Origin of the sequence: Coleofasciculus sp. E1-EBD-02 (genome assembly GCF_040218245.1) — a bacterium.
Classification (GTDB): Bacteria; Cyanobacteriota; Cyanobacteriia; order Cyanobacteriales; family Coleofasciculaceae; genus Coleofasciculus.
Genome location: NZ_JAVJQN010000073.1, coordinates 1 through 42,735 on the forward strand (window position 1 = coordinate 1; position 42,735 = coordinate 42,735).

34 protein-coding genes are annotated in these 42,735 nt (G+C 45.9%); 21 read left to right on the forward strand and 13 right to left on the reverse strand.

Annotated features, from left to right (window positions below):
• Positions 1-13 precede the first annotated feature (13 nt).
• Positions 14-6,109: a two-partner secretion domain-containing protein gene (locus RIC07_RS12415; protein WP_446394809.1), complete on the forward strand. Its 6,096-nt coding sequence runs from the start codon at positions 14-16 to the stop codon at positions 6,107-6,109.
• Between the two features lie 146 nt (positions 6,110-6,255).
• On the opposite strand, the gene RIC07_RS12420 is transcribed toward RIC07_RS12415, so the two are convergent.
• Positions 6,256-7,299: a pentapeptide repeat-containing protein gene (locus tag RIC07_RS12420; RefSeq protein ID WP_446394810.1), complete on the reverse strand. Its 1,044-nt coding sequence runs from the start codon at positions 7,297-7,299 to the stop codon at positions 6,256-6,258.
• A gap of 117 nt (positions 7,300-7,416) precedes the next feature.
• Positions 7,417-8,538 carry a site-2 protease family protein gene (locus tag RIC07_RS12425; protein WP_446394811.1) on the reverse strand — a complete coding sequence of 374 codons (1,122 nt, stop codon included), beginning with the start codon at positions 8,536-8,538 and terminating at the stop codon, positions 7,417-7,419.
• A 268-nt stretch (positions 8,539-8,806) separates the two neighbouring features.
• Here RIC07_RS12425 and RIC07_RS12430 point away from each other — a divergent pair, with 268 nt between their 5' ends.
• Positions 8,807-9,310 carry a 2TM domain-containing protein gene (locus RIC07_RS12430; RefSeq protein ID WP_446394812.1) on the forward strand — a complete coding sequence of 168 codons (504 nt, stop codon included), beginning with the start codon at positions 8,807-8,809 and terminating at the stop codon, positions 9,308-9,310.
• A gap of 252 nt (positions 9,311-9,562) precedes the next feature.
• Here RIC07_RS12430 and RIC07_RS12435 read toward each other — a convergent pair whose 3' ends face one another.
• Positions 9,563-10,513 carry a precorrin-6A/cobalt-precorrin-6A reductase gene (locus RIC07_RS12435; RefSeq protein ID WP_446394813.1) on the reverse strand — a complete coding sequence of 317 codons (951 nt, stop codon included), beginning with the start codon at positions 10,511-10,513 and terminating at the stop codon, positions 9,563-9,565.
• Positions 10,514-10,516: 3 nt separating this feature from the next.
• On the reverse strand, positions 10,517-10,711 hold the full coding sequence (locus RIC07_RS12440) for a hypothetical protein (RefSeq protein ID WP_446394814.1): 195 nt from the start codon (positions 10,709-10,711) through the stop codon (positions 10,517-10,519).
• Positions 10,712-11,103: 392 nt separating this feature from the next.
• On the opposite strand from RIC07_RS12440, the gene RIC07_RS12445 reads away from it, so the two are divergent.
• Positions 11,104-13,644 (forward strand): sugar phosphate nucleotidyltransferase, encoded by a 2,541-nt coding sequence (locus tag RIC07_RS12445; RefSeq protein ID WP_446394815.1) that lies wholly within the window; start codon positions 11,104-11,106, stop codon positions 13,642-13,644.
• Positions 13,645-13,665: 21 nt separating this feature from the next.
• On the opposite strand, the gene RIC07_RS12450 is transcribed toward RIC07_RS12445, so the two are convergent.
• Entirely contained in the window at positions 13,666-13,797 is a 132-nt protein-coding gene (locus tag RIC07_RS12450) for a hypothetical protein (RefSeq protein WP_446394816.1), read from the reverse strand.
• Between the two features lie 165 nt (positions 13,798-13,962).
• Between RIC07_RS12450 and RIC07_RS12455 the strand changes: the two genes are divergently transcribed.
• The 3 genes from RIC07_RS12455 (at position 13,963) to RIC07_RS12465 (ending at position 15,687) form a co-directional block, all read left to right on the forward strand.
• The gene (locus RIC07_RS12455) at positions 13,963-14,529 is read left to right on the forward strand and encodes a single-stranded DNA-binding protein (RefSeq protein ID WP_446394817.1); all 567 of its coding nucleotides are present in this window, start codon (positions 13,963-13,965) and stop codon (positions 14,527-14,529) included.
• Between the two features lie 413 nt (positions 14,530-14,942).
• Positions 14,943-15,146 (forward strand): hypothetical protein, encoded by a 204-nt coding sequence (locus RIC07_RS12460; protein ID WP_446394818.1) that lies wholly within the window; start codon positions 14,943-14,945, stop codon positions 15,144-15,146.
• Positions 15,147-15,291: 145 nt separating this feature from the next.
• On the forward strand, positions 15,292-15,687 hold the full coding sequence (locus tag RIC07_RS12465; protein ID WP_446382949.1) for a hypothetical protein: 396 nt from the start codon (positions 15,292-15,294) through the stop codon (positions 15,685-15,687).
• 70 nt (positions 15,688-15,757) lie between these two features.
• On the opposite strand, the gene RIC07_RS12470 is transcribed toward RIC07_RS12465, so the two are convergent.
• Positions 15,758-15,952, reverse strand: coding sequence for a hypothetical protein (locus RIC07_RS12470; protein WP_006098826.1), 195 nt, complete (start codon positions 15,950-15,952; stop codon positions 15,758-15,760).
• A gap of 605 nt (positions 15,953-16,557) precedes the next feature.
• Here RIC07_RS12470 and RIC07_RS12475 point away from each other — a divergent pair.
• From RIC07_RS12475 to RIC07_RS12490, 4 genes are all read left to right on the forward strand, one after another.
• Complete coding sequence (locus RIC07_RS12475) at positions 16,558-16,932, forward strand: STAS domain-containing protein (protein ID WP_446394819.1); 375 nt, start codon at positions 16,558-16,560, stop codon at positions 16,930-16,932.
• Between the two features lie 254 nt (positions 16,933-17,186).
• On the forward strand, positions 17,187-19,859 hold the full coding sequence (locus RIC07_RS12480) for a TIGR03960 family B12-binding radical SAM protein (RefSeq protein ID WP_446394820.1): 2,673 nt from the start codon (positions 17,187-17,189) through the stop codon (positions 19,857-19,859).
• A 491-nt stretch (positions 19,860-20,350) separates the two neighbouring features.
• Entirely contained in the window at positions 20,351-20,557 is a 207-nt protein-coding gene (locus RIC07_RS12485) for a hypothetical protein (protein WP_446394821.1), read from the forward strand.
• A 212-nt stretch (positions 20,558-20,769) separates the two neighbouring features.
• The gene (locus RIC07_RS12490) at positions 20,770-22,041 is read left to right on the forward strand and encodes a SufS family cysteine desulfurase (RefSeq protein WP_446394822.1); all 1,272 of its coding nucleotides are present in this window, start codon (positions 20,770-20,772) and stop codon (positions 22,039-22,041) included.
• A 165-nt stretch (positions 22,042-22,206) separates the two neighbouring features.
• On the opposite strand, the gene RIC07_RS12495 is transcribed toward RIC07_RS12490, so the two are convergent.
• Positions 22,207-25,005: a UPF0182 family membrane protein gene (locus RIC07_RS12495; protein ID WP_446394823.1), complete on the reverse strand. Its 2,799-nt coding sequence runs from the start codon at positions 25,003-25,005 to the stop codon at positions 22,207-22,209.
• A gap of 569 nt (positions 25,006-25,574) precedes the next feature.
• Between RIC07_RS12495 and RIC07_RS12500 the strand changes: the two genes are divergently transcribed.
• The 5 genes from RIC07_RS12500 to RIC07_RS12520 all read left to right on the forward strand — a co-directional run bounded on the left by RIC07_RS12500 (position 25,575) and on the right by RIC07_RS12520 (position 29,899).
• Positions 25,575-26,648, forward strand: a complete 1,074-nt coding sequence (locus RIC07_RS12500) for a tetratricopeptide repeat protein (RefSeq protein WP_446394824.1) — start codon at positions 25,575-25,577, stop codon at positions 26,646-26,648.
• 59 nt (positions 26,649-26,707) lie between these two features.
• A complete protein-coding gene (locus RIC07_RS12505; RefSeq protein WP_446394825.1) occupies positions 26,708-28,027 on the forward strand; it encodes a tetratricopeptide repeat protein in 1,320 nt (439 codons plus the stop codon).
• A gap of 57 nt (positions 28,028-28,084) precedes the next feature.
• A complete protein-coding gene (locus RIC07_RS12510; protein WP_446394826.1) occupies positions 28,085-29,086 on the forward strand; it encodes a tetratricopeptide repeat protein in 1,002 nt (333 codons plus the stop codon).
• A gap of 183 nt (positions 29,087-29,269) precedes the next feature.
• Positions 29,270-29,494 carry a DUF2281 domain-containing protein gene (locus RIC07_RS12515; RefSeq protein ID WP_446394827.1) on the forward strand — a complete coding sequence of 75 codons (225 nt, stop codon included), beginning with the start codon at positions 29,270-29,272 and terminating at the stop codon, positions 29,492-29,494.
• The gene (locus RIC07_RS12520) at positions 29,495-29,899 is read left to right on the forward strand and encodes a type II toxin-antitoxin system VapC family toxin (RefSeq protein WP_446394828.1); all 405 of its coding nucleotides are present in this window, start codon (positions 29,495-29,497) and stop codon (positions 29,897-29,899) included.
• Between the two features lie 137 nt (positions 29,900-30,036).
• Here RIC07_RS12520 and rfbB read toward each other — a convergent pair whose 3' ends face one another.
• From rfbB to RIC07_RS12535, 3 genes are all read right to left on the reverse strand, one after another.
• Positions 30,037-31,110 (reverse strand): dTDP-glucose 4,6-dehydratase, encoded by a 1,074-nt coding sequence (gene rfbB, locus RIC07_RS12525; protein ID WP_446394829.1) that lies wholly within the window; start codon positions 31,108-31,110, stop codon positions 30,037-30,039.
• Positions 31,111-31,235: 125 nt separating this feature from the next.
• Positions 31,236-32,591, reverse strand: coding sequence for a TonB family protein (locus RIC07_RS12530; protein ID WP_446394830.1), 1,356 nt, complete (start codon positions 32,589-32,591; stop codon positions 31,236-31,238).
• A 68-nt stretch (positions 32,592-32,659) separates the two neighbouring features.
• Positions 32,660-33,394: a precorrin-2 C(20)-methyltransferase gene (locus tag RIC07_RS12535; protein WP_446394831.1), complete on the reverse strand. Its 735-nt coding sequence runs from the start codon at positions 33,392-33,394 to the stop codon at positions 32,660-32,662.
• Between the two features lie 41 nt (positions 33,395-33,435).
• Between RIC07_RS12535 and RIC07_RS12540 the strand changes: the two genes are divergently transcribed.
• Both RIC07_RS12540 and RIC07_RS12545 read left to right on the forward strand, forming a co-directional pair.
• Positions 33,436-34,149 carry an esterase/lipase family protein gene (locus tag RIC07_RS12540; protein ID WP_446394832.1) on the forward strand — a complete coding sequence of 238 codons (714 nt, stop codon included), beginning with the start codon at positions 33,436-33,438 and terminating at the stop codon, positions 34,147-34,149.
• Positions 34,150-34,194: 45 nt separating this feature from the next.
• On the forward strand, positions 34,195-34,437 hold the full coding sequence (locus tag RIC07_RS12545; protein ID WP_446394833.1) for a hypothetical protein: 243 nt from the start codon (positions 34,195-34,197) through the stop codon (positions 34,435-34,437).
• On the opposite strand, the gene RIC07_RS12550 is transcribed toward RIC07_RS12545, so the two are convergent.
• A complete protein-coding gene (locus RIC07_RS12550) occupies positions 34,423-35,604 on the reverse strand; it encodes an RRXRR domain-containing protein (RefSeq protein ID WP_446394834.1) in 1,182 nt (393 codons plus the stop codon). The genes RIC07_RS12545 and RIC07_RS12550 overlap by 15 nt on opposite strands.
• Before the next feature lie 217 nt (positions 35,605-35,821).
• A complete protein-coding gene (locus RIC07_RS12555; protein WP_446394835.1) occupies positions 35,822-37,798 on the reverse strand; it encodes a cation:proton antiporter in 1,977 nt (658 codons plus the stop codon).
• 445 nt (positions 37,799-38,243) lie between these two features.
• Between RIC07_RS12555 and RIC07_RS12560 the strand changes: the two genes are divergently transcribed.
• A complete protein-coding gene (locus tag RIC07_RS12560; protein ID WP_446394836.1) occupies positions 38,244-39,575 on the forward strand; it encodes an ArnT family glycosyltransferase in 1,332 nt (443 codons plus the stop codon).
• Positions 39,576-39,789: 214 nt separating this feature from the next.
• Here RIC07_RS12560 and RIC07_RS12565 read toward each other — a convergent pair whose 3' ends face one another.
• Positions 39,790-40,194, reverse strand: coding sequence for an AbrB family transcriptional regulator (locus RIC07_RS12565; RefSeq protein ID WP_006099102.1), 405 nt, complete (start codon positions 40,192-40,194; stop codon positions 39,790-39,792).
• A gap of 459 nt (positions 40,195-40,653) precedes the next feature.
• On the opposite strand from RIC07_RS12565, the gene RIC07_RS12570 reads away from it, so the two are divergent.
• From RIC07_RS12570 to cbiB, 3 genes are read left to right on the forward strand one after another with little or no spacing between them, the layout of a single operon-like run.
• Positions 40,654-41,097 (forward strand): Rrf2 family transcriptional regulator, encoded by a 444-nt coding sequence (locus RIC07_RS12570; RefSeq protein ID WP_446382970.1) that lies wholly within the window; start codon positions 40,654-40,656, stop codon positions 41,095-41,097.
• Positions 41,098-41,124: 27 nt separating this feature from the next.
• Entirely contained in the window at positions 41,125-41,508 is a 384-nt protein-coding gene (locus tag RIC07_RS12575) for a GFA family protein (protein ID WP_446394837.1), read from the forward strand.
• 1 nt (position 41,509) lies between these two features.
• Positions 41,510-42,475: an adenosylcobinamide-phosphate synthase CbiB gene (gene cbiB, locus RIC07_RS12580; RefSeq protein ID WP_446394838.1), complete on the forward strand. Its 966-nt coding sequence runs from the start codon at positions 41,510-41,512 to the stop codon at positions 42,473-42,475.
• The last annotated feature ends 260 nt before the right edge of the window (positions 42,476-42,735 follow it).

Consider the following 42,735-nt stretch of genomic DNA (forward strand, 5'->3'; position numbering starts at 1 on the left):
TAGTTTATTTTTGTTGAATCCCAATGGGATTATTTTTGGGGAGAATGCGCGGTTGGATATCGCGGGTTCGTTTGTGGCGTCTACGGCGAATTCTGTGGTGTTTGAGAATGGGGTGGAGTTTAGCGCCACGAATCCAGAAGCACCGCCGTTATTAACGATTAATTTAACGCCGGGATTGCAGTATGGGTCGAATTCAAACGGAAGGATTGCTAATGCTGGAAATTTAGAAGTGGGGCAAGATTTGACCATAGCGGCAGATACTCTGGATTTACAAGGTCAATTAGAGGCTGGGGACAATTTAACGCTTACGGCTAAAGATACGGTAACGATACGGGATAGTGTAGCGAATCCCTTTATTGCCACGGCTGGAGGACAGTTGCTGGTTCAAGGAAATCAAACGATAGATATTTTTGCCTTGAATCATCCCGATAGTGGCTTGTTTTCCGGTGGGAATATGGTGTTGCGAAGTGCCAACACTGTAGGAGGCGATGCTCACTATTGGAGTGGGGGAAGTTTTGCGATTGAGCAGTTAGATGGAAGTTTGGGGGGGTTAGAAAGTCCCAATGATCCGATTATTCGCGCTAATGGTGATGTAGCGTTGAATTTTTACCAAGGAGCATCTCTACACATCCTTGCTGGAGGTAGTGTCACCATTCCTGGCTTAATTTGGATTCAAGGTGCAGACCCTGTTAATGGAATTGTTGAGGAAGTTACTTTATCGGATGGAACATCAGTATCAATTAATGGTCGCACTCAACCGACTCTCGACATCCGAGCCGGAACAACAGCATTCGGGACTCCATTTTTTAATACAGGTGAACCAACAAGTGCAGATATTAGAGTTGGCACAATATTGTTTGCTGATGCGGCATCTGATCCTATGAACGGACTGATTCTACCTCTATCAGGAACGGTTCTATTAAGTAATCAATACCAGCCCAATCCCTCACTTAATGGTGATATTCAAATTGTAGCCACACAGGGAGGGGTATTGACGGGTGTGGCAATAGGAAATAGTAGTGTTGAGGGCGGTGGCGATATCTTTCTTGATGCTCGCAACATGATTACACTCAATGGTCTAGTTTCTGCCTCTTCTTTTGGATTCGCTAATGCTCTGGGTCAGGGCGGTGATGTTAACTTTATAGCCCAAAATGACATCATTTTCATGCCTAACTCTAGTATCGATAATTCTGGTTTATTGGCAGGTGATGTCTCCCTTCAAAGTCAAGGAAATATCTCTCTTTATAGCAGTGGTATTGTCAGTAACAACTTTGGGACAATACCTGGATTGAAGGGAGGCAATATTAATCTTACAGCTCGGTCGCTTTTTTTAACTAATGGCGCTCAACTCAATACCAGCACTTTTGGAAGAGCCGATGCCGGAAATGTGACGATTAATGTCTCAGATGCCATAACTATGGCTGGAGGAGGATTCTTTACCGGAATTCTGAGCAATGTCGAATCCGGTGCAAATGCTAATGGAGGAAATATAAATATTGTAGCTGGGTCACTGTCTATTCTTGATGGCGCTCAAGTACAAACCCTCGTTCGTCAAGCTACTGGTACCGTCCCTGCCGGACAAGGCAATGCTGGCAACATCAATATTAATGTTCGGGATGCTTTTACCCTTGATGGTGTCAATTTTGTGCCAAGTACGGTTACTAGCGGTTTGGATTTTAGAGCTACAGGCACAGGCGGAGACATTGATATTGAAGCGGGTTCGTTTTCTATCACCAATGGTGCTGAGTTAACTGCTAGCACCTTTGGATTTGGAGATGCAGGAAACATAGATATTGATGTATCGAATAACCTTACTGTAGCTGGAGTGAATGCCGGATTTCCTAGTCGAGTCACCAGTAATGTTGAAGCGGGAGGAGTTGGCAACAGTGGCGATATCAATCTTACAGCTCGGTCGCTTTCCTTAACTGATGGCGCTCAAGTACAAACCCTCGTTCGTCAAGCTGCTGGTAACGCCCCTGCCGGACAAGGCAATGCTGGCAACATCAATATTAATGTTCGAGATGATTTTACCCTTGATGGTGTCAATGTTGCGCCAAGTACAGTTACTAGCAATTTAGATTTTGGAGCTACAGGCAGAGCCGGAAATATTGATATTGAAGCGGGTTCGTTTTCTATTGCCAATGGCGCTCAATTAAGCGCTAACACCTTTGGACTTGGAAATGCAGGAAACATAGATATTAATGTATCGAATAATCTCACTGTATCTGGAGTAAATGCCGGATTTCCTAGTCGAGTCACCAGTAAGGTTGGAGTGGGAGGAGTTGGCAACGGTGGCGATATCAACATTCAAGCTAACTCGCTTTCCATCACAGATGGTGCTGGAGTACAAACCTTTGTTAGTAAAGCTACTGATACCGTCCCTGCCGGACAAGGCAATGCTGGCAATATAAATATTAATGTTCGAGATGCTTTTACCCTTGATGGTGTCAATTTTGTGCCAAGTACAGTTACTAGCAGTTTAGGTGTTAGAGCTACAGGCAAAGGCGGAGACATTGATATTGAAGCAGGTTCGTTTTCTGTCACCAATGGGGCTATGTTAACTGCCAGTACCTGGGGACTTGGAGATGCGGGAAACATAGATATTAATGTGTCGAATCATCTCACTGTAGCTGGAGTGAATGCCGGGATTCCTAGTTTAGTCGCCAGCAATGTTGAAGCGGGAGGAGTTGGCAACGGTGGCGATATCAACATTCAAGCTAACTCGCTTTCCATCACAGATGGTGCTCAAGTGCAAGCAATAGTTCGTCCAGCGTTTAATTCATTCCCGGCAGGACAAGGCAACGCTGGCAACATCACAGTAACAGCGTCGGAGTCTATAGAACTAATAGGCGCTTTAGCTAATGGGATATTTAGTAGCTTACTGACTCAAACCGAATCAGGAACTACCGGAAATTCGGGAAACTTGTCGATTACTACGGGAAGGTTGACGGTTAGGGACGGAGCCACGGTATCAACTAGTGTGGCAGGTATAGGGAAAGGTGGCAACTTGACTGTTACTGCCTCTGATTCTGTAGAAGTAATTGGTACGGTAACCACAGCTAATGGAATACGTACCAGCCGCTTGATTACTCAAACTGAAGAGTTAGGTGGAAATGCTGGAAACTTGAGGCTTGATACAGGACGGTTGCTAGTTCAGGATGGAAATTTATCAACAACGACTTTTAGTGCTGGAGAGGGAGGAAACCTCAGCGTTACTGCCGATTTAGTTGAAGCGAGAGGATTGTTTGCTGGCTTGGGTGCTTTAGCTGGAAGTAGTGGAGATGCGGGAGATTTAGCCATTGATACGGAGAAGTTAATTATTCAAGACGGCGCAGCCGTTTCGACATTAACTTTGGGTGAAGGACAGGCTGGAAATCTGAATGTCACTGCCAGAGAATCTGTGGAAGTGAATGGTATGTCACCCGATGGTCAAGCTGTTAGTTTTCTATCTACGGAAACTTTTAGTCGTGCCAATGCAGGAGATTTAACAATCTCCACTCGACAGCTAAGTATTCGGGATGGAGCTAAAGTATCAGCTTCTAGCTTTGGGGCAGGGGACGGCGGCAATTTAACCGTAACTGCCTCTGAGTTTATCGAACTGAGCGGCATTTCACCCAATGGTCAAACGTTTAGTAATTTGTCTGCCAGTGCTTCAGGAACTGGAACGGGTGGCAACGTGAACGTTTCAACAGGTCGGTTAACGGTTAGAGAGGGAGCCGCCGTATCAACCTTGACGGCAGGTAAAGGTGATGGAGGAGATATAGTTGTCACGGCTTCCGAGTTAGTAGAAGTCATTGGTATCGCACCAAATAATCGCGCTGCCAGTGGCATATCCACTCAAGCAAACCCAGGTTCGGAGGGCAATGCCGGGGACTTAACGATTAACACAGAGCAATTAATTGTCCGAGATGGGGCTCAAGTAGTAGCTGGTACCCATGGTCGTGGTGATGGAGGAAGCTTAACGGTGACTGCCTCCGAATCAGTAGATTTGATGGGTAGCAGTGGCTTGTTCACTAGCACTGAGTTAGCCATGGGAGGAGACGCGGGAGACTTAACGATTAACACAGAGCGATTGATTGTCCGAGATGGGGCTCAAGTATCAACTTCTACCTCGGGTCGGGGTAATGGAGGGACATTGAGCATAAATGCTTCTGAGTTGATACAGGTCATCGGGGAAGCAGCCAATGGACGACCCAGCGTTTTGGCAACTGGAACTAAGGAAGAGGCGACAGGAAATGCCGGAAACTTAAACCTTGATACAAGCCAGTTAATTATTCGGGATGGAGCAGGAGTATTAGCTTCTACCTTTGGCAGTGGTAATGGAGGGACATTGAGTGTAAATGCTTCTGAGTTGGTACAGGTCATTGGGGAAGCAGCCAATGGACAACCCAGCGGTTTGGGGACTGAAACTCATGAAGAGGCGACAGGAAATGCCGGAAACTTAAACCTTGATACAAGCCAGTTAATGATTCAAGATGGAGGTCAAGTCTCTACTCTGACGTCTAGCCTCGGCAAAGGTGGCGACTTAACGATAGAAGCCTTAGACTTCGTGGAAGTAGTGGGAACTACAGCCGATGGTAGCATTCCCAGTAACCTGAGTGCTGGTTCTTTAAGTAACAGCGATTCTGGAGACCTCAGGATTACCACAGGACGACTGCTCATCCGGGATGGAGGACAGTCAACAACAGGAACTTCTGGTGCGGGCAAGGGGGGTAATCTGATTGTAGACGCCTCAGAGTTTGTGGAAGTAACTGGCACAGGTGTGAGAGGAAACAACAGTGCCTTATCTACACTCGCTCGTTCAGGTTCCACAGGAGATGCAGGGGATTTATTGCAAATCGATACAGGAAAGTTAATCATCCGGAATCGGGGCGCGGTTGCCGCTTCTACATTTGGCACAGGAGCGGCAGGTGGCTTAGTTATCAATGCTTCTGAATCTGTATCTCTGAACAATCAGGCGCGTTTGTGGACTAATTCAAGGAGTGTTGGTAGGGCTGGGGATATGAGGATTACCACACCACAGTTAACTCTTCAGGAGAACTCCCAGGTGTCTGCTGCCACTGTATCCAGTCAAGGTGGAGGGATTACCTTACGAGGTTTAGACACCTTGCAAGTCAATAACAGCTTTATTTCCGCTTCCACTGAAACAGGTACAGCCGGAAAATTGACGGTTAATGCGGCTGACTCCGTACAACTTACAGGAGAAGGCGGTTTGTCTGTGGAAGCCACTAATGGTGGTACGGCTGGAGACTTAACCGTTACAACCAGGGAACTTCAGGTGGAAGAAGGAGCGCAAGTTACCGTCAGCAGTCCCCAAGGACAAGCCGGGAATCTTACAATTGCAACGGATTCCATATTCCTCAATCAAGGCACAATCTTTGCTGAAACCGGAATCAGTAGCGCTCAAGGCGGTGCCAATATTACCCTGGACGATTTAAACCTGCTATTCCTAGAAAACGAAAGCCTGATTTCTGCCAGCGCCCTCGCTGACGCCAACGGCGGTAACGTGACAATTGATTCAACATTCATCATCGCCCTACCTCCAACGGGTACAGAAGGAAGCGATATTATTGCCAATGCGGTGCAAGGGAACGGAGGGCGCGTCAGCGTTACCACTCAAGGGCTATTTGATATTGCATTTCGACCTCAACGCACTCCCTTAAACGACATTACCGTTAGTTCCGAATTTGGACTAGATGGTGTCTTTGTGGAAAACCGACCCGATATTGACCCGAACCGAGGATTAACCGAATTAGAGAATAACTTTGTTGATGCAGAACGCCTGATTGACCGTTCCTGTAATGCGGGAGGTGCAGCATTAGCCAGTAGCTTTATTTTCACAGGTCGCGGCGGTATTCCACCAAGTCCTCTGGATGTTCTGGAGAGTGACGTGATTATCAGTGAGTGGGTGAGTTTAGATGAAGATACTCCAACCCAAACATATCCAGAATCTGTCACGCCCAATTCAAGTCAACCTCGGCAGATTATTGAAGCGCAAGGGTGGGTAAAACTGGCAAATGGGCAGATAATGTTGGTGGCAGAATCTCCTACAGTCACACCTCAGGTGAATTGGCAAAATACCACAGACTGTGACAATATTCCTGAATAAAGTAGTGATGAAGGTCGAGTTTATGATGACTAAATAAACTCCTACACTGCCCTTTATCCAGCACCCAGCTAAAATAGTGGAATAGATATTACGATTTTAGGGGCGCAAGGCTTGCGCCCTAACAATTTCCTTTAAATGCACCCTGTTTAAATCCTTCTTTTAGCCTCTTGATGATACAAAATATTTTCGTTTTTTTTGAATTTAGCGGGTTGGAGATTGACGCCATCAACATAAGCATTGCTGAGATCCACTTGACTCAGATTAGCATCACTCAGATTAGCGTCACTCAGATTAACATCACTCAAATCTGCCCCTCTCAAATCAGCCCCGCTTAAGTTAGCACCACTCAAATTAGCATCGGTAAAATCAGTATTTCTCAGATTAGCCCCACTCAAATCAGCATTACTTAAATCCGCATTATTGAAGTCAGCATAACTCAGATTAGCCCCACTCAGATCAGCGTCACTTAGGATAGTATCCATCAAATCGGCTTGACTCAGATCCGTTCTACTCAAGTTAGCATGACTTAAATCCGCCCGACTCAAGTCCGCACCCTTTAAATTAGCACCAATAAGATTAGCATTGCTCAGGTTAGCATCAATCAGATCCGCACCTTTCAGGTTAACTTCACTCAGATCCGCATGACTCAGATCTGTGGCAATCAAGCAAGCACCAGAGAGTTTCGCGGCATTCAGTTTCGCTTTATGAAGTTTCGCTTTATCCAGGTGACTGTTACTCAGATCAGCGGTAATTAAATTGGCTTCTTGTAAGTTAGCTTCATAGAGAAACGCTTTCGGTAAGTTGATACGTTGTAAATTTGTCCCTGGAATATTGAGTCCTCTCAAACTCACACCATCTTCATTCAAATCTTGTAGGGCTTGAACCCGGGCATAGCTAGTTTGTCGTCCATGGGCAGCGTCTATTGTGCGCCAAGCTTGGTAATAGAATTGTTTCTTTCGATTCGGCGTTTCTTTTAAAAATAAAACAACCGCCGCAAAAATACTGATAGCTTCAACATTATTCAGAATTTTAGAGAGTTGAGAGTTCTCATCCGTAATCAGGATCACGCCGATAACCAGAACAGTCGCCCCGACAACAACTGACCAAGTGGGTAACTTCCAGAAATAAGCGACGAAATGAACTGAAAATTTTCGTACCCAAAAGATTAATCGCTTAAGTTTTGCCTTCACTGAATCACTATTTAACCTCCTAATACATCTTTTACAGGATGCCCATCTATTATAAATCCCCCGAACTTTATTCGAGGGATTAGGCTTAAGTCTTTAATTTCAGTGACGCCAATCGGTTTAAGCGGGATTGGTTTGAGTTCGCTTCTCTAGGAGACTAACAATTGATGCCTTTTCCAACAGTCCAACCAGGACTCCATTTTCGCGCACCACAGGCAATTGAGTAAATTTGCCTTGTTCCAGCAGCGTAATCACTTCTAACAGAGACTGATCGGATTTGACGATCGCATCCAAATCCACAGGCTGGATCAGTTCGCTGACTGGAGTCGTTGTCCAGTTTGAGGTGGGGATCGTTTTGAGATCATCAACCGCGATCGCACCGATCAATTGTCCTTGTTCATCAGTCACCAAGAACTTGCGCCATTCTTTTTTGCCAATAATGTAGTTGTTGGCAAATTCCCGCAGCGACAGATCCGCCGAGATAATTGGACTCTCTGGAATTACCGCATCTTCAGCTTTCAGATCCTGGAGTTTTTCTTGCAGGGTGGCTGATTGCGCCGACATACCCGCATTTTGCAGCAGGAATACCCCAATTAATAGCGTCCAGATACTACCAAAGTTACTCAGTCCCAAGACAGAAAGGATGCCGATGCTGATTCCCATCCATCCCACAACCTGACCAACCCGGCTGGCAAAAACAACACCTCGATAGGGATTCCCGGTGATTTTCCAAACCACGGACTTGAGGATATTGCCACCATCTAACGGTAAGCCAGGAATCAGGTTGAACAGGGCTAAGACTAAATTGATCGAAGCCAGTAAACTGAGAATGGCTGCCAAGGGACCAGAGACGCCGCTGCTCACGCCGATACCCGTGAATAGGGCAAAAAGGGCTAAACTAACTAAAGGACCCGCGATCGCGACCCAGAATGCGTCGGCTGGCGTTTGAGATTCCTTCTCCAAGCTGGCTAGACCCCCAAAGAGAAACAGGGTAATCGATTTCACCTCAATGCCCTGGCGAATGGCGACTAAACTATGCCCCAATTCATGGGCTAAAACCGAGGCAAATAGCAACAGCGCCCCCACGAATCCCAGCACCCAGGGTAAAAGACCTGTCAATCCGGCAAACCCGCCGAGATATCCGCCAAACTCAAAGGTAACCAAAGCTAGAACTAAAAACCAGGAGGGATTTACATAAAAGGGAATCCCCAATAAATTACCAACACGAATACTACCGTTCATACGAATTACCTCAAATCTACTCTCAAAGAAAACGTTTTTATAGTTGTTATAGTGTCCTCCTTGGGGTCTGAATCTATCGTAACGAAATGTAAAACTTCCGTTCCACTATTATTTTTCGTAAAATCCGACCCTAGGGGTTCGGTTGTGAACATCAGCAGGTCTGTGCTGTCTGTCTAGGTGTCGTTGATAATAATAGAGGAAGGACAACCTCAATGTGCCACTATTTGTTGTTTTCATCTTCAGCCCACTCATCCTCTTAATTTAGGTCATGTCTGTTTCTGAATCCACTACTATCCAGTCTTATCACCAAGAAGAACTCCAGCAAATCCTGAATCTCGCGATCGTCCGTCAAGCCAATGGCGGCGAGTTTTCCCGGACGCAGCTTGTGGAAATTGCGGCTGAATTGGGAATCTCGCCAGCGAACCTCCAACTAGCGGAACAGGAATGGCGGCTTCAGCAGCAACAGCAGCACAAGCGCCAGGAGTTTGAACAATATCGGCGCAGCCAATTAAAGCAGCGGTTTGGCAAATATATTATCGTTAATAGCTTTTTAGTTGTGATTAATTTGCTCAGTGCTGGTCAGCTTTCCTGGGCGTTGTATATTCTGTTGTTTTGGGGAGCAGGACTGGGTTTGAAGACGTGGAATACTTATCAACTTCAAGGAGACGCTTATGAGAAAGCGTTTCAAAAGTGGTATCGCCAGCAACAGTTTAATCAGTTGACTCAATCCATTTTTACCCGGCTGAATAATTGGATTAAGGCAACAGGGTAATGTGGGGTTGGGTTGATTAGGTGTAAGGATTTAGGTCTGTGTTTCGCTCATTTATAAATATAGCGCTACGCGCTGGGCAATAGGCAATGGGCAACACCTCGACTTACCTCGACTTACCTCGGCTTACCTCGGCTTCGCTCGGCAACACGCTCGGCAACACGCTCGGTAACACGCTCGGTGTGGAATATGCAATAGTGAAGAAAAACGCTTACCTTACAAGGGATTGAGTGATTTGATTTTTTCTTTTATGTCCTAACTAGAGTGCGTAGCGCTATATCTCTGGCAAAACTCCAACGCTACGGCGACATCACTGGTTTGCTGTGGATACGTTACCACTGGACGATCAATGACAATTAATGGAATTCCCAACTGCGCCGCCACTTGTCGCTTCGTCGCCTCTCCCCCGGCTACCCCAGACGCCTTAGTCACTACCCGTGAAATATCCCAGTGACGCCAGAGTGCCATTTCCAATTCAAAAGGTACAGGGGGGCGTAGGGCTATAATGCGATCGCGACTAAATCCGGCGGCGATAGCCGCCTCTAGAGAGGTAACGGCGGGAAGAATCCGGGCAAATAGAGTCGATCGCGCTTGCCAGTCTTGAAATAAGGATAAAACTTTATAACCCACTGTCAACAGTACCCGTTGCTGGTTCAAATAGTCACCCGCCACCAAGGTTTCAAAGCTGTCTAAGGTAATTACATCGGGTTCATTATTCGCCTGTAGGGGCGGGTTTAGGGAATTTGGATTCGCTGTTGATGATAACCTTTGTTCAAAACCCGCCCTGACCGATGTGTAGGGGCGGGTTTCACTATTATCGTTTGTTGTCACCCTGATGTTACTAAACCCGCCCTGATTTCCCCCATCTCCCTCGTTTCCCTTAACCAGAGGACGTTCAAAACGCAGGTAGGGAATTTGGTAACGTTGTGCCGTCGCGATCGCAAGTCGGGAAATTTCTACTGCATAGGGATGAGATGCATCAAGTATGGCTGTCATCTGCTGCTGTTGACAAAGCTGCTCGATTTGCTTCCCATTCAAGCGCCCTACTTGCACCTGTAAATTTGGTGTTTGAGGATAAAGTGACTCAGCGGCGGCTGTTGTCACCGTAACCAGACAACGCAGATCTACAGACGCGATCGCCTCTGCTAACTGTACACTCTCACTTGTCCCACCAATCAGCCACAGACGCCTTTGACTCTCTGGCAAAACCTACCGACCTTTCAGCGCTCTGTTAAAGTTTTTCCGATAAGACTTATTAGCCACAATCAAAGCGGGCCACAACAGAGACAAATAAATCCGGTTAGGCAAGCCACGGGAGAAGTTTGTCCGATTGAACCCCGTCCAGAACTTCCAAGCGCCGTAGCCATAAATCCCTAACACCAGAAGCAAAACTAATACTTTCATCCAAATTAACCCCCAAGAAACCGAATCAGGGACTGTTTCACACCGACCGCGAAGCCTCAGCCGAGCAAAAGCGAGCCTGCTAATTCACTCATTTTAGACCAACTTCCCCAAAACGTCTCCGGTGATCTCTGGAGGTATACGAATCATTGGATCAACTGTAATATCTAGCGTTCCGCTTTTGGGCGGCATTCTTTCAGTCCTGGGTAGAATTGATCCCGGATACAAGTCACAGTAGCATTAAATTCAGTTCTAGTCTATTTATCCATCTATGTATCAGTTGTAGCGTGACCTTGCTAGCTCAGCTTTTCTCATCAGGAACGGTTGAACGAGACAATAAGTAGAAAACTATACGGTTCAAACCCCGTCAAGCCCAAAAATTTTTAGGAGGACTTATGCGAGCAGTGCTGATGGCAGGCGGTTCGGGAACACGTCTGAGACCACTAACCTGTGATCTGCCCAAACCCATGGTGCCGGTACTCAATCGACCGATCGCGGAACACATTATCAACCTACTCAAACGCCATAACATCACCGAAGTCATTGCTACACTTTACTACCTCCCCGATGTGATGCGGGATTATTTCCAAGATGGCAGTGACTTTGGCGTGCAAATGACGTATGCGGTCGAAGAAGAGCAGCCCCTCGGTACTGCTGGTTGCGTGAAAAATATTGCCGAACTACTCGATGATACCTTCATTGTGATCAGTGGTGACAGCATCACCGACTTCGATTTGCAAGCCGCCATTGAATTCCACAAAAGTCGTAAGTCGAAAGCCACCCTTGTTCTCTACCGCGTCCCCAATCCTGTGGAATTTGGGGTGGTAATTACCGATGAACAAATGCGGATTCGCCGCTTTTTAGAAAAACCCTCAACCAGTGAAATTTTCTCAGATACGGTAAATACAGGCACTTACATCTTAGAACCCTCTGTCCTGGATTACCTGCCCGAAAACACAGAATCTGACTTTTCTAAAGACCTGTTTCCCCTACTCTTAGACAAAGGGGAACCCATGTATGGCTTTGTCGCGGATGGATATTGGTGTGATGTCGGTCATCTTGATGCCTACCGCGAATCCCACTACGACGCTTTAGATAGAAAGGTAGAGATTGATTTTGCTTACGAACAGAAGCGATCAGGGCTATGGGTAGGACAAAATACATCCATTGACGCCACAGCTAAAATCGAAACCCCAGCCCTAATTGGCAGTAATTGTCGCATTGGTCCAGGGGTGAATATTGAGGCAGGAACCGTCATTGGGGATAATGTCACTGTTGGGGCTTACGCTGACCTGAAGCGTCCGATTCTCTGGAATGGTTCAATTATTGGTGATGAAGTCCATCTGCGGGCTTGTGTCATTTGCCGAGGAACCCGGGTGGATCGTCGTGCCCATGTCTTAGAAGGTGCGGTTGTGGGGGCTTTGTCCACCGTGGGAGAAGAAGCGCAAATTAGCCCTAGTGTGAGGGTTTGGCCCAGCAAGAAAATTGAATCGGGTGCCATGTTAAACATGAACCTGATTTGGGGAAGTACAGCGCAACGGAATCTGTTTGGTCAGCGCGGCGTTCAAGGCTTAGCAAATATTGATATTACGCCAGAGTTTGCGGTCAAATTAGGGGCGGCTTACGGATCAACCTTAAAAGCGGGGTCTCAAATTACCGTCTCTCGCGATCAACGTAGTATCTCTCGCATGGTATCGCGATCGCTAATTGCGGGCTTGATGTCGGTGGGGGTTCATGTCCAGAACCTAGAAGCCACAGCTATCCCCATCGCTCGTCTGGTTGTACCCACACTAACCGTGATCGGGGGGATTCACGTCCGGGTACACCCGGATCGCCCTGACTATATTCTGATCGAGATTTTTGATTCCCACGGTATCAATATCTCTAAGGCGAAGGAGAAGAAAATTGAAGGGGCTTACTTCAAAGAGGACTTGCGCCGATCGCCGATTCCAGAAATCGGCAATGTCAACTACCCCAGCCAGTTACTCGATCTCTATAGCGTCGGCTTTGAGCGGCATTTAAATGTGCAAGCGATTCGCAATAGTGGCGCGAAATTAGTGATTGACTATGCTTATGCCGTTTCTGGGGCGGTTCTCCCCGTCTTGTTGGCGAAATTCGGCTGTGATGCCGTTGTCCTCAATGCCAGCTTAAATCAAATGTCCCTCTCCGCCGATGAACGAGAAGGATTGCTCACCCAACTCGGTCAAGTGGTTGAAGCCTTAAAGGGCAATTTTGGCGTGCAGGTGTCCGCGAATGGGGAACAACTGATCTTGGTGGATGAATCCGGAATGCCTGTACGTGGGGAAACCCTAACCGCGCTGATGGTTAGCGTGATGCTGACGGCTCATCCTCGCAGTACTGTAGTGGTTCCGGTTCATACCTCCGGTGCTGTGGAACAAATCGCCCGTCGTCATGATGGTCGAGTGATTCGTACTAAGGCGAATCCAGCGGCGTTGATGGAAGCCTCTCAAACTAATCCTAATGTTGTGTTAGGTGGTTCTGAGGAAATGGGCTTTATTTTTCCGCAACTCCATCCCGGATTTGATGCCATGTTCTGCATCGCCAAGTTAATTGAGATGCTAACAATTCAAGAGCGATCCTTAGGTCAGATTCGCAGCGAATTGCCTCGGGTGTGCCATAAAATCTATACCATGCGCTGTCCTTGGACGGTGAAAGGCGCATTAATGCGCCACTTAGTCGAAACCCATGCCAATGATGACTTAGAACTCATTGATGGGGTGAAAATTGTGGATCGGTACACAGACAGTTGGGTGTTGATTTTGCCCGATGCTGGAGAACCCCTAGTCCATATCTTTGCCAACAGCGATGATCGGAATTGGGTCGATGAAAATCTGAGAAAATATCGCACGTATGTGCAAGAGTTCATCGAACAAGAGCAAGGGTTAGAACTGCCCCAAGCTGAATCGACTGTCTAGGAGGTGTAAAGACGTAGCAGGCTACGTCTCTACCGTCAGGGCGAGTTTCGTACTTTCTGTCTTCTCCCTCCTGACAATATAGTACTTTTGTTCTAAATTAAAGAAGGAAGCCGTTGAGTTATAGCAACGGACTCCTTTTTCGTTGGTCAACATAAGTCTGCTAGGTAAGGAGTCAATAGCTCCTATCAGAGTGATGATAGAATGGACGAATATGGTTTTTTAAACGACCAATTGTCCCAAACATAAGCGCGACTCAACTAGCCGTCATGGTCAATCAGTGACTAGACCAATTACCCAAAGCGCCAGGAGATATTAACGATGAATAGCTGCGTCTTGATGGCACAAATTATTCAAGATCCAGAACTGCGTTACACCTCAGATAATCAAACCCCGATTGCCCAAATGCTGGTGCAGTTTCCCAGTGTGCGTTCTGATGATCCACCTTCAACACTTAAAGTAGTCGGTTGGGGCAATTTGGCTCAAGAAATCAAGGAAAACTATGGGGTTGGTGATCTTGTAGTCCTGGAAGGGCGTCTGAGTATGAATACGATTGAGCGCCCCGAAGGATTTAAAGAAAAACGGGCTGAATTAACCACTTATCGAGTTCATAAGCTGGGTGCAGATACGGACATGGGACTACAAACGGCTACCGTTTCCCCAACGATGCAGGCGACAACAATCCCATCATCACCCAAGAAATCAGAGAATGTGGTTCCCATGCGATCGCGCCCAGCCCCTCCAACCCCGGCACCTGTATCTGCACCCAGAGATCAGGACTATGATTATTCATCGCCGATTGAGCAGCCGACTTATGAACCGACTACAGTGCCAAACGTTCCCCCGGTTCCTGATACCCAGAAAGATTTAGATGATATTCCGTTTTAAAGATAATTGGCACACCTTTAGCGTCTCTTAAGGGAGGGAAATCTTGAATGTAAAGACGTGCCATGGCGCATCTATAGGGGTGAATTTCATGACTAAGAAATGTTAACCACCCTCAAATTCTGACTGTTCCCGGTTCCCTCGCCTTACCACCTATTCAGCCGCCCCTACTTATCGACTGCAATGAGCCGCAACTTGGTAAGATATGTAACTGCCAATGTTGCGGTACTGATGATCGAATCTGGCAAAATTTGCTATAATTTCCAAAACTAATCATTCAGATTAGTTTTAATAATAGTGTTGGTTAATTTGTCAGATAGGATAGAATTGTGTTTCAAGTTCTCTACCCCCTCATTCAGGCGATTCAGCCTTTCCTCATACCCTTGTGCTTTTGTCTAGCGTGGACAATAGTAATCATGAGCCTAGTAACAGTCGGGTTGGCGATTAAAGACGGTGTGGCAAATGCTAAGCGTATGCATCAAATCCCTTGTAGCCACTGTCAATTTTTTACCAACGATTATCGTCTCAAATGTACCATTCATCCGTCTGTTGCCAATTCGGAACAAGCGATTAATTGCCGAGACTACTGTCCAGCTAATCAGAGTATGACGCTGAATTAGCCCCAGGTGGCGGACGTGCCGATAATAAAATAATTCTAAAATGCTGTAATCCTTGTTAGTATTGGATTACGGCAAATAATTAAAGTTATCCCCTCAGATTGAGATTCAACCGAGGGGTGGTTTTCATGAAAAATATTGTGACAAAATGAGCATTATTCAGACTCACCAGATCGTTTGTTTAGAATACGCAACACGCCACTTATACGCTGAAGTGATTGAAGTCGTTGAATGGCGGCAGATTTGCTGGTTGCGTCCTTTGATGTTAGCTGTAACCTCAAGCGAGAATGAAGATATAACCTCGGTTCTGCCTCAATCTCTCAGATTGTATGATTTGCGTCAAGGACCTGACGTACTTTGGCCCACAAAGTTTTTACGACTGGTTTGGGATACGGAGGTCATTCCTCTATTAGCACAACTGGAAGACTTACATCGTCACCCAAAAGATAATTCTGATACTCGCCATCAACTTGCTGATTTCATTGCTGAAATTTGGCAAACCTATCCTCAGGAGTTTGATTCATCCCTGAAATCAACTCTATAGGGTAATCTAAAACTGGCTTTTGGCACTTACAAAAATTTCCCGTCTAGCTGGTGATGATTAACGTAACCCTCTAAACACTAGGAACTAACCGGATTCTACCCGCATCCATCTCAGCCATTAATAATTCAAGGGCTTCGTAATCAGCATCGGAAATATATCCTAAGCGAGTTAATTCGTAGTTAATTTCATTCTCTATATCAGGAGTTAGTTGCCTGATATAAAGCGCTCTTTCAACCAAATGGCGGATAACGTAGGTGGTTTTCACTCTTGATATACACAGAATTCCATACTAGATCAATTCTCTGGGGAATTCCTAGGCGAGAGCGTGATTCTAATCATTTTTTTTGGTGATCTATATCACTGTTATTTGGCAAAAAATCGTATAGGGAATTGATTCGATAACTAAATCAACGGTTTGCTTAAGCCGCAGAAAAAGCAGCAATTAAAATAGTTTATCGCAGGTCAGCCCTTCTTGGGTAATCGATTAGCGTATTTGATTATACTAAAAATTGTTAAAGAAGTAGAATAAATGCTAAAACATGATTCATTTTATTCTCTACCTGAAGGAAGATGCCACAGATAGGCTATTAATTATAGATATGTAGCAACTGGTATTAAGGATAAATATTTCGTGACGCAGAAATTGTGGGATATGAGTTTTGACTAAGTGTTCATTATTCAGTATATTAGGCTACAAAACTTAATCTTTTTTTGCGGAACACTAAAAACCGAAAGAAGGAAAATCCCCAACGAAGGAAACCTTAACCCGTTGTTAATGAAAATTTGTAGCTGATTGGAGAATTGACGCGCTATCTTTAGGTGGATTCTCTAATCCAATGTCTTAACCTATACAAATCTGAGGAGTGAGCTATGGCAATCGCAACTTTAAACTCCAAATTATCAATCGTTAGACCAACGGGTCAGGTTAATGCCTCTAATGCGGTTGAATTGGATCGGCAACTGAAATCAGCTATTTTGTCGGAACGCTATTCGACGGTGCTGGTAGATATGCAGCAGGTAGAAACCCTTGACAGTGCTGGCTTGGGTGTATTGGTATCCGCGTTGCGTTTAGCGCAACAGCGAAATCAGCGCTTTAGCATTTGTGGTGTGGGGGATTCAGTTCGGATGATTTTTGAGCTAACTCAACTGGATCAAGCCATGGAAATCTTTGAAAGCTATGATGCTTTCTTGGCAACCTTAGCCACTCAAGAAGACAGCCCAAGACGGACAATGGCTTATGCTTAATTCCTTTGGCATTAGCTAGCTTAAACGCTTAGTAGTGTTCCCTGATAACGCTGTCAAGCAGATGTCCCTGATATCGAGAAACTAGAACCCTATCATAAAGTAGGTGAATTGTACACTCCCCTGACGGATTCATTTGTTCTTCCTGGAGACAGTCACAGGATTGTCGAGTGACGATTGGGCATTATTGCTAGTCTTCTGTAAGATGGATGAGTTGTAAGGGTTAACTGCACTCGATTCAGAGGGGCAAGGTTGTCATGACGATCGCACCAGAGAAACTACTGACTAAAGACATCATCAAACCAGCCCGCTACCTGGGAAATGAGTTAGGCGCTGTCCATAAACCCTGGGACACGGCTAAGGTGCGCTGGGTATTAACCTACCCAGAAGTCTATGAAGTGGGTGCATCTAATTTAGGGCATATTATTCTCTACAACATCCTAAACACTCAACCTCGACAACTTTGCGATCGCGCGTATTTACCCGCATCCGATTTAGCCACGAAATTGCGGGACACTCAAACCCCTTTGTTTACAGTCGAAAATCGGCGATCGCTCACCGACTTTGATATCCTGGGATTCAGCCTCAGCTACGAACTTGGGGCGACGAATATTCTGGAAATGCTTTCCTTAGCCCAGATTCCCCTCACTTGGCAAGAACGGGCAACTCACCCAATCACAGAAATTCCCCTAATTTTTGCTGGCGGACAAACCGCGACATCCAACCCAGAACCCTACGCCGACTTTTTAGACGTTGTGGCGCTAGGGGATGGGGAAGAAGTACTCCCCGAAATGGGTTTAATTATTGAAGAAGGCAAAGCCGCCGGATTAACTCGCACGGAATTACTCTTAGACTTGGCGCAGATTCCGGGGGTTTATGTGCCACAATTTTACGATATGGCAGAGGATGGTTCAGTTCATCCCAATCGCCCCGATGTGCCAGCGCGGATTTTGCGGCGAGTCGCTACACCAATCCCGGAGTATTCTATTGGACTTGTACCCTATATCGAAACCGTTCATGATCGGTTGACGATTGAAGTTCGACGCGGTTGTACCAGGGGTTGTCGTTTTTGTCAACCGGGAATGTTAACCCGCCCCGCCAGGGATGTAGAACCGGAGAAAGTCGTGGATGCGATCGCAAAGGGAATGGGGGCGACGGGATATAATGAGTTTTCCCTGCTTTCTCTTTCCTGTTCCGATTACCTATCCCTACCCGCCGTGGGATTGGAAGTAAAGAATCGTCTCAAAAATGAGAATATCTCCCTATCTCTCCCCAGCCAACGGGTGGATCGGTTTGATGAAAATATTGCCAATATTATCGGTGGTACACGCAAAAGCGGGTTAACCTTCGCCCCAGAAGCCGGCACCCAGCGGATGCGGGATATTGTGAATAAGGGATTGACGAATGAAGAATTACTGCGGGGTGTAAAGACGGCGTTTGAGCAAGGGTGGGATAAAGTTAAACTCTACTTTATGATTGGCTTGCCCGGTGAAACCGATGCCGATGTGATCGGGATTGCGGAAACGGTGAGGTGGTTGCAGCAAGAATGTCGGGCATCGGGGCGGAAACGGTTTGGCTTTAATATCACGATTTCTAACTTTACGCCTAAGCCGCATACACCATTCCAGTGGCATTCGGTGTCTACGTCTGAGTTTATCCGCAAGCAAGAGTTATTACGCGATGCCTTTCGCCGGATTAAAGGTGTAAAAGTCAACTACACCGATGTACGAATTTCGGCAATGGAAGACTTTGTGGGGCGCGGTGACAGACGCTTAGGGGCGGTGGTGCGTCGCGCCTGGGAATTGGGTGCGGGAATGGATGCCTGGTGGGAAAGTTTAGATAAAGCGTTTGCGGCTTGGGAAGGTGCGATCGCCGAATCAGATCTTACCTGGAAATATCGCCAAATCGAAAACGGCGAATGGAATGTGTTTGATGGTGCAAACCTCTCGCACTCAGACGGGGCGGGTTTAGTTGCATCTGGGTATAAAGCAAAGGATAGTAGTGAAACCCGCCCCTACACCCTTTCCCCCTTACCCTGGGATCATATTGATACCGGGATTGATAAAAACTGGCTGATTGAAGACTTACAACGCGCCCTAGATGCGGCGACTGTACCCGATTGTGCCTTTGAGGGCTGTTCTCACTGTGGAATCTGTGGCACGGATTTCGGTCATAATATTGTCTTTGAACCGCCGCAAATTCCCGAATTTACAGGTCATTTTAAGCCAAATCAACACAAAGCGCAGCGATTGCGGGTGTGGTACGGTAAGGTGGGCGAAATGACATTAGTCAGTCATTTGGATTTAGTCCGGTTATTTGACCGTGCGGTGAGACGGGCATCGTTACCGATTACCTTTACTGGCGGATATCATCCTGGACCCCGGATTATGATCGCGAATGCGTTGTCATTGGGGATGTCGAGTAGTGGTGAGATTGCTGACTTTGAGTTAACCGAGTCGATGGATGTGGCGGAGTTTCAGCAACGGCTAGCGGATCAGCTTCCGCCGGATATCCCAGTTTATCAGGTTGAAGAAGCGGATTTAAAGGTGCCAGCGACAACCCGACTCTTAGAGAAAGCGGAGTATCGGCTTGAGGTGGTAAGCGAAGCGGGATCAGCGTCGCTGCAACAGTGGCAAGATTGGGTTAATCAGGTGAATCAGGCTGAGGCGATTTGGCTAGAGAAGCGCACCAAGTCGGGGAAAAAGAAGTCGGTTAATTTACGCGATCGCTTATTTGAGTTAGAACTGATAGAGGTGAAAACAGACGCCCCATCCCAACCTGCCGTACTACGTTATGTTGGCAGTTGTCGGAATGACGGCACGCTGCTGCGACCTGAAGATATCATCTATATGGTAGAGCAGGTGGGGCAACAGGAATTTCAGTTATTGCACAGTCATCGACAACGGCTCATTTTAGGTGAAGCGATTTAACTCAGGATGAATGTCACTGACTTAAAGCCCCGACACCCGCCCGGAGTTCAAACTCCGGGCTAAAAGCTCAAGTCCACTAAAGTGGACTAAAACTTTTAATCCGAATGGTACTCACTTAAAACTGATAGATAGTGCCTAACCTATGGTATAGCAAGAGTTCCGGCGATTCCAAAAGGCTTAAGTCAGTGCCATTATTCTTGGTCTAGTCAGCTTTAGCTGACTTTCGCTTGGGTTCCTTGGGTTTAAACCCAAGGCTAACTACGGTATAGCAAGAGTAGGCACGAAGCGTGCCAGAAGCGCTAAAGCGCTGACTACAAACTTTCAAGATATACCGTAGGGTGGGCATTGCCCACCAGCTTTAATTCCCCACCAGCTATCAGATCCCCGACTTCTCCAAGAAGTCGGGGATTTAAACTAACTCATTCTCAGGATAGACGAGAAACTAACTTCGGCTGGATAGCCTATAGGCATTGAGTTTTAGAGATGAACTGATGAAAACCCCTAAATCCTACGATACCAGACCTGCCGACTTAGAAACACCCGGAGATATTGAGCAGCCGGATACATCGGGTGAAAAACAAAACCAAGCTTCTACCAATACCGCTAATAATCAGACTGATGCCGACATTTTAAGAGAACAGGCTATCTCAGATGCACAAGCAAGAGATGACTTACAAGCGAAGCAAGACGATCAGTAAGTGAGAAAAAAGCATTTGTAAGGGTTTGAGGCTGGTTAAGGTTGTTCGGCATTTAGATTGGGATATCTCAGAAGGCAACAGGCAACAGGGAATCTTGGCTATTTTTCTGAGAAAATGATACTTAATTTATCATTTTTTCCCTTGGATTTCATGGCAATCAATATGAAAATTGATCTGGAACAATCTACAGACAATTTTCAATCTGGATGACTATGATACTTACAACAGAACAACACCTTGCCGCCAAAGTTCGGGCTGACTTCCCGATTTTGCAAGATAAAATCAACGGTAAACCTTTAGTTTACCTAGATAATGCCTCAACCTCCCAAAAACCTTTACAAGTTCTTAAGACTTGGCAGAACTACTATGAGCATACTAACGCTAATGCTCACCGAGGTATTCATACCCTAAGTTCCCAAGCCACCGAAGCCTACGAAAACGCTCGGCAAAAAATTGCCACATTTGTTAATGCCACATCTGCCCAAGAAATTATCTATACCCGCAACGCCACAGAAGGCATTAATTTAGTTGCTTCCACCTGGGGAGGAAAAAACTTACAGCCTGGGGATGAAATCATTCTCTCGGTGATGGAACACCACAGCAATCTGATCCCATGGCAACAGATTGCCCAACGCACAGGTGCTGTGTTAAGATTTGTCGAATTGACCGACACTCAAGAATTTAACGTAGAGCAGTTTAAAACTCTACTCTCCAATCGCACGAAACTGGTATCAATTGTTCATGTTTCTAACACGTTAGGCTGTATAAATCCAATCCAAGACATTACCGCCCTGGCGCATCACTATGGCGCGAAAGTATTAATTGATGCTTGTCAAAGTACACCCCACCTAAAACTTGATGTACAAGCGATTGATTGCGATTGGTTAGCGGCGTCGGGACACAAAATGTGCGCTCCCACAGGGATTGGTTTCCTGTATGGGAAATTAGAGGTTCTCAAAGAAATGCCGCCATTTTTAGGGGGCGGGAAGATGATAGCCGAGGTTTTTCTGGATCATGCCACTTATGCCGATATTCCCTACCGTTTTGAAGCCGGAACTCCCGCCACGGGGGAAGCGATTGCGATGGGTACAGCCGTGGATTACCTCACCGCCATTGGCATGGACAAAATCCAGGCGTATGAACATGAACTGACTGCCTATTTGTTTGAGCAATTAAACACGATTCCCAGTATCACAATTTATGGTCCTAAACCTAAAGCTGACGGCAGTGGTAGAGCCGCGTTAGCCTCATTTACCTGCGGAACGATCAACCCTTATCAGTTAGCTCAAGTTTTGGATCAGGCGGGTATTGCGATTCGGGCGGGTCAATATTGTACCCAACCCTTGCATCGGATTCTCGGTGTTCCTTGCACGGCTCGCGTGAGTCCCTATTTCTACAACACCCGCGAGGAGATTGATACATTTATCAGTGCTTTAAAAGAGGCGATTCCCTTTGTAATAGCGCTGCAATGTCAGGCAAGATAAAGAATAAATCATCGGGTTATCGCCATTTGTCCCAATTGCAGCCGTTCTGAATAATTGAGGATTTTTTCCCCACGTTGCCCTGCTCCCTGTGGGGATTAACTAATGTCCTAACGTATCCTCGTAGTGCTATAACAACAAAGGTTCTGGAGTTCGGTTCAGGGAAGATTAATTTTGGTCGTCTGCTGACTTTCTCAGATCGGGTGCAGATTTTGGGGTTTGGTTCAATTGCTGTAAGATGCTCTCCAATTCTTGTTGGTATTGACCGTATTTTTGCCAATTGCCTTGACGCATGGCTTCCTGTGCTTTTTGATAGGTTTCCAAGGCGGATTGGGCGAGTTTGGAAACTCCTTCTTTTGGTGGAGCAGATGGTAGAGTCGAAGTAGGTTGTTGCACGTCTGCTTGGGTTCCGCCAAAGATAGTCGCTAAAGCTTCCTCTAAGGTTTCTTCCATAACCACTTCTTTCGCATAAGCAACAATTACCCGCTTCAATTCTGGCAGTTCGCCTTGTTCAGCCCGCAGATAAACGGGTTCGACGTACAGTAATGATTGGTCAATGGGAATCACTAATAAATCGCCGCGAATTACTCGCGATCCTTCCTGACTCCATAGGGTTAATTGTTGAGAAATTTGCGGATTTTGGTTAATGCGAGCTTCAATTTGGGATGGACCATAAACCAGTTCTTGTTTCGGGAATTCGTACAGGAGTAATTTGCCGTAGTTTTCTCCATCAGAACGCGCTGCCATCCACGCAATCATATTATCTTTATTGACGGGGGTAAAGGGCAGAATTAGAATAAATTCTTCGCTTGACGCTTCGGGTAAGCGCATGATCACATAGTAAGGCTCCATGATCTGCTCATTCCCTTCATAAATTTCTGTCGGAAAACGCCATAAATCCTCCCGATTGTAAAAGACTTGGGGATTATTCATGTGGTAAGACAGATACATCTGCGCCTGAATGGTGAATAGATCCAGGGGATAGCGGAAATGGGCTTTTACATCGGCTGTAATCTCGTCTTGGGCGGTAAATAAGGTGGGGAATATTTTGCGATAGGTTTGCAGTACTGGATCATCTTCATCAACAACCACAAACTGCATGGTGCCATTAAACGCATCCACGACAACTTTAACGGAGTTGCGAATATAATTGATATCGCCTAGAGACATTTGGGCGATATCGTCGCCTTGGACGATGGCGCTAGCATTATTACTTTGAGAAACAGGTTCAGAATAGGGATAGCGATCGCTTATCGTATAAGCATCAATAATCCACTGCAATCTGCCATCAATTAGGGTAATATAAGGGTCTTTATCAAACCGCAAAAAGGGTGCAACTTGGTTCACCCGTTCCCCAATCTGGCGATGGTAATGAATGCGGGAGGTGTTGATAAAGTAATTGGAGATTAAAATTTTCAGATCGCCCAAATCATAAGCATAAGCTAATCGTTGCCAGAGGGAAGGAATGGGTACGCCCCCGTTTCCTGCGTAGGTGGTGAAGGCATTTTCATCGCCACGGGGATAGTCAAATTCTTGGGTATTTGTACCTGTAAATATATAGGTGTCGGTTTCTTCGCCATAGTAAATGGCGGATTCATCCACCTGAAGATCGACTTGGGAGATAGGCGGAATATCTTTGATAAACAGTTCGGGTAAGCCATCCTCGGTGACTATATTAACCGGACTCATCACCAAACCATAGCCATGGGTATATTTTAGCCGTTCGTTGACCCAAGTCTGAGCGCGATCGGGGACTTGGGAATACACTAATTCCCTGGGTGAAAGCATCACCTGTCGGTAATTCTCGTCAATGGTGTAGCGATCAACATCGACATCTTTAAATCGATAGTAAAGGCGAATTTCTTGGAGTTGACGATAGGTACTTAATAATGGTCGATAATCCCACAAGCGAATATTACGAATCGTGGATTGGTTTTCTTGCAACGCTTGACGACTTAATTGTTCTTCCGCTGGATAGTCCTGGGTTGGTACTTCGTCTAAATCATAAGCCTTGCGCGTATAGGCGATATTATGTTCAATGTAAGGCTTTTCTTTTTCTAATTCATTCGGTTCGACAATAAATCGTTGTTGAAACCAGGGAAAAAGACCACTGAAAACGAAAAAAGCAATCAGATAAATTCCGATTCCGTAGGTGGGTAAGGTAATATTATTTTGCCAAATTGCCAGGATAAACGACAAGCCTAGCAGAAGGGATACAATGCTCATAATCCAGAACGCTAGACGTTGAGCATGAGCATCGGTGTACCCTGCACCATAGACGACACCATCGCCTGTGTAGAGTAATTCATAGCGTTCTAGCCAAAAGCCGATCGCAATTACTAAAGCAATTCCTGCTAACAGTAAACTGAGATGGGTTTTTACGTCTTTAGTGAGGAAATGTTGCCAGTAGCGATCTAACCTTATTTTGCCTTTTAACACATAAACGGCAACAGCTAGAACAAACCCCCAGCCTAAGAGAGTCAATACCCAATCTTTTAACCCCTCATAGAACGGAAACTGAAACAAGTAAAACCCAATATCCTGTTGATAAATGGGGTCAGTCAGATTAAACTCGGTGGCATTCAGATATTTTAATATCGTCTCCCAAGCCGATGCACTGCTGGTGGCGGCGGCTAAACTAATCAGGAAGATCACCACTAAGACGGCGGAATTGGCGATACTATCGGTATAGGGAGCTAAATCACTACCGTCTAGGAAACGAAACGCGCGATCGCGAGTTAGACGCTGCGCCATCCAATAGTTAAACCACAAGAATAGTCCGTAAATAATAAAGGTTCCCACCCAAGCCATAATTTTCCAGGTGATCCGCGTCCAGAATACATCTGAAAAGTTAACGGAATTAAACCACCAGGCTTCTGTGAGAATGTGAACCAGGGTGTGAGAGAAAGGTAAGCCGAGGATAACGACTAATAGAAAGCCTATGATAATTTTATTGGCTGATTTCATAATTTTTTAATTAACTCACCGGAATCCGTAAGCCATAATCCAACCCTAACACGAATGTTATGGACTAACCTAAGTTCGTAGTTGCGCTTCAGCGCTAAAAATCCTAGCATCGCCCACTAGAAACCCATACGTCAGTGCTATTCTTCTGCAACATCAGGTTTCCAACTCAAAGTTAAGGTATCAGAACTTCCCATTATAGTGAAGAGACATAATTTTTTCCTCTAACAAACGGTATAAAAAAAATTATCAGGGTGGTTCAGTTATCACATTTTTACACTGTGTCAGTTTTAGGAATGAAACCAAGTGACTAATCAAGTATCAATAAAAATTGTCAATTCTAGGGCAAATTGATATCTTTTATCAATAAGTTAAAAGGTTTAAGTTTAATTAAAATCAGCTAATAGTCATTTACCTACCTGCCATAATAGAGAGAGGACGTTAGTAAGAGTTCACTACAGTGATTACTGGATCGAGCTTGTTCTCATCCCTTGATGTGACCAATGCTCTTGCTATTAATACATAAGGTATTCCTATCTCTACAGAGGAATGATCAACTTAGGGAGGAACTAATGTATATCAAATTGTATCATTTTCAGCAGGTACTAAACTATAAACCCAGCCAAAATATTGTAGGGATTCCAAAAATTATTCGCAACACTATTTACCTGTTAGGTTTATCTGCCATTTTTATCAGTCCGGTTGCTGCTAGAGAAGTTCAAATTTCTCAGATTAGCTCCACAATGGCAGAAACTTACATTGCCCAAACTACTGCTGAAGATTTTCTCCGGCGAGGAGTACAGAAATTAGAAATAGGTAACTTGCCGGGAGCAATTGAGGACTTTAATCAGGCGATTACCACTGACCCCAATTCTGCCTCAGCTTACTCTAATCGAGGTCAAGCCTATGTCTTACAGGGAGAAATTCAGAAAGCCATTAATGATTTCAATCAAGCGATAGAAATTGCGCCTAACTCATTTATTTACTATAATAATCGTGGATTAGCTTATCTAAAAAGGGGAAATTTTGAAGGTGCAATTGCTGATTTCACCACAGCGATTGACATGAACTCAAATTTTGCTATTATTTACAATAATCGTGGATTTGCACATTTACAAGCGGGAAATTTTCCGGATGCTATCGCTGATTTTAATCGGACACTAGAGATTGATCCCAATGATGCTATGGCATACAAAAACCGAGGTTTTACTCGTCTGCTACAGGGAAATATGCAACAAGCAATTTCTGATTTTAAACAATCGATTGAGCTTAATCCTAATGATATTTCAGCTTATCAAGCCAGAGGTATTGCTAACTTAAAACAGGGAAATATTCAAGATGCAATTTCTGATTTTAACCAGGTAATCCAGTTTGATCCTAATTATGCACAAGCCTATGCCAATCGAGGAGCTATTCATCTGCAACAGGATGATATTCAACAAGCACTTTCTGATTTAAATAAGGCGATTGAGATTAATCCCAACTACGCCTCAGCCTATTATCATCGGGGCATTGCCCGTGTTCAATTAGGCAATGAAGAAGAGGCGATCGCGGATTTGCAGAACGCCGTAGATTTATCTAGACAACAGGGCGACAGGACGCTTTATCAATTGTCCATTGACCAAATTCAGATGCTTCAGCAGTAATTGCAGCTACATTATTCGACAATTTATATGAAGAAATCAGTCGATATCAGGAGAAATCTATGAGACTAATTCACGCCACAATTCCTCTATTGGGTTTAACTTCTGTCCTAATCATTCCAGTTACTACTCATGCAATCCAACCTGTTCAAATTGGGTCTACCACAGTTAACACAGTTAACCGCTATATCGCCCAAAATACGGCTGATGATTTTCTTCAACAAGCAGTAGAAAAAATAGAAAGAGGAGACTTGCGCGGAGCAGTTGATGACTTTACTCAGGCGATTGCAGTTGAGCCTAATTTAGCCCCCGTCTATGATTACCGAGGATTTGCACGTTTACTATTAGGCAATCTTCAAGAGGCAATCGCTGATTTTAACACAGCAATAGAGCTTGATTCTAACTTTGCCAATGCCTATAATCATCGAGGAGTTGCTTTTGATCAACTCGGAGAAACTCAAAAATCAATTGCTGACTACACTCAGGCAATAGAACTTGATCCTAGTTTAGTTGGTGCTTATCTCAATCGAGGGGTGGCTTTTGAAAAATTAGGAGAAATCCAAAAGGCAATCGCTGACTACACTCAAGCAATCGAGCTTCAGCCTGATTTCGTTGGGGCTTACAACAATCGAGGAAGCACTTATCTAAATCAGGGAGATATTGAACAAGCCATATCAGACTTTAATCAGGCAATAAATATTAATACCAATGATGCTGATGCTTACTATAATAGAGGTATTGCTTATATTCAATATGGCAATATTGAGAAAGCAATGTCTGACTTTAATCAAGCAATACAGCTTAATCCAAATTATGCTTTAGCTTACAATAATCGCGGACTTTTGTATCGAGAACAGGGAAAGCTAGAGGAAGCTTTAGCTGACTTCAGTAAGGCGATTGAGATTGAACCTAACTTAGCTATCGCCTACAGCAACCGAGGTACTATTTACCTGAAACTCATAGAAATACAGAATGCTATCCGCGACTTTACTCAAGCCATTAAACTGAACCCCAATTATGCTATGGCTTACAACAACCGGGGATTTGCATATCTGCAAAGGGGAGAAATGCAGAAAGCTTTTGCCGATTTGAACCAGGCAATTGAGATTAATCCCTATCTAGCTCTCGCCTACGCAAACCGGGGACATGCTCACCGAAAAACAGGAGATATTGAGAGTGCCATTGCTGATTACACTCAGGTAATTGAGATTATTCCCAATAATGCTGCCGCTTACTACCAACGGGGAACTGCCCTTGTTCAATTAGGGAACGAAGAAGAAGCGATCGCGGATTTCCAGAAAGCCGCCGATTTGTTTAGACAACAGGGTCAAATGACATTTTACCAAAATGCCCTTGACCAAATCCAGGAACTTCAGCAGTAATCCACTCTACATCATACATAAATGCCCCGTTTAATATGTCGAGTTCAGGAGACATCTATGAAATTCATTCACCGTACAATTCCTCTATTGGGTTTAACGGCTATCCTGATCACCCCAATAACTGCTCGTGCTGTTCAAAATCGCCCAATAGATGCGGTTACGCTCAAAGATTACATTGCCCAAACCACTCCTGAGGATTTTATCCAACGAGGAATACAGCAAGAGCAAAGTGGTGATCTTAAGGGAGCAATCACTAACTTTAATCGAGCAATTGAGCTTAACCCTTTTTATTCCCCAGCTTATGCTCAACGAGGAATTTTTCGCCTGAAACAGGGTGATATTAGTGGTGCAATTAGGGACTTTAATCGGTGGACTGAGATTAATCCAAACTCTGCCCAAGCATACAACTTCAGAGGATTTGCTCGTCAGCAACAGGGGGACATTGATAGTGCGATCACCGACTTTAAGCGGGCGATTGAAATTGATCCTAATTACGCCCCAGCCTATGACAATCGGGGAGTTGCTTACGGACAACAGGGAGAAGTCCAGAAAGCGCTAGCCGACTTTGACACAGCCATTGAAATTGACCCTAACTTCGCTCCAGCTTATCACAACCGCGCAGTTGCCCGTGTGAAACAGGGCAACATGGAGGCGGCAATTCGCGACTTTAATCGGGCAATTGAGGTTGATCCGAACGATGCTCAAGCCTACTATACTCGAGGAGCTGTCTATTTTAAACAGGGAGATACCCAAGCAGCACTCGCTGACTTTAATCAGGCAATCAGGATTGACCCTAATAATGCTCAACCTTACTATAATCGCGGAGTTGTCCGTGTAGTACAGGGGGAACTTCAGGAGGGAATTGCCGATTTCACTCAGTCGATTCAACGTGATCCTAACTATGCTGCTGCCTACTACAATCGGGGAACTGCCTTTGTTCAATTAGGTAATGAAGAAGAAGCGATCGCGGATTTCCAAAAGGCAGCAGATTTATCCAGACAACAGGGCAATATGACGCTGTACCAAAATGCCCAACAACAAATCCAGCAGCTTCAGTAGTGCTTAGGGAGCTGCGTAAAAATAGCCGTAAAGAGGTACATGAGGTAAGGGTACGGTAATGCCGTACCCCTACGATTGATAATGGATTCATACATAATGGAGATTAATCTCGCTGGTTTATACACCCTCCCTCAATGAGTATATTTGTTAGCAAACGTTAGCAAAAAGGTATCGGAACACAGTATGAACACTATCGAATCTATCGTTCTCAGAGAACTCCGCCAACTGCCCCCAAGTCAACAAAATGAAGTTCTCGATTTTGTGCAATTTCTCCGCAGAAAATCTTCCAATATCCCGAAAAAAAGTGTCAGAGGACTCTGTGCGGATTTGCCCTTTGACTTAACTGAACAAGATATAACTGAAGCGCAACAAGAAATGTGGGGTAATCTCGGTGAGGAGGAATTCTAAATGTCTTCAGTTATTGCTGATACCCATGCCATTATTTGGTATTTATTTGACCAAAATAAATTATCCAAAACGGCTTTTGACGCTTTAGAGCAATCCATTAATCAAGGTGGACAAATTTATATTTCCTCGATTTCGTTGATTGAAATCATATATCTCGTTGAAAAAGGGAGATTACCAACAGAAACCACCGCCAAACTCACTAAAGCCTTACAAGATCCCCAAATGGGCATCGAACTCATCCCTATAGACATTGACATTGCCTCTGCGATCGCCACGATTAACCGAGATACCGTACCTGATATGCCAGATCGGATTATTGCCGCCACTGCCCTAACTCTACATCTTCCCTTAGTGACCCGCGATGCCAAAATTCAGCAAGCCTTAAACATTCAAACGATTTGGTAAGCTGTCATGCATTTAAATGGGGTATTAGTAGCGAGCAATATGCTCGCACTACAAGGATTTCGTAATTATTGACATTAAGGTTTGAATGCCGAACAGCTTAATCCTCACCCAACTATCTGCAAACATCCTTTGCTGATTTAACCATAAATTTTTCGGTAATAATCTTGATACTCCTTCGACAGCAACGGCTCCCACCAATCCCGATGGGTCAAATACCATTCAACGGTGCTACGTAATCCTCCTTCAATCGTTTCTTGAGGCGTCCAACCCAGTTTTGCCTTAATTTTGCGAGCATCAATCCCGTATCGGCGATCGTGTCCGGGTCGATCTTTTACAGAAGTAATTAACTTTTTACTAGGAGAAACAGGCAAATCCGAGGCTAACTCATCCATAAGCTGGCAAACCATCCGAACTAAATCCAGATTTTTGATTTGGTTGTTACCGCCAATGTTATAGGTTTCGCCGGGAGTTCCTTGGTGAATGACTAGATCAATAGCTTGACAGTGATCATTCACATAAAGCCAATCCCGCACATGCTGTCCATCCCCATAAACGGGTAAGGGTTGACCCAGCATGATGTTAATGCACATCAGGGGGATCAGCTTTTCAGGAAACTGATAAGGACCATAGTTATTGGAGCAATTGGTAATTAGCGTCGGTACATTGTAGGTATGATGATAGGCACGGACGATGTGATCACTACCCGCTTTAGACGCCGCGTAGGGACTGTTGGGTTGATAGGGTGTTGTTTCACTAAACAAGGGGTCATTCGGATTCAAACTGCCATAGACTTCATCTGTAGAGACATGGAGGAAGCGATCGCTCTTGAGAGATCCCCGCTTTTTCCAATGCTGGCGAAAGGCTTCCAAAAGAGTGGACGTACCTAAAACATTCGTTCTGACAAATGCTTCGGGTCCCAAAATTGAGCGGTCAACATGGGATTCCGCCGCAAAGTGGGCAACGGTATCAATCGTCTCACTGCGGAGTAAGGCATCAACGAGAGTGCGATCGCAAATATCTCCCGGTACAAACCGCAAATTCTCTCGTCCCTCGACTGGCTCTAGATTCCGACGATTGCCGGCGTAACTGAGCAAATCGAGGACAACGACTCGATCCTCTGGGTAGCGATCGCACCAGTGATGGACGAAGTTGGAGCCAATAAACCCCGCTCCACCTGTTATGAGTATGCGGCGAGGTTCTCGTGAAGGCATAATAACTTGGGTTCCTTTTTGCTGTAATCTCGGAGGGGATAATTCTAACCGTCGATCATCTTAACATCCGGTTGGGGATCAAGGAGTAGACGGGTTCAAAATTGATCCCGAATGCCCTTTTGGGATTAGAGGGTGGGTACAACTACGTCAGGTGGATTGGAGGCTTCAGGGCTTTCCTCTGTTGGATTCGCTGATTCTTCAGGTTGGTCTTTTGGAGCCTCGGACTCTGAGGTTGTGTCTGATGGCGATGGTTGTTCAGAGTTTTCTGGATCACGATCCGAGGTGTCTGGATTGGATGAAGAAGAACTTGGGGAATTCGACTCCTCAGCCGCCTCCGGATTCTCAGGTTGGGGTGCTGGTGAATTAGAACCCTCAGGAGTCTGCTCCGAGGCTTCGGGAGGTGTTGGCTTCGGACACACCTTGTCTTGATCTGAGAACTCAACAGAGACTTGGTATTCCTGTGGCTGTTCGGTGCGATTCAGAAAACGATGAGCTTGAATTGTATCTTGTGCCTTTTGCTCAAGAATGGGATCACCGACTCCTTGAATGAATTGTAAATTCGTCGGTTTGCCATCAGTGCCGACAACGACGCTATATAGGGCGTTGCCATTAACCTGCTTCTGGCAAGCGGCTTTAGGATAGGAAGCAATCAATGTTCTGCGTTGTAGAGATGGAGATTCTACCTTATTCCCTTCAGCGCCAGTTCTATCTGACTGTTGCTCAGAGTTGGGTTTCTGGGCTACTGATTGATCCGATTCTGATGCCGTCTCTTCCGGATTTGGGGTTGGATCATCTTGATTAGCAGCAGGATCAGTCTCTGGATTGAGAGCAACTTCCTTTTTATCTCTGGGGGGTTCCGGTGGTTTAGAGCGTGGATTCGTCAACACCGATGAGTTGCGATCATCGCGTAATTGTTCTGCCAAACGATCAATACTCGGTGTCGGCTTTGTTTCTGTGGCTCTTGATTCAGGATTCATTGTTCCTGGAGGAGGCGGTGGCGGAAGTTGGCTAGGAAAAACTGGAATTCCTAGATTTCTCCTCATGGATGGAAATGGGGTACTCGGTTGATTCAGGGAGATTCGGGTTCGGGTTCGTTTCGGAGTCGAAGACGACGATGACGGAATTTTGAACGATTGGGAAGGGGACGCCACGGAAATGTTGCCATCGAGGGGTAAAGAATCTAAGGAATCCTGAGAGGGGAGAGGTGGGAGAGGTGGGAATGGCGATTGTAATGGTGTTTGCTGATAAATATACGGGGGAACCGTTGGCACCGATAAATCGGGTAGGCGACTCAAATCGGCTTCGCTTAATTCCAACATTTGTACAGTTCGCCGCGTCAGTGGCGCTTCATTGGAAAAAACGGGGACATAAGAGGGTAAGGTTAGCCCCAAGATGACATGAATACCCACCGATGCCATGACCGCGATTCCGGTTGGCTGATTAAGTTTCTCGGAAACCGTTCTAAATAAGAGATTCGACATAGCCGTTATCATTCTCTCCGTTGCGGGGTTGTCGGGAATTCTATTCGTTTTAATTTAATAAAAATAATCTAGAGTCTAATTGAACTCAGGGATTGGGTAACGTTGACAATCATGATGGAAAAGTAGGGTAATTTTAGGGTTGGGCGATCGCGTAAATCGTGATAAATCACTTGATCGGGTAGGGTAGCGCGTTCGACTACCCAGGCGGTGTCCAATAATTGGCGACGATGCAACACCTGCCAAACCTGTTCATACACCGAACTTACTTTCATCAGGACTATGACATCCGCCCAGTCTAAAATTGTTTCCAGTTCCTTTACATTATAGAGAGCTGGCAGCACCACCAAGCGATCGCGCTGTACCGTTAGCGGTAATCCTAACACTGAGGCGGCTGCCATGGGTGAACAAACGCCAGGAATCATTTGCACTACGGCGGTGGGTTGCTGCTGTTGCAGGGTTTGCGCCAAATAGGTAAACGTGCTGTAAAAACTGATATCCCCTTCACAAACAAACGCCACATCTTGCCCTACCTTCAGATAATGCCACACCTGGTCGGCGGCTTCTCTCCACGCTTGGGTAAGAATGTCAAGGTCTTGCACGTAAGGAAATGTTAAAGGCAGTTGAACCTGTTGAGCGTCTAACCATTGCCCGATAATTTGCTGTGCCATACCCAATTTCCCCCTCACTCCCGCCGGAAACGCCACCACGGGTGCTTGTTTGAGGATACGCAGGGCTTTAAGCGTGATTAATTCGCGATCGCCTGGACCCACACTCAGACCGTAAAGCGTGCCAACTTGCCCCATGATTATTTGTTACGTTTGATTAAAAAGCTCTACAATCCCAAATGCCACTACCGACTGTTATTCTACCGGGTTTTTTTGCCGGGGCAACTGAATATCGAGGATTAGAAACCGCGTTAAATCAAATTGGGTTTCCCACCGTTACTGTACCGCTACGACAAGGCGATTGGATTCCGACTGTAGGTGGTCGCTCAGTCTTGCCCATCTTACGCCAACTCGACCAAACCGTGAAACAGGTTATGGCAGATTACAACACCAATCAGGTTAATCTGATTGGTCATTCCGCCGGAGGCTGGATTGCCCGAATTTACCTGGGCGAAAAACCCTACGATATTCATGGCGATGTAACATCCTCAGTCCCCGGATTATGGAATGCTCATCCTGCTATTGCCACATTGGTAACATTGGGGACACCTCATACTAGCCAAGAGCGCTGGACGAAACGCAATCTGGATTTTGTGGCAATCAACTATCCGGGAGCATTTTATCCCCAGGTTAAATATATCTGTGTCGCGGGTAAAGCTATCTATGGTCAACGACGCTTGGGTCAATGGTTAGCGTACAACAGTTATCAGCAAACCTGTGGAGTCGGAAATTGTTGGGGAGATGGGATTACTCCCATTGAAGCGGCTCATTTAGAGGGGGCGGTGAATCTCACCTTAGAAGGGGTACTGCATTCACCGCGAAGACAGGGACTTTGGTATGGTTCGCCAGAACCAATGAAATCGTGGGTTCCCTATTTAAGGGCTGATGAATAAGTGCTGTGGTGAGGGGGAGCAGGGGAAGCCGAGGAAGACTTCGGCGTGAGCGCTCAGTCGAACGCTGGGGAAGCTGGGGGAGCAAGGGTACATCTTCCTGAGCAAGGTGATGCCATACTTATGAAGAATACTACCGCCATGCCCGAAAAGCTTGGCGAAGGAGTCAAAACTGTTTCATCCTTCAACAAGATCGCGGGAGTCCTCGGTTTCAACTCTCGTAAACCGAGGAGGGATAGCGGGACGCCGGAAGAATGGAGGCGTCCATCTCCCCTTTTACGCTACACATAAGCCGTTATTTCTCCTGATTAACTCGACTTTACTGGGGGCAAATTGCCCGATACGTTTCCAGGTGTAGTCACAAACGGAAACATTCTGGGTATCTTTAGTTTTAGTGAACCCGCTGACGTAGCCAATGTAGACTTTTCCAGCTTTTTCGGCTCTTACTAAGTCACCAATCCTAAGACCAAACGGGGTAATCGTTCCACCTTTGCGCTTCCTTATTCCCGACTTATCCGGCACTTCAAAGTGCAATTGACGGCGAAAAAAGCCGTACTCTTTTCCCCGTTTCACTGCGCCAGGACGGGTAATGATTTTGAATGGGGAGGGAGTAATGTTGACGCTGCCAAAGTGGGTGTAACCGCGAGAGTTAGAGCCAGTAAACGGGACATATTTGACGAAATACCCGCAAGCCAGTGCCACTCCATCAACTGCGTGGGTCTCCGGTTTGGCTATAGATTTGTTGGTCTTATCCTTCTCTAGACCTAGTTGGCTTCGGAGTTGAGATGTGCCGTTCCCATCCTTTTGCCAGCCTTCGCGGACGTAGACAGGGGTGATACCCTGAGCTTGTCGAAGGGCAATTTTTTCCATCTGGGATATTGCCCAGTTTTGCCCAGTCATCACCGGAGAGAACCCCTTGCCCGACTTGGCGCGTTTGCGTTTGGTCTGGTCTACATCGGCTCTAACTCGCTCATAGCCAATTGCAGCTACCGGGAATATCGCCGCCAACTCTTTGACTACCCTTAACTCCAATTGCCGTGAGGCTTTAATGGATGGGGGGAGTTTGCACTGTTTGCGGTTGTCAAAGCGGCACTGCCGATGGTTACGCAACTTGAACGGAACATCCCGGTTGATCCTTCTACCTCGCCGAGACCGTCGTAGCATGGCGCGGGTTTCCATCCGCTTTTTAACGCGACCAAACGGAAGGATAAGGTGCAGTTGCAGCAGGGTACATTTAGCGGACTGGACACCGACACCGGAGTATGATTTTCCGGGGTCTACTCCGACAGCAATTGGTTGCACTTCCTCTGCCGATGGTGTAATGAGTTGAACGTAATAGATGCCCAAATCCGACCATTTCCCGATAGCTTTGCCTTCCTTAACCCACCGTCTAGCCCTGGATGGCTTAGTGGGCATCAGTGGCTTTCCTTCTTTGCTAACTACTGGAACACGATTCATAGAGATAATCCACTCGTGTAAAATGTTTGCGTCTCTTAAGGCATTGGTAAGGGTGTGTCCTGGAATTACCCAGTTTTCAGAGATTCCTGAACCTACATTTAAGCTGAACTAGAGAAGCGTCCAGCAGTGATTATCCCTTACCAACTCATGCCCTATTCATGTACAGACCGTCCATGGAAGGTCTCTACTGGCAGGTTATCTCTGCCAATCCGCGTCTTCACGAAGTAAGGCGCGGTTCATGAACCTTCGCCTCTTTTTCACCCTTAGGTTTATTGGCAATTTCTTTCACCGCTTTCTCTTCCACAGGCTCAGAAATCGGGATTTCCTCAACCTCTGGCAACTTTTCTACCGCCAGCCGAGAGGACGAACTGCCACCGGATAAGCGTTTCAAGAGTTTAGGTCTGGGATCATGCAGCAGATAAATAATTTGATCGTCAGCCTGCCACGTTTCATTCGCGCTAGCCACTTGTAAATTCCCTTGGCGTTCGATTAATAAGGGAACCAGTTCCCCCGCCCGAATCAACGCTTGTAAATGCGCTCGCTGAAAAGCTAATCCCGACTCTTTTAACGTGGTTGTACCTAACTTGACTTGCCCCTCGACAATATATTTGTTCCACGTCTTAATCGGTAGTTGCGGCACAAAGGCTTGATGGATTTTCGTTTTATTATTCGTGGTATTGGCTTGGGGATCACGAGGAAATACGGCAACCACTCGCGGCGGAGTAAACTCTTCAACCGCTCGTTGAGCTAAGACTAGGTTCACCTCCCCATTCTGGGTCATCGCCAGAAATGTACCCACCGATTCAATCCCAGCTTCTTCTAAAACCTCAACATCTAAACCACTGCTTTGGAACACCCGCAGATTTTCCTCCTCGGCTTTTTGGCAGGCTTCGGGATCAGTGTCGATGAGGACAACCTCTTCTTCCTGTTCTTGAAACAAACGCGCAATCAGACGACTCAAAGGATTACAGCCGACAATCACCGCACCCGTTGCCTTTTCCTGGGGATTCAGTTGTAGCCATTGGGCAACCCAACGCGCCGTTAACCCTTGTAAAAATACCGTCAGCATAATCGTCAAGAAGACCAGGGCTTTAATCGAATCTCCCCCATTAATCCCGCGTTCGGTGAGAAGAATCGCAAATAAGGAGGCGACGGAAGCACTGACAATTCCTTTGGGCGCAATCCAGGATAAAAAGATTTTTTGTCGCCAATTTAAGCCGCTATTCCAGGTACATAAGCTGACACTCACCGGGCGCACCAAGGTCATTAATGCCAAAACCGTGAATACACTGCCCCACCCTAAAGCAAACACACTGTCAATGGACAAATCGGCGGAGAGGAGAACGAAGAGTACGGAAACCCCCAGCACCGTTAATTGTCCTTTAAACCGTCGCAACAGGCGCTCTTCGGGTAGAGAAGACGCACCGACGACGATTCCGGCGACGACGGTTGCCATTAATCCGGATTCGGAGCGAATCGTTTGTGCCAAGCCAAATAAGCCTAACATCCCGGCTAACACCACCAGGTTTTTCAGGTCTTCTGAAAGAAAATCGGCTCGTTTGAGAAATAAACCCAGCAGCCAGCCACCGATACCACCAATCACACCACCAATACCCAGGCGTAACCCTAGACCGACAATGGCAGCCGAGGCTCCCGCCTCGCTGTTGAGAATGGTATCCAGGACAACCACGGATAGAATCGCCCCCACTGGGTCAATTAACACCCCTTCTCCTTCTAAAAGGGCGGCAACTCGTCGATCAACTTTTACTTGTTTAAGCAGTGGACCAATGACTGTCGGACCGGTCACAACTACGAGAGCCGCATAGAGAAAGGCAATCGACCAGGGAAATTCTCCTAACCAATGGGCAGCCATCCCACCGCCTAGCAGCGTAATCAGCGTTCCCAGGGTGACTAGATTTCTCAGAGAACCGGATACTTTGCCTAAGTCGCGCAGGTTGAGGTTAAGTCCTCCCTCAAACAGAATTACGGCAACGGATAAGGCAACAATGACTTCTAAACCCACTCCCAGTTCTTGGGGGTGTAATAAACCCAAACCATCGGAGCCGAGGGACACGCCGAAGATGAGCAGAAAGACGATGCTGGGGACTTTTAGGTATTCGGCAATCACCTGAGCGCTGATTCCAGCACAGACAGCGATGACCATTTGTAGGGTTAATTCAAAAGATCCTTCCATAGGTATGCTTGTCGCAGGTGATCGACTGAGGTCTAGATGCCTGATGATTGGCTCTATTTAACAAAATGAGCAAGTTGAGTTGATAAAGCCTAACTATACTACTGTGAATAAGCGGCAGGAGTGATTCGGTTAACCCGTCGGGTGTGACGCTAACGTTGATCCTAACGCGGCTACGTCTATCTATCTATAAGCAAGTCAGTTTTTGCTAGACTTGTCGCTCTGAAGCAGGTTTAGCTGACTTAATCACGACGATAGTTATTCCTAAAGTTACACTGATCGAGGTAGTCAGAGTTTTTTATTTTTAACTGAAAAGTCATAATTGAAAAGTCACCGTTTGATTAGGTCGCGCCACGGGTTGAGTCACGGTGAAGGCAATGGCAACCTGTTGGATGGCAGCAAGGTGAACAACTGGCGACCAGCAGCACTCTAACTTGTTCGTTTAAAGATGAATCGTCAAACATTTATTTCGGGACGCTCAGAGAGTCGAATTCGCAAAACTCAACGTTGGATTGAGCGGATGTGGATGTTCGGCTTACTCTTAGCCGCTTTGCTCTTATTTTGCCTAAATCTGGATAGCCCACCTCTCTTAAATGGGGGTGAACAAACGATCAATCAGGTCGCTGGTGAATTAACTACCACGCCTTTGGCATCTTGGCAATGGTTTTATCCAACGTTTGGGGACAAATCTTATGTTGAAGATCCACCCTTACTGTATTGGCTAATTGCTTTGGCTTATAAGACAGGGAATGATAGCACCTTGATCACACGCTTACCGACTGCTCTTCTGAGCGCTCTGTCTGTTCCCCTTTTCTATGGAATCGGTCGAGAAATTTTCCCCTCTCGTCAAAATGCGCTTTTTTCGAGCTTCATTTATTTAACTGTATTACCTGTGGTGCAGTATGGACGTCTCGCGATCGCGGATAGTGCAGTGTTATTCTTTGTCATGCTAATGATGCTATGTCTATTGCGATCGCGTCGTGATTTGCGTTGGTCATTGGTAGCCGGTATTGGATTCGCTTTAATTTGTCTGACTCAGGGAATTGGATTCGGATTGCTTTTGCTGGCAATCGGTTTGATTTTTATTGCCTGGGATACGCCGAGACTGCTCAGATCTGGCTATTGGTGGTTGGGCTGGATATTAGGTATCATCCCCGGATTGGTTTGGTATACTCTACCCTGGCTTGAGGGTCAAGCATTTCTCACTGCCAATCTGATCCAAGAATCCCTACAACCCTTTGGGCATTCTGTCAAGATTTCCAGGACTCTTACTGGCTATTACGATTACCTATTGGAGTTCTTAAAATTCTCGGTTCCCTGGTTACTCTTTGCGTCTTATGGATTAGGGTTGGCGTGGACTCATCGCAATTGGGGGTGGGCAAAATTCGTATTGGTTTGGACGGCTGTTTATGGAGGAGCTGTTTGTCTAATCGGGTCTCCTTTATCGGCGTATAGTTTGCCAATCTACCCCGCTTTCGCCCTAGCGGGTGGCGCTCAACTTGCCGCCGTGTGGAATTCGCCCCGCTCTCAATCCTATCCTCGTCTCTGGGTCTTGGGATTGAGTCTCATGTCTTTAGGGACAATCGCCGCTACGGTTTATTTCCTACTAGAAGCCTCTGGAAGCCTTTTACCTGTCGTTTCTAGCTCCCTCGCCTTAACCTTCGCGATCGCGGCTATCCTCGTGGCTCGACGCGACCTACAATTTATTTTCATTTTGTTTTGGGGAATGTATGTGTCTCTGGTATTGTTGATGACCTCTCCCCATTGGATTGTTTCTTAGCCATTTCAATGAATAGCAGGATATATCCCCCGCTGAATCTTCTGGATTCTAACGGGGGTCTTTTTTGCCAACTCTAATAAAAATCCTATCGCCCAACCATCAGGTTGGAACGCGGACTTATCCGTTGTTGCTACTATGACTCAAGACAATTCAAATGCTGGTAAACAATCAGCCTCTTTAGGCTTTTCGCTTTTCCTTAGCTATCGCCTGAGTCTTACTCATCAATTTCCTCTTCTGCGCCAAGTTGCTTGAGATGAATGTGCTTACGACCTAAGGTGATTTCAAATTCATCCCCAGGTTGTAAACCCATCTGTTTCGTATAAGCAGAACCAATAAGCAGATTACCGTTAGATTGCACAGAGATGCGATAGCTCGCACTCCTACCCCCGCGTCCATTGCCATTGGCTTTGCTATCTAATTCAATACCCTCAGCGTCAATCAGCGCATTCAGGAATTTCATCATATTGACGCGCTCTACATCGTTTTTAGTTACGGTGTAGTAGCCACAGGCTCTAGCTTTTTCTTCTTTGCTGAGGTTACCTAGCTCTCTAACTTTCTCAAGCAGTGCTTGACCCTCTAAGGGTTCCATCTTGGACTCCATTTTTTTCTTTTTAGCCATCAACTTGAATCTAAACCTAAACAGTGAGGTCTCAGGTAGCGATTTCGCTATACTGATACATAACCAAGATAACAAAATATTGATTATGTATCATCCTCTATAGAACTATATTACATGGATACTGTCAACTTGGTTGCTTATATTTGTTGAATTTATCTTTTTAACAAATCAACCGCTGACTGGAGAACGTGTCAGCAATGGATACGGAGCGATAAGGTGGGGCGTTTCCAGTTGATCGAGTCAGCAACAAAAACCAATGATGTGCAAAACTCAGGATTGATGGGAGGCGTTATCAGGCTTCAGGAAAAACCCACCTGGTTATAGTTGACAGTACAACCGTCCGGGGACGTCAATAAAAAAAACCCGTTCAACTCTTAACCCTGTACAACCCAACCTGAAACTGGCTGAATTAGACTCCAGCTTCAAACCCACTCCAAGCTAGGAGAGATTACAATCCCTATGAAGTTGACAACTCGCGGACATTATAGTGTTAAAGCGCTCCTTGATCTCAGCCTACAGCCCGGTTATGGACCAACATCCGTTAAAATGATTGCCCAGCGCCAAGATCTACCCGCACCCTATTTAGAAAAACTACTGATTGAAATGCGTCGTGCTAATTTAGTGAATTCAGTACGGGGTTCTCAAGGTGGCTATCAATTAGCTCGCAAACCTTCAAAAATTTCTCTGGGTCAGATTTTAGAAGCCGTTGGTGAAACAATCGAACCGTTACACCATCACAAGGCAGATGCCACTCAAGCCGAAGACTGGGTAACTTTAACCTTGTGGCATCGACTGCATGAAAAACTCAAAGATGCCCTATATAGCATAACCCTTGCCGATCTTTACTATGATGCTCGAAGTTGGCAAGCGGCTCAAGGAGAACAAACCAGTTTTGTGATTTAATAGAGGCTTTGATCGGGAATGACCATAATGAATCAACTGATTACCTATCAAGGGGGCTGTCACTGTGGTTCTGTCCGTTTCCGTGTGACAGTTGACCAGCACGAGGCAATCGATTGCAATTGTTCAATTTGTCGCAAAAAAGGCTTCATCCACCTAATTGTACCCCCGGAACGGTTTACTCTATTGAGTGGGGCTGACGTTTTAACAACGTATACGTTTAATACCCATACCGCTAAACATACATTCTGCCGTATTTGTGGGATTCACCCCTTTTATCGTCCCCGTTCTCATCCCCAGTCGATTGATGTTAACCTGCGTTGTCTCGATGGTGATGTCCTGTCTCGATTTGCCAGAGTGCCGTTTGATGGTGCGAATTGGGAAGATAATATAGATACGCTCAAAGGCAACTAGATTGACTAGAAGTGTCATTGTTTTGTTACTTGCCGCCAGTCTAGATTACTGGATAGGTGATCCTTGGGGTTGGCTTCATCCCGTCCAAGTCATGGGTTGGCTGATTTCTCACTTTAGCCAATGGATAATTCACAATCTTTATCGTCCATGGGAACGCCGCCTCGCCGGAATTGGATTGGGGTTAGGATTAATTATCGGTAGTGGCATGGCAGGATGGTTCATCGTGTTGGCAGCAAACTGGCTTCATCCTTGGGTAGGGATTGGGGTTGAAAGTATTCTGCTGGCAAGCTGTTTTGCGGGTCGCAGTTTACGAAACGCGGCTGATGATGTGGTACAACCGCTAACTGATGAAGAGTTAGAGCAAGCGCGTTCTCGTTTGCGTCAATATGTGGGTCGAGATACAGAAAAATTGACAGCGCCGGAAATGTTTCGGGCGGTTCTAGAGACTATCGCCGAAAATGCCACGGATGGTGTTACAGCGCCCTTATTTTATGCTATTATTGGCGCGTTTTTTCCGATAGTGGGTAGCGTTCCCTTGGCTTTAGCCTATAAAGCGGCTAGCACTCTAGATTCAATGATTGGTTATCGACGCGAACCTTATACAGATTTAGGGTGGTTCAGTGCTAAACTTGAGGATTACTTAACCTGGCTACCTTGTCGGTTCACGGTAATAACCTTAGCGCTTTTGTCAGGAAAACCTCAAAAAGTATGGAGTTTATGCTACCGAGATGCAACCAGCGATCCTAGCCCCAATTCCGGTTGGAGTGAATGCGCTTATGCTGCTATTCTGGGCGTACAACTTGGGGGAACCAACTGGTATCAGGGAGTTGCCAAATATAAACCCCTTTTAGGTGATCCGGTTGAGCCAATTACACCGACCAAAATTGACCAAGGGTTACAGTTGACCCGATACTGCTGTTTGATTTGGCTGGTCATCGCGATCGCCATACTGGAGTTTTCTCATTGATTCCCATCCTTATATATATGGCATCAAAACTCGATTCTCCACTAGCGAAGCGAAGGATCATACATCAAAACCGCTCGTAAATGTCTACCCATACCTACCCAAAACTCAACATTTTGGGGAGGCGGGGTGAGCGTGCAGACTCAGCCGTAAAAAAGAGTAACCTACCATCTGGCAAGGTTGGCTACGCTTTTTTGGTCATGACACCCAAGAATGAACGCTAGTTTTTGGCACTGTCGGAACTATCAACGAAAGGCGAGACA

What these genes read in the sequence shown, in the direction of transcription:
- RIC07_RS12490 (WP_446394822.1), top strand. Translation starts at nt 20,770, where the DNA reads ATGATACTTACAACAGAACAACACCTTGCCGCCAAAGTTCGGGCTGAC.
- RIC07_RS12530 (WP_446394830.1), bottom strand. Translation starts at nt 32,591, where the DNA reads ATGTCGAATCTCTTATTTAGAACGGTTTCCGAGAAACTTAATCAGCCA.
- RIC07_RS12555 (WP_446394835.1), bottom strand. Translation starts at nt 37,798, where the DNA reads ATGGAAGGATCTTTTGAATTAACCCTACAAATGGTCATCGCTGTCTGT.
- RIC07_RS12505 (WP_446394825.1), top strand. Translation starts at nt 26,708, where the DNA reads ATGAGACTAATTCACGCCACAATTCCTCTATTGGGTTTAACTTCTGTC.
- RIC07_RS12535 (WP_446394831.1), bottom strand. Translation starts at nt 33,394, where the DNA reads ATGGGGCAAGTTGGCACGCTTTACGGTCTGAGTGTGGGTCCAGGCGAT.
- RIC07_RS12550 (WP_446394834.1), bottom strand. Translation starts at nt 35,604, where the DNA reads ATGAATCGTGTTCCAGTAGTTAGCAAAGAAGGAAAGCCACTGATGCCC.
- RIC07_RS12540 (WP_446394832.1), top strand. Translation starts at nt 33,436, where the DNA reads ATGCCACTACCGACTGTTATTCTACCGGGTTTTTTTGCCGGGGCAACT.
- RIC07_RS12510 (WP_446394826.1), top strand. Translation starts at nt 28,085, where the DNA reads ATGAAATTCATTCACCGTACAATTCCTCTATTGGGTTTAACGGCTATC.
- RIC07_RS12440 (WP_446394814.1), bottom strand. Translation starts at nt 10,711, where the DNA reads ATGAAAGTATTAGTTTTGCTTCTGGTGTTAGGGATTTATGGCTACGGC.
- RIC07_RS12500 (WP_446394824.1), top strand. Translation starts at nt 25,575, where the DNA reads ATGTATATCAAATTGTATCATTTTCAGCAGGTACTAAACTATAAACCC.
- RIC07_RS12460 (WP_446394818.1), top strand. Translation starts at nt 14,943, where the DNA reads ATGAGCCTAGTAACAGTCGGGTTGGCGATTAAAGACGGTGTGGCAAAT.
- RIC07_RS12455 (WP_446394817.1), top strand. Translation starts at nt 13,963, where the DNA reads ATGAATAGCTGCGTCTTGATGGCACAAATTATTCAAGATCCAGAACTG.
- RIC07_RS12570 (WP_446382970.1), top strand. Translation starts at nt 40,654, where the DNA reads ATGAAGTTGACAACTCGCGGACATTATAGTGTTAAAGCGCTCCTTGAT.
- RIC07_RS12450 (WP_446394816.1), bottom strand. Translation starts at nt 13,797, where the DNA reads ATGTTGACCAACGAAAAAGGAGTCCGTTGCTATAACTCAACGGCTTCC.
- RIC07_RS12520 (WP_446394828.1), top strand. Translation starts at nt 29,495, where the DNA reads ATGTCTTCAGTTATTGCTGATACCCATGCCATTATTTGGTATTTATTT.
- RIC07_RS12475 (WP_446394819.1), top strand. Translation starts at nt 16,558, where the DNA reads ATGGCAATCGCAACTTTAAACTCCAAATTATCAATCGTTAGACCAACG.
- RIC07_RS12575 (WP_446394837.1), top strand. Translation starts at nt 41,125, where the DNA reads ATGAATCAACTGATTACCTATCAAGGGGGCTGTCACTGTGGTTCTGTC.
- RIC07_RS12425 (WP_446394811.1), bottom strand. Translation starts at nt 8,538, where the DNA reads ATGAACGGTAGTATTCGTGTTGGTAATTTATTGGGGATTCCCTTTTAT.
- rfbB (WP_446394829.1), bottom strand. Translation starts at nt 31,110, where the DNA reads ATGCCTTCACGAGAACCTCGCCGCATACTCATAACAGGTGGAGCGGGG.
- RIC07_RS12495 (WP_446394823.1), bottom strand. Translation starts at nt 25,005, where the DNA reads ATGAAATCAGCCAATAAAATTATCATAGGCTTTCTATTAGTCGTTATC.
- RIC07_RS12445 (WP_446394815.1), top strand. Translation starts at nt 11,104, where the DNA reads ATGCGAGCAGTGCTGATGGCAGGCGGTTCGGGAACACGTCTGAGACCA.
- RIC07_RS12480 (WP_446394820.1), top strand. Translation starts at nt 17,187, where the DNA reads ATGACGATCGCACCAGAGAAACTACTGACTAAAGACATCATCAAACCA.
- RIC07_RS12485 (WP_446394821.1), top strand. Translation starts at nt 20,351, where the DNA reads ATGAAAACCCCTAAATCCTACGATACCAGACCTGCCGACTTAGAAACA.
- RIC07_RS12565 (WP_006099102.1), bottom strand. Translation starts at nt 40,194, where the DNA reads ATGGCTAAAAAGAAAAAAATGGAGTCCAAGATGGAACCCTTAGAGGGT.
- RIC07_RS12465 (WP_446382949.1), top strand. Translation starts at nt 15,292, where the DNA reads ATGAGCATTATTCAGACTCACCAGATCGTTTGTTTAGAATACGCAACA.
- RIC07_RS12430 (WP_446394812.1), top strand. Translation starts at nt 8,807, where the DNA reads ATGTCTGTTTCTGAATCCACTACTATCCAGTCTTATCACCAAGAAGAA.
- RIC07_RS12515 (WP_446394827.1), top strand. Translation starts at nt 29,270, where the DNA reads ATGAACACTATCGAATCTATCGTTCTCAGAGAACTCCGCCAACTGCCC.
- RIC07_RS12560 (WP_446394836.1), top strand. Translation starts at nt 38,244, where the DNA reads ATGAATCGTCAAACATTTATTTCGGGACGCTCAGAGAGTCGAATTCGC.